The organism is Scytonema hofmannii PCC 7110, from assembly GCF_000346485.2.
Lineage (GTDB): Bacteria > Cyanobacteriota > Cyanobacteriia > Cyanobacteriales > Nostocaceae > Scytonema > Scytonema hofmannii.
Map to the genome: position 1 here is coordinate 7,969,165 of NZ_KQ976354.1, position 57,331 is coordinate 8,026,495.

The 57,331-nt window shown below is 42.0% G+C and carries 59 protein-coding genes and 6 pseudogenes (1 of these 65 cut by a window edge); 29 read left to right on the top strand and 36 right to left on the bottom strand.

All coding sequences use genetic code 11. The annotated features are described in order from the left end of the window. Positions 1-290 precede the first annotated feature (290 nt). On the bottom strand, positions 291-716 hold the full coding sequence (locus tag WA1_RS33520; protein WP_017743678.1) for a GNAT family N-acetyltransferase: 426 nt from the start codon (positions 714-716) through the stop codon (positions 291-293). Between the two features lie 160 nt (positions 717-876). On the opposite strand from WA1_RS33520, the gene WA1_RS33525 reads away from it, so the two are divergent. From WA1_RS33525 to WA1_RS33550, 6 genes are all read left to right on the top strand, one after another. Next, positions 877-1,554 (top strand): HAD family hydrolase, encoded by a 678-nt coding sequence (locus tag WA1_RS33525; RefSeq protein WP_017743677.1) that lies wholly within the window; start codon positions 877-879, stop codon positions 1,552-1,554. A 553-nt stretch (positions 1,555-2,107) separates the two neighbouring features. Continuing rightward, on the top strand, positions 2,108-2,668 hold the full coding sequence (locus WA1_RS33530; RefSeq protein ID WP_017743676.1) for an NUDIX hydrolase: 561 nt from the start codon (positions 2,108-2,110) through the stop codon (positions 2,666-2,668). A gap of 581 nt (positions 2,669-3,249) precedes the next feature. Next, entirely contained in the window at positions 3,250-4,302 is a 1,053-nt protein-coding gene (hisC, locus tag WA1_RS33535) for a histidinol-phosphate transaminase (RefSeq protein ID WP_017743675.1), read from the top strand. A gap of 108 nt (positions 4,303-4,410) precedes the next feature. Next, the gene (locus WA1_RS33540) at positions 4,411-5,100 is read left to right on the top strand and encodes an SDR family NAD(P)-dependent oxidoreductase (RefSeq protein ID WP_017743674.1); all 690 of its coding nucleotides are present in this window, start codon (positions 4,411-4,413) and stop codon (positions 5,098-5,100) included. Positions 5,101-5,530: 430 nt separating this feature from the next. Beyond that, positions 5,531-6,625, top strand: a complete 1,095-nt coding sequence (gene sfnG, locus WA1_RS33545; RefSeq protein WP_017743673.1) for a dimethylsulfone monooxygenase SfnG — start codon at positions 5,531-5,533, stop codon at positions 6,623-6,625. 74 nt (positions 6,626-6,699) lie between these two features. Continuing rightward, positions 6,700-7,905 carry an SfnB family sulfur acquisition oxidoreductase gene (locus WA1_RS33550; protein ID WP_017743672.1) on the top strand — a complete coding sequence of 402 codons (1,206 nt, stop codon included), beginning with the start codon at positions 6,700-6,702 and terminating at the stop codon, positions 7,903-7,905. Positions 7,906-7,981: 76 nt separating this feature from the next. Here the strand turns inward: WA1_RS33550 and WA1_RS33555 are convergent. Both WA1_RS33555 and WA1_RS33560 read right to left on the bottom strand, forming a co-directional pair. After that, a pseudogene (locus tag WA1_RS33555) lies at positions 7,982-8,269 on the bottom strand (2OG-Fe(II) oxygenase family protein); the annotation flags it as partial. A gap of 149 nt (positions 8,270-8,418) precedes the next feature. After that, positions 8,419-9,120, bottom strand: a complete 702-nt coding sequence (locus tag WA1_RS33560; RefSeq protein WP_017743670.1) for a GntR family transcriptional regulator — start codon at positions 9,118-9,120, stop codon at positions 8,419-8,421. 72 nt (positions 9,121-9,192) lie between these two features. Between WA1_RS33560 and WA1_RS33565 the strand changes: the two genes are divergently transcribed. Both WA1_RS33565 and WA1_RS33570 read left to right on the top strand, forming a co-directional pair. Then, a complete protein-coding gene (locus WA1_RS33565; RefSeq protein ID WP_026134679.1) occupies positions 9,193-10,032 on the top strand; it encodes an acetoacetate decarboxylase family protein in 840 nt (279 codons plus the stop codon). A gap of 247 nt (positions 10,033-10,279) precedes the next feature. Further along, on the top strand, positions 10,280-11,215 hold the full coding sequence (locus tag WA1_RS33570) for a dienelactone hydrolase family protein (RefSeq protein WP_017743668.1): 936 nt from the start codon (positions 10,280-10,282) through the stop codon (positions 11,213-11,215). Positions 11,216-11,312: 97 nt separating this feature from the next. Here WA1_RS33570 and WA1_RS33575 read toward each other — a convergent pair whose 3' ends face one another. The 5 genes from WA1_RS33575 to WA1_RS33595 form a co-directional block, all read right to left on the bottom strand. Further along, positions 11,313-11,867, bottom strand: a complete 555-nt coding sequence (locus WA1_RS33575; RefSeq protein WP_272819291.1) for a 2OG-Fe(II) oxygenase family protein — start codon at positions 11,865-11,867, stop codon at positions 11,313-11,315. Positions 11,868-11,958: 91 nt separating this feature from the next. Further along, a complete protein-coding gene (locus WA1_RS33580) occupies positions 11,959-13,041 on the bottom strand; it encodes a spore photoproduct lyase family protein (protein WP_033335211.1) in 1,083 nt (360 codons plus the stop codon). A gap of 258 nt (positions 13,042-13,299) precedes the next feature. Continuing rightward, positions 13,300-14,316: an isopenicillin N synthase family dioxygenase gene (locus WA1_RS33585; protein WP_017743665.1), complete on the bottom strand. Its 1,017-nt coding sequence runs from the start codon at positions 14,314-14,316 to the stop codon at positions 13,300-13,302. A 267-nt stretch (positions 14,317-14,583) separates the two neighbouring features. Further along, positions 14,584-15,636, bottom strand: a complete 1,053-nt coding sequence (locus WA1_RS33590; protein WP_017743664.1) for a sulfonate ABC transporter substrate-binding protein — start codon at positions 15,634-15,636, stop codon at positions 14,584-14,586. Positions 15,637-15,807: 171 nt separating this feature from the next. Beyond that, positions 15,808-16,860 (bottom strand): IS701 family transposase, encoded by a 1,053-nt coding sequence (locus tag WA1_RS33595; protein WP_066613377.1) that lies wholly within the window; start codon positions 16,858-16,860, stop codon positions 15,808-15,810. A gap of 136 nt (positions 16,861-16,996) precedes the next feature. On the opposite strand from WA1_RS33595, the gene WA1_RS33600 reads away from it, so the two are divergent. The 6 genes and pseudogenes from WA1_RS33600 (at position 16,997) to WA1_RS33625 (ending at position 22,064) form a co-directional block, all read left to right on the top strand. Then, positions 16,997-17,698, top strand: coding sequence for a class I SAM-dependent methyltransferase (locus tag WA1_RS33600; protein ID WP_066613432.1), 702 nt, complete (start codon positions 16,997-16,999; stop codon positions 17,696-17,698). 74 nt (positions 17,699-17,772) lie between these two features. Beyond that, a complete protein-coding gene (locus tag WA1_RS33605) occupies positions 17,773-18,627 on the top strand; it encodes an ATP-binding cassette domain-containing protein (protein WP_026134676.1) in 855 nt (284 codons plus the stop codon). Beyond that, on the top strand, positions 18,584-19,438 hold the full coding sequence (locus WA1_RS33610; RefSeq protein ID WP_026134675.1) for an ABC transporter permease: 855 nt from the start codon (positions 18,584-18,586) through the stop codon (positions 19,436-19,438). The genes WA1_RS33605 and WA1_RS33610 overlap by 44 nt, the downstream gene beginning before the upstream one ends. Positions 19,439-19,457: 19 nt before the next feature. Next, positions 19,458-20,004, top strand: a pseudogene (locus tag WA1_RS33615) (MarR family winged helix-turn-helix transcriptional regulator). A gap of 89 nt (positions 20,005-20,093) precedes the next feature. Further along, complete coding sequence (locus WA1_RS33620; protein ID WP_017743659.1) at positions 20,094-21,302, top strand: pyridoxal phosphate-dependent aminotransferase; 1,209 nt, start codon at positions 20,094-20,096, stop codon at positions 21,300-21,302. A gap of 30 nt (positions 21,303-21,332) precedes the next feature. Then, positions 21,333-22,064, top strand: a complete 732-nt coding sequence (locus tag WA1_RS33625) for a GNAT family N-acetyltransferase (RefSeq protein WP_017743658.1) — start codon at positions 21,333-21,335, stop codon at positions 22,062-22,064. A 569-nt stretch (positions 22,065-22,633) separates the two neighbouring features. Here WA1_RS33625 and WA1_RS33630 read toward each other — a convergent pair. The 7 genes from WA1_RS33630 to WA1_RS33660 form a co-directional block, all read right to left on the bottom strand. After that, on the bottom strand, positions 22,634-23,713 hold the full coding sequence (locus WA1_RS33630; RefSeq protein ID WP_017743657.1) for an aliphatic sulfonate ABC transporter substrate-binding protein: 1,080 nt from the start codon (positions 23,711-23,713) through the stop codon (positions 22,634-22,636). Positions 23,714-23,734: 21 nt separating this feature from the next. Continuing rightward, entirely contained in the window at positions 23,735-24,535 is an 801-nt protein-coding gene (gene modA / locus WA1_RS33635) for a molybdate ABC transporter substrate-binding protein (protein WP_017743656.1), read from the bottom strand. Between the two features lie 739 nt (positions 24,536-25,274). Continuing rightward, positions 25,275-26,105, bottom strand: coding sequence for an Rpn family recombination-promoting nuclease/putative transposase (locus tag WA1_RS33640; RefSeq protein ID WP_017743655.1), 831 nt, complete (start codon positions 26,103-26,105; stop codon positions 25,275-25,277). 169 nt (positions 26,106-26,274) lie between these two features. Then, complete coding sequence (locus tag WA1_RS33645) at positions 26,275-26,676, bottom strand: fasciclin domain-containing protein (RefSeq protein WP_017743654.1); 402 nt, start codon at positions 26,674-26,676, stop codon at positions 26,275-26,277. Between the two features lie 243 nt (positions 26,677-26,919). After that, on the bottom strand, positions 26,920-28,254 hold the full coding sequence (locus tag WA1_RS33650; RefSeq protein WP_017743653.1) for a YncE family protein: 1,335 nt from the start codon (positions 28,252-28,254) through the stop codon (positions 26,920-26,922). A gap of 415 nt (positions 28,255-28,669) precedes the next feature. After that, positions 28,670-29,707, bottom strand: coding sequence for an aliphatic sulfonate ABC transporter substrate-binding protein (locus WA1_RS33655; protein WP_017743652.1), 1,038 nt, complete (start codon positions 29,705-29,707; stop codon positions 28,670-28,672). Positions 29,708-29,874: 167 nt separating this feature from the next. Further along, a complete protein-coding gene (locus tag WA1_RS33660) occupies positions 29,875-30,540 on the bottom strand; it encodes an O-methyltransferase (protein WP_017743651.1) in 666 nt (221 codons plus the stop codon). Between the two features lie 84 nt (positions 30,541-30,624). Between WA1_RS33660 and WA1_RS58875 the strand changes: the two genes are divergently transcribed. Together WA1_RS58875 and WA1_RS33665 are read left to right on the top strand one after the other, a co-directional pair. Then, positions 30,625-30,789 (top strand): hypothetical protein, encoded by a 165-nt coding sequence (locus tag WA1_RS58875; RefSeq protein WP_017743650.1) that lies wholly within the window; start codon positions 30,625-30,627, stop codon positions 30,787-30,789. After that, positions 30,789-31,541 (top strand): 2-phosphosulfolactate phosphatase, encoded by a 753-nt coding sequence (locus WA1_RS33665; RefSeq protein ID WP_017743649.1) that lies wholly within the window; start codon positions 30,789-30,791, stop codon positions 31,539-31,541. Before WA1_RS58875 ends, WA1_RS33665 begins: the two co-directional genes overlap by 1 nt. Before the next feature lie 83 nt (positions 31,542-31,624). Here WA1_RS33665 and WA1_RS33670 read toward each other — a convergent pair whose 3' ends face one another. Beyond that, positions 31,625-31,906: a DUF7219 family protein gene (locus WA1_RS33670; protein ID WP_017743648.1), complete on the bottom strand. Its 282-nt coding sequence runs from the start codon at positions 31,904-31,906 to the stop codon at positions 31,625-31,627. A gap of 162 nt (positions 31,907-32,068) precedes the next feature. Here WA1_RS33670 and WA1_RS33675 point away from each other — a divergent pair, with 162 nt between their 5' ends. Then, the gene (locus tag WA1_RS33675; RefSeq protein WP_017743647.1) at positions 32,069-32,377 is read left to right on the top strand and encodes an MgtC/SapB family protein; all 309 of its coding nucleotides are present in this window, start codon (positions 32,069-32,071) and stop codon (positions 32,375-32,377) included. A 163-nt stretch (positions 32,378-32,540) separates the two neighbouring features. Here the strand turns inward: WA1_RS33675 and WA1_RS33680 are convergent, their stop codons facing one another. Continuing rightward, positions 32,541-32,987 (bottom strand): NUDIX hydrolase, encoded by a 447-nt coding sequence (locus tag WA1_RS33680; RefSeq protein WP_017743646.1) that lies wholly within the window; start codon positions 32,985-32,987, stop codon positions 32,541-32,543. A gap of 310 nt (positions 32,988-33,297) precedes the next feature. Between WA1_RS33680 and WA1_RS33685 the strand changes: the two genes are divergently transcribed. The 3 genes and pseudogenes from WA1_RS33685 to WA1_RS33695 all read left to right on the top strand — a co-directional run. Next, entirely contained in the window at positions 33,298-33,945 is a 648-nt protein-coding gene (locus tag WA1_RS33685; RefSeq protein ID WP_081403159.1) for an HAD hydrolase family protein, read from the top strand. 3 nt (positions 33,946-33,948) lie between these two features. Continuing rightward, positions 33,949-34,683: a pyridoxine 5'-phosphate synthase gene (locus WA1_RS33690; protein ID WP_017743644.1), complete on the top strand. Its 735-nt coding sequence runs from the start codon at positions 33,949-33,951 to the stop codon at positions 34,681-34,683. 223 nt (positions 34,684-34,906) lie between these two features. Further along, positions 34,907-35,281: pseudogene (locus WA1_RS33695) on the top strand (helix-turn-helix transcriptional regulator); the annotation flags it as partial. 56 nt (positions 35,282-35,337) lie between these two features. Here WA1_RS33695 and WA1_RS33700 read toward each other — a convergent pair. The 5 genes and pseudogenes from WA1_RS33700 to WA1_RS53655 all read right to left on the bottom strand — a co-directional run bounded on the left by WA1_RS33700 (position 35,338) and on the right by WA1_RS53655 (position 39,386). Continuing rightward, the gene (locus WA1_RS33700) at positions 35,338-36,402 is read right to left on the bottom strand and encodes a M14 family zinc carboxypeptidase (protein ID WP_017743642.1); all 1,065 of its coding nucleotides are present in this window, start codon (positions 36,400-36,402) and stop codon (positions 35,338-35,340) included. A gap of 101 nt (positions 36,403-36,503) precedes the next feature. Next, positions 36,504-37,294: pseudogene (locus tag WA1_RS33705) on the bottom strand (dienelactone hydrolase family protein). Between the two features lie 189 nt (positions 37,295-37,483). Beyond that, positions 37,484-38,860: an LLM class flavin-dependent oxidoreductase gene (locus WA1_RS33710; protein ID WP_017743641.1), complete on the bottom strand. Its 1,377-nt coding sequence runs from the start codon at positions 38,858-38,860 to the stop codon at positions 37,484-37,486. A gap of 38 nt (positions 38,861-38,898) precedes the next feature. Continuing rightward, positions 38,899-39,240, bottom strand: coding sequence for a 4Fe-4S binding protein (locus WA1_RS33715; RefSeq protein ID WP_017743640.1), 342 nt, complete (start codon positions 39,238-39,240; stop codon positions 38,899-38,901). Then, positions 39,237-39,386, bottom strand: a complete 150-nt coding sequence (locus WA1_RS53655) for a hypothetical protein (RefSeq protein ID WP_272819292.1) — start codon at positions 39,384-39,386, stop codon at positions 39,237-39,239. Before WA1_RS53655 ends, WA1_RS33715 begins: the two co-directional genes overlap by 4 nt. A 65-nt stretch (positions 39,387-39,451) precedes the next feature. On the opposite strand from WA1_RS53655, the gene WA1_RS61900 reads away from it, so the two are divergent. Continuing rightward, positions 39,452-39,625, top strand: a complete 174-nt coding sequence (locus WA1_RS61900) for a recombinase family protein (protein WP_419183600.1) — start codon at positions 39,452-39,454, stop codon at positions 39,623-39,625. Between the two features lie 190 nt (positions 39,626-39,815). After that, a complete protein-coding gene (locus tag WA1_RS33720) occupies positions 39,816-41,462 on the top strand; it encodes a hypothetical protein (RefSeq protein ID WP_017743639.1) in 1,647 nt (548 codons plus the stop codon). Positions 41,463-41,548: 86 nt separating this feature from the next. Here WA1_RS33720 and WA1_RS33725 read toward each other — a convergent pair. Continuing rightward, positions 41,549-41,752 (bottom strand): annotated as a pseudogene (locus tag WA1_RS33725) (FAD-dependent oxidoreductase); the annotation flags it as partial. A 658-nt stretch (positions 41,753-42,410) separates the two neighbouring features. On the opposite strand from WA1_RS33725, the gene WA1_RS33730 reads away from it, so the two are divergent. Beyond that, the gene (locus WA1_RS33730) at positions 42,411-43,286 is read left to right on the top strand and encodes a bile acid:sodium symporter family protein (protein ID WP_017743636.1); all 876 of its coding nucleotides are present in this window, start codon (positions 42,411-42,413) and stop codon (positions 43,284-43,286) included. A gap of 136 nt (positions 43,287-43,422) precedes the next feature. Here the strand turns inward: WA1_RS33730 and WA1_RS33735 are convergent, their stop codons facing one another. The 3 genes from WA1_RS33735 to WA1_RS33745 all read right to left on the bottom strand — a co-directional run bounded on the left by WA1_RS33735 (position 43,423) and on the right by WA1_RS33745 (position 46,200). Beyond that, complete coding sequence (locus tag WA1_RS33735) at positions 43,423-43,896, bottom strand: cupin domain-containing protein (protein ID WP_017743635.1); 474 nt, start codon at positions 43,894-43,896, stop codon at positions 43,423-43,425. A gap of 94 nt (positions 43,897-43,990) precedes the next feature. Further along, a complete protein-coding gene (locus tag WA1_RS33740) occupies positions 43,991-45,223 on the bottom strand; it encodes an MFS transporter (protein WP_017743634.1) in 1,233 nt (410 codons plus the stop codon). Next, positions 45,220-46,200: a chromate resistance protein ChrB domain-containing protein gene (locus WA1_RS33745; protein ID WP_017743633.1), complete on the bottom strand. Its 981-nt coding sequence runs from the start codon at positions 46,198-46,200 to the stop codon at positions 45,220-45,222. The genes WA1_RS33740 and WA1_RS33745 overlap by 4 nt, the downstream gene beginning before the upstream one ends. A gap of 190 nt (positions 46,201-46,390) precedes the next feature. On the opposite strand from WA1_RS33745, the gene WA1_RS33750 reads away from it, so the two are divergent. After that, the gene (locus WA1_RS33750) at positions 46,391-46,765 is read left to right on the top strand and encodes a hypothetical protein (RefSeq protein WP_017743632.1); all 375 of its coding nucleotides are present in this window, start codon (positions 46,391-46,393) and stop codon (positions 46,763-46,765) included. Positions 46,766-47,542: 777 nt separating this feature from the next. Then, positions 47,543-47,713: a hypothetical protein gene (locus WA1_RS58320; RefSeq protein ID WP_017743631.1), complete on the top strand. Its 171-nt coding sequence runs from the start codon at positions 47,543-47,545 to the stop codon at positions 47,711-47,713. Positions 47,714-47,853: 140 nt separating this feature from the next. Here the strand turns inward: WA1_RS58320 and WA1_RS33755 are convergent, their stop codons facing one another. The 6 genes from WA1_RS33755 to WA1_RS33780 form a co-directional block, all read right to left on the bottom strand. Next, positions 47,854-48,306, bottom strand: coding sequence for an NUDIX hydrolase (locus WA1_RS33755; protein WP_017743630.1), 453 nt, complete (start codon positions 48,304-48,306; stop codon positions 47,854-47,856). 139 nt (positions 48,307-48,445) lie between these two features. Further along, positions 48,446-49,156 (bottom strand): class I SAM-dependent methyltransferase, encoded by a 711-nt coding sequence (locus WA1_RS33760; protein ID WP_017743629.1) that lies wholly within the window; start codon positions 49,154-49,156, stop codon positions 48,446-48,448. Continuing rightward, complete coding sequence (locus WA1_RS33765; protein ID WP_017743628.1) at positions 49,153-49,575, bottom strand: GNAT family N-acetyltransferase; 423 nt, start codon at positions 49,573-49,575, stop codon at positions 49,153-49,155. Before WA1_RS33765 ends, WA1_RS33760 begins: the two co-directional genes overlap by 4 nt. A gap of 9 nt (positions 49,576-49,584) precedes the next feature. Then, positions 49,585-49,779 carry a hypothetical protein gene (locus WA1_RS33770; RefSeq protein WP_017743627.1) on the bottom strand — a complete coding sequence of 65 codons (195 nt, stop codon included), beginning with the start codon at positions 49,777-49,779 and terminating at the stop codon, positions 49,585-49,587. 111 nt (positions 49,780-49,890) lie between these two features. Beyond that, the gene (locus tag WA1_RS33775) at positions 49,891-50,376 is read right to left on the bottom strand and encodes a PIN domain-containing protein (RefSeq protein ID WP_017743626.1); all 486 of its coding nucleotides are present in this window, start codon (positions 50,374-50,376) and stop codon (positions 49,891-49,893) included. After that, a complete protein-coding gene (locus WA1_RS33780; protein WP_017743625.1) occupies positions 50,369-50,620 on the bottom strand; it encodes a UPF0175 family protein in 252 nt (83 codons plus the stop codon). Before WA1_RS33780 ends, WA1_RS33775 begins: the two co-directional genes overlap by 8 nt. A gap of 248 nt (positions 50,621-50,868) precedes the next feature. Between WA1_RS33780 and WA1_RS33785 the strand changes: the two genes are divergently transcribed. From WA1_RS33785 to WA1_RS61905, 4 genes and pseudogenes are all read left to right on the top strand, one after another. Further along, positions 50,869-51,075 (top strand): hypothetical protein, encoded by a 207-nt coding sequence (locus WA1_RS33785; RefSeq protein WP_017743624.1) that lies wholly within the window; start codon positions 50,869-50,871, stop codon positions 51,073-51,075. Then, entirely contained in the window at positions 51,072-52,487 is a 1,416-nt protein-coding gene (locus WA1_RS33790) for an Asp-tRNA(Asn)/Glu-tRNA(Gln) amidotransferase GatCAB subunit A (RefSeq protein WP_017743623.1), read from the top strand. Before WA1_RS33785 ends, WA1_RS33790 begins: the two co-directional genes overlap by 4 nt. 134 nt (positions 52,488-52,621) lie before the next feature. Further along, positions 52,622-53,239, top strand: coding sequence for a LysE family translocator (locus WA1_RS33795; protein ID WP_017743622.1), 618 nt, complete (start codon positions 52,622-52,624; stop codon positions 53,237-53,239). 21 nt (positions 53,240-53,260) lie between these two features. Further along, positions 53,261-53,470 (top strand): annotated as a pseudogene (locus WA1_RS61905) (Tn3 family transposase); the annotation flags it as partial. Here the strand turns inward: WA1_RS61905 and WA1_RS33800 are convergent. The 4 genes from WA1_RS33800 to WA1_RS33820 form a co-directional block, all read right to left on the bottom strand. After that, complete coding sequence (locus tag WA1_RS33800; protein WP_017743621.1) at positions 53,467-53,967, bottom strand: hypothetical protein; 501 nt, start codon at positions 53,965-53,967, stop codon at positions 53,467-53,469. The pseudogene WA1_RS61905 and the gene WA1_RS33800 sit on opposite strands and share 4 nt — an antisense overlap. A gap of 39 nt (positions 53,968-54,006) precedes the next feature. Further along, positions 54,007-55,113, bottom strand: a complete 1,107-nt coding sequence (locus WA1_RS33805) for an aminoglycoside phosphotransferase/kinase family protein (protein WP_017743620.1) — start codon at positions 55,111-55,113, stop codon at positions 54,007-54,009. A 235-nt stretch (positions 55,114-55,348) separates the two neighbouring features. Next, positions 55,349-56,223 (bottom strand): IS630 family transposase gene (locus WA1_RS53665; RefSeq protein WP_148662818.1). Its coding sequence is split into 2 segments (ribosomal slippage): positions 55,349-55,891 and positions 55,894-56,223, totalling 873 coding nucleotides; the frame shifts between segments, so codons are not numbered across the junction. 42 nt (positions 56,224-56,265) lie between these two features. Continuing rightward, positions 56,266-57,331 carry the 3' portion of a tetratricopeptide repeat protein gene (locus WA1_RS33820; protein WP_017743618.1) on the bottom strand. Its footprint extends 236 nt past the window's final position, so 1,066 of the gene's 1,302 nt are visible here — the last part of the coding sequence; its start codon lies off the right edge, out of view; the stop codon is at positions 56,266-56,268.

The window sequence follows — 57,331 nt, forward strand, 5'->3', positions numbered from 1 at the left end:
TGAGGAACGAAACCCAACATTTTCGCGGCACCCTTGGGTAACGCTATCGCTCTACCCAACCTACAATTATCCTTAACTGAACCGTATTGGTTCATAGACGGGAAAAAGTAAAATCAAAACAAATGTATATCCGGTAGTTAAAAATGTCAACCGAATAGTTGTGTTGCAAAAACTTGTATGTAGACTTCTTGTAAAAAGATACTCTAGAGATTTGGTACAGTAGTCAAGATGGAAGCAAAAAAACCAGTTTTTCTGCCAACTATATTTGTACATTCTGATACAGAGACTTGTTATGGGGCTGGCAATCGGCACATTAGAATGACGTTCATTCCCCTGGAAATGTAGCTATCGAATCGCTCACGCAATAGGACTGGAACTTCAACTGGTGAAACTTCTTGAAACCCTACTTGTTGATAGAACGATCGCAGATGCTGCCACGGAATACAGTAACAAACTCCATCGACAAGTTGCTTAGCACAAGCCTGAAGCAGCTGTGTACCAATACCTTGACCCTGAAACGGAGCAAGAACTTGCATCCCTCGAAGCACGAAGAACCCAGTGTCGGCACACAAACGCACTGCACCTACAATTTTTCCCTCTGATTGAGCAATAAGTATCAGATCTTCCTTACTCAGACCACCTCCATAACCGCACTGGTTGTAAAAAACTTTAATGTCTTGAATATCATGGGGTTTTGCTTGGCTAATTGTTGGCATGGTGCCATACGGAATGGATTAACCTTTACTTAATCTTATTGCTTTGAAAGTGCAGACAAGCTCAAACAATATATTCTTCTAAAGAATCTCTTGAAGCTATTACCGAGCAAGGAAGTAGAATCAAAATGAACATAGATCGAGTCACTAAAAATATCTATCTATGAAAATGCTTTCCAAAGCTGTTCTTTTTGATTTAGATGGGACATTAACCGATCCCAAGCTTGGTATCACTCGCTGCATTCAGTATGCTCTGTCTGAAATGGGTTACAAACCACCTGATGGCGATCGCTTGCATTGGTGTATTGGTCCTCCACTGAAAAATAGTTTTTCACAGTTACTGAACACCTCAGAAGACAAGCTACTTGAGCGGGCAATTTCACTTTATCGCAGTCGCTTTTCCACAGTTGGGTTATTTGAAAATTCGCTTTATCCTCAAATTCCAGAAACCTTACAAACTATTCGCTCTGCTGGCTATAAAACTTTTGTTGCGACTTCAAAACCGTATATCTATGCTACGCGTATTATTGAGCATTTTGCCTTGTCACCATTGTTCGATGGCGTTTATGGTAGTGAACTTGATGGAACTCGAAGTGTCAAAGGTGATTTGATTCACCACATCTTACTGAAAGAACAGCTTTCTCCCTCTGCTACAGTTATGGTGGGCGATCGCTTACACGATATCATTGGAGCAAAGCAACATAATATTGCTTCGATTGGCGTGACTTATGGCTATGGGACTGAACAGGAGTTGAAGGTTAATGGTGCTGACTCGATCGCTCGTTTTCCAGATGATATTCCAATGTTGCTTAAGGATTTAAGATTGAAAATGTTCTCCTAACAACTACTACAAAGCTGGGAAATGACGAACTATTTCCGCGCTAATATCATTCGTAACAAGTTAAAAACAAGTGTATTTTGTCAATACATCTTAATATAGAAATTGCTCTGTATAAGAATGATAATAAAAAAGGGAGGACGGGGGACGCACTAATCTATACAAAACGCGCAATCCTTGTCAAAAAGAGCGGGTTTTTCTCAGTAGGGATACGGTATATTATAAAGGAGTAATAGATGACAAGCTTTCCAGAGTAGTATAGCCAGTCAAAAAGCGACTTGACGGAATTAGCTTGTAACTAGTGAAAAGCTAGGATTAAATCGAGACCGAGGTGCTATTCCTCTGATGAAGCAAGTGATTCAAGCTCGTTGTTCTATTACCCCTCCACCTCTTGCAATACCTGTCTAAACCCTATTTTCTGTCTTCCTAAAAGAGTCGCACCCCTGAAGAATAACAAAGAATGTAAGTAACTGTGCTTTTACTCATAATTTGACGTGCGATATCAATCATAGGTGGCCACTCAAAGTATCATTTTTTATTATGGAGATAAAAAAATATGGGTGTCAGTCCCTGGAAAACTCTTGAATCTCGGTACATTCATTCCGACAGGTGGCTCACGCTTAGAGCAGACCGCTGTTTGACACCTGAAGGGCACACGATTGAACCATACTATGTAATAGAGGCAAAAGAATGGGTTCACATTTTCGCTATTAACAAGCAGTCTGAAGTTCTGATAACACGGCAATATCGGCATGGGGCTGGGATTGTATGCTACGAGCTTCCCTGCGGTGAAGTTGAGGAAACAGACACCTCTGTGGTTGAGGCAGCAAAGCGGGAATTGCTTGAGGAAACTGGCTGTTCAGCCGCTCATTTTGAGCTTGTCGGGTCAAGCTTCGCGAACCCTGCGCGACAAACTAACCGGATTCATAGCTTCATTTGCTACGATACCGCTAGTGTACGAGAACCGTCACATGATAATAATGAAGTGTTGGATTTTAAATTTATTCGGCTCGACGAACTGTTCAAGTTGATTGAGAACGGCACTTTCTCCCAATCGCTACACCTTGGAAGTGTATTCCTCGCACTGCGTCAGATGAAAGCAACCGAATATTTTTGATATGTATCGGCTCAATAACTGGGGGTAGGAGAAAAAATTAGAAAGATCAAAAGTACACGCTCTCGTCTTAAAAACAGATACTAGTAGTTCACCACAGTGATTTTGACAGGTGTCCAGGTTACTGAGAAACTAGTACACATTGGCTTAAGTCCTGTACCCATGTCAAAACCTAAATTTGACCAAATGTTTGAGTCGTAAAAGATGGGTACTTTATTTACGCTGTGCGGTACTAGTAGAAAATCCCGGTATCCACAAATGGCAGAAAAGTACATCGTTAACCTCACACAAGAGGAATATTCATCACTAATCGCCTTAACCAGTAACGGCAAGACATCGAGCAGAATCCTCAACCTCAATATCCCACGATTCTCTAATGTTTTTTCTAACTAGCTCTAAATTCTTTGGATGGCGCAAAGCAACATAATATTGCTTCGATTGGCGTGACTTATGGTTAGGGGACTGAACAAGAGTTAAAGGTTAACGGTGCTGACTCGATCGCTCGTTTTCCAGATGATATTCCAATGTTGCTTAAGGATTTAAGATTGAAAATGTTCTCCTAACAAATACTATAAAGCTGGGAAATGACAAATTATTTCCGCTCTAATATTGACTTAATGCCTGCTTATACCCCCAGCGAGCAGATCGAACCCAGTGCCAAGATTATTAAACTCAACAGTAATGAGAACCCATATCCTCCCTCTCCTACAGTTATGGAAGTGCTGCGAAACTTTGATGGGGAATTATTGCGACGATATCCAAATGCGTTTGCACAGGAGTTTCGACAAGCAGCAAGTCAAGCTTTAGGAGTTCCGGTTGATTGGATTATTACTGGAAATGGAAGTGATGAACTGTTGAGTGTTGTGATGCGAGTTTGTGCAGAACCAGGGCGCAAGGTAGTCTATCCAGTGCCAACATATGTGCTATATCGTACATTGACCCAGATGCAAGCTGCAGAAAGTGTTGAAATTCCCTATAGTGAGGACTACCGTTTACCCCTTGAGGAACTGATTGCCGTGAATGGCTCTGTAACATTTATTGCATCCCCTAATAGTCCTTCAGGGCATATGGTTCCTATAGACGATCTCCGGAAGCTTGCAACTCATCTATCAGGAATTTTAGCGATCGATGAAGCCTATGTAGATTTTGCTGAAGAAAATGCATTAGATTTAACTCAAGAATTTGAAAATGTTATCTCACTCAGAACCCTTTCCAAAGGCTACTCATTGGCGGGTGTGCGGTTGGGATTTGCGATCACAAACCCTAAGTTGCTCAGTGCATTGTATAAGGTAAAGGATAGCTATAACGTTGATGCGATCGCCTGCGCGGTTGGGGTGGCGGCGATGAATGACCAAGCTTATAAAAATGCTTGTATAGAAAAGATTAAAGCATCACGAACAAAGCTAGCAATCGAGTTGAAACAATTGGGCTTTCGTGTTTGGGATTCTCAAACAAATTTCTTACTAGTGCAACCAAGAGAGGTAAATGCAGAAGAACTGTTTCAAAGGTTAAAGGAACGCAAGATTTTAGTGCGTTATTTCCAACAGCCAAGATTGGATGATAAATTACGTATCACTATTGGTACTAATGAGCAAAATCAATTCCTCGTACAAACGCTGGTTTCACTTATTAAATAGATTTACTATAGCAATCCTAGTAAAAATTCCCATACAATGGCTATTGGCAAAAAGTAAAAAATCCAGTAATCGACTGTATTGATTCTTAAATCGAGGAACAATCAGCAAATGACAACTACCGCATTAATCGTTGGCGCGGGTAGTGGACTCAGTGCGTCCTTAGCCCGCCTGTTTGCAGCCGAAGGGATAAAAGTTGCTTTAGCAGCACGGCGAATTGATAAGCTCAGTGCATTATCTCAAGATATTGGAGCTATGAGTTTTGCCTGTGATGCTTCTAAACCGGATGAGGTCAACCAACTATTCAATGATGTCGAACAAAAGTTGGGAGTACCAACGGTAGTTGTTTATAATCCTAGCTTGCGAATAGCGGCTCCACTCATTGAACTCGATCCAATTGAAGTCGCTAAATCATTAGAGATTACAGCATATGGAGGTTTTTTAATAGCACAGGCGGCTGCCAAACGTATGTTAACTTTGGGTGGAGGAGCTATTTTCTTTACAGGTGCTTCCGCTAGCGTTAAAGGTTATCCTCAGTCTGCACCTTTTGCAATGGGCAAATTTGCCCTACGAGGTTTAGCTCAAAGCATTGCTCGTGAACTGGCTCCTCAAAATATCCACGTGGCACATTTCATCATTGATGGCTCAATCCGTTCTGATACACGTCAGGAACCAGATGACAAGCCTGATAGCTTGCTCGATCCCGATGCAATTGCTCAAACTTATCTCAACATTTTGCGTCAGCCTCGCAATGCTTGGACATGGGAAGTCGAATTGCGACCTTGGGTTGAGCGATTTTAATAAAAAGGAGTCATCCATGACGTTCAGTCGGCATCAATCCCGCACCACAGTAAATTTTGGGATATTTTTTATTTAGAAGTCCCTAACTTGTTTTCAATCAAAAACTATGATAAGGTAACGTACAGTAAAAGTACAGTAAATTGGTGAACTTACTGTACTTTAGTTTTTAAGTATTAATAAGCACATAAAAAGTTTAAATTTATGGTAATTTTGCTGTATGAGGTTTAGCTAGATTTGCAAGCTCTGAAACTACCTGTAGATTATACTTGCTGCTACTTTTGCCCAGAACTCACGTTATGTTAAGCTGTCGCGCCAAGAAGTAGCACTTGGATTAGATAAAACTGTTAACACTCAACCACGACAACGAGTATTTATGCAATTGAAACGCACACTAGCTTAACAAAATTTTTACAAAATAGAGGTGCGAATTATGGATATTAAGTTTGCGTATTGGGTACCTAATGTGAGTGGGGGATTAGTTGTCAGTAAAATACCCCAGCGCACAGATTGGACTTTTGATTACAATGCTCAACTGGCTCAAACTGCTGAACAAGTGGGATTTGACTATGCCTTAGCACAAGCGCGATTTATTGCCAGCTACGGTGCTGAATATCAATTAGAGGCGCTGACTACAGTAGCTGCTTTAGCACCTGTTACCCAACGATTGAAATTAATTGCCGCAGTTCATCCAGGATTATGGCATCCGGGTGTAGTTGCTAAGATGGGGTCCACAGTTGATTTCATTTCTAATGGTCGCTTTTGTTTGAATGTCGTTAGCGGTTGGTTCAAAGGTGAATTCACGATTTACGGCGAACCGTGGTTAGAACATGATGAACGCTATCGAAGATCTGAGGAATTCATCCGTGTACTCAAAGGTTTGTGGACAGAAGATAATTTCCTCTTCCGGGGTGATTTTTACCGCATTAATGGCGGCTGGGTCAAACCTAGACCAATTAATCAAAATCCACATCCAGAAATTTTCCAAGGAGGTAATTCCAAAGCTGCACGACGCATGGCAGCTCGTGTTTCGGACTGGTATTTCATGAATGGCAACACCATTGAAGGTGTACGAGAGCAGATTCAAGAAGTGTCTGCTCTAGCACGTCAGGAAGGGCGTCAGGTCAAGTTTGGGCTAAATGCCTTTATCTTGGTACGAGACACCGAAAAAGAAGCTTATGATGTGTTGCATGAGATTATTGCCCGTGCAGATAAAGAAGCTGTTGAGGGCTTTGGCGTAGCGGTAAAGCAAGCAGGAGCTTCCACTCATGAAAAAGAGGGAATGTGGGCAAACTCCAATTTTGAAGACTTGGTGCAGTACAACGATGGTTTTAAGTCAGGCTTAATTGGTACAGCAGAACAGGTTGCTGAAAAGATTCGCCAATACTACGAGGTAGGAGTAGACTTGATTCTTGGCGGTTTTCTGCATTATAGCGATGACTTAGCAGCATTTGGTCGTAGTGTGATTCCTCTGGTACACGAGATTGAAACCAATCGTCGTACATCTGACTATTTGGTAAGTGTTTAACGAATTCCTGACAATTCTCCATTCCATAGGCGGTGGGGTAGTTTATCACAACAACACAAGAAAGAAAGGAAGACATGACATTTGTAACTCGTACTCATCAAAAAGCCTTTGTGATTCGTGACGATCGAGAAGCAATTAAAATTGCCCATGAATTAGCAGCTGAATTCGTTAAAGGTGACTCTGAGCGAGATAAGCAAAGACAAATACCCCTCAACGAGGTAAACAAGTACTCTCAAAGTGGACTGTGGGGAATTACAGTTCCTCGGGAATATGGTGGTTCTTTTGTGTCAAATGTGACTTTGGCAGAGGTGACTAAAATTATCTCTGAAGCTGACTCTAGTTTGGGACAAATCCCTCAAAATCACTTGTATATTGTGGAATCCATTCGATTGGATGGTACGGAAGACCAAAAGCGTTTTTTCTTTGACTTGATATTGCAAGGCAAGCGATTTGGCAACGCCTTCTCTGAGATTGGCACTAAATCAGTGAACGACGTACAGACTCGCTTACAAAAGTCTGGCTCTGGATACGTTCTTAACGGACGGAAATTCTACTCTAGCGGAGCATTGGTAGCAGACTGGATTCCGGTGATTGCTCGCAATGATGATGACAAAACAGTCATTGCTATAGTAGAAAGCGGTACACCTGGCTTGACTGTCATTGATGACTGGAGCAGTTTTGGACAGCGAAGTACCGCCAGTGGCACGACTATCATTGAGAATGTACAAGTGTCAGCAGAACAGGTAATTCCTCACTACTTAGCATTTGAACGTCCGACAACCCAAGGACCAATCGCCCAAATTATCCAAGCAGCAGTGGATGTCGGTATCGCCAAAGCAGCTTTGAGAGATACAATTCATTACGTTCGCAATTATACCCGTCCTTGGATTGATTCTACAGTAGAGCATGGCTACGAAGATCCGCTATCTATATATAACGTTGGTCATTTAACGATCCAAGTTCATGCCGCCGAACAACTGCTGCGGCGTTCGGGTGAGTATATCGATCGCGCGATCGCAGACCCAACAGATACTAGTGTGGCAGAGGCTTCAGTTGCTGTTGCTGAAGCAAAAGCACTAGCAACAGAGGCTGCTATTTTAACCACCAACAAGCTGTTTGAGTTAGCCGGAACCAAGTCCACCTTAGAAGAATATAACTTAGATCGCCACTGGCGTAATGCTCGAACTCACACTCTACACGACCCTGTGCGGTGGAAATACTATGCTGTTGGTAATTACTTCCTCAATCAGGTGAATCCACCGCGCCATCCCTGGTTGTGATGAGGAGTGAGGGAGAGAGGGAGTGGGTTTGTCAGTAATCCTTCTGTTGACCAATAACTATGTACCTGAACATATTTTATAGCACTGTTTGGCGCAACTCCGGAAACACTTTAGACATCTTACCTAACAAATAATCTCCGTAAGTTCCGCGAAAGGCATGAACGCTAACTTTATCCCAGCGTTCGTTTTTATCGTTGAGCGCCATCACTGCTTTGAGTTCAATTGGTTTTACTTCAACATTAAAATTGGGGTCAAAGAAGAATGGGAATGACAGACGATGGCGTCTCGACAAATTCAATACGCGATGGGGTGTCGAACGATACAGCCCCCGCGTCATGCGATCAAGCATATCTCCAATATTGCATACAAATGAGTTAAGAACTGCTTTCCAATGCTGCTAGTTCAGGGCTGGTAATTGCTATAGCGCTCTTATGCCACCTCTAAACGATGGAACTATTTCCAGTCTGGTTACAATTAAGGAGAACCACCAGACACGTGTTGTCAAAGGGGAGATTAAATTTTTTTCCTTAAAGTATTACGTAATTGCTGAATTCTGTTTTGCTCTCGTTGTTGGGCGTTTTGAGCTACCGTTTGAGCAGCGCTTTCAAGATGACTTTCAAGGGCTGCGCGTGCATTATCAAAGTTTCCTTGACGACAAGCTTCTAATAATTGCCGATGCTCAAGGTGACACTGTTTTATACTTCCTGCTAAAGGCTGGTTCAAAAAATAAAAGCGGTTGACTACTGTTCGTTGTTGCCCAATTAGTTCCAATAGCTTGGGACGTTCAGCTGGCAAGTAAAGGGCAGTATGAAATGTATCATCCAATTCGCTCCATTGAACTGGATTGGCTTCTCGCTCCATTTGCTCAAGTATTGCTTCGGCACGATCTAATATTAATGGGCTAAGCTTGGGTAGAGCACGGCGTAGTGCATCCACTTCAAGTAAAATACGGATCTCGTAAACCTCTAGAATTTCTTTTGGGTTAAGGTCTGCAACAAAAGCTCCGCGATTGGGGTAAATCACTACTAAACCTTCAGTTTCAAGTTGTTTTAGAGCATCACGTACTGGAATACGACTGACTTTAAACCGAGTGGCAAGTTCTTCTTGACGCAAGGGCTGACCTGGTTCTAGTTCACCTGATTCAATTGCCCCACGTAATACTTCAGCAATAAGTGTAGGTGTAGTAGTTGCTCTATTGGACAAAGGGGTAGACATAATTAAATTGTATACAATGTATTCATGTATCCATGATATACAATAATTATCACACAATAAAGGAGTACCTTTGTGAGTAAAGTATTTGGCTACAGTATGCCCTTCTCTCCTCGTGGTAAGGCTGGGATTGTCGCTTCACCTCCTTGGCATTATGTAGGTAATTTCTTAGCAATTGACTTTTGGGCTAAACCTGAGGCAGTAGAAGCTCTATTGCCTCCAGGGCTTGAACTTTCTTTAACAAACCCTGGACGTTGCACTGCTAATTTCGTGGATTGGCAATTTACTAGTGATGAGGGAGATGAACTCCTCGATCCCATCCGCAGCCAATACCATGAGTTTTTGTTGCTGGTTCATGCTAACTACGAAGGGCAGTCAGTGATGTATTGCCCCTACATTTATGTCGATCAAGATGCTTCACTAATGCGCGGATTAATTCAGGGTTATCCTAAGAAGATTGGTTCAGTGTACACCACTCGTACCTTTAATATTCCTTCCAAAGCCTCGGCCCCCTTAAGATCGGGAGGTGTATTTGCGGGGACATTAGCTGTTAAAGATCGACGATTGGCAGAAGGGGTTGTGCAAATAGAAAATGAAGCTTCAGCACGTCCTGTAGCCGTCTTTGGTAGTGCTCCTGTAATTACCATGCGCCACTTCCCAAGTCTAGAGGCTGGGAGAGAAAACTACCCTGCTGTGTACGAACTGACCAGAGCAAAGCCTGAAGATACAGCTATTTCTGAGATTTGGCAAGGCTCGGCTTCTTTGCGCTTTTACGATACACCTACCGAGGATCTTAAGGAGTTAGAACCTGTTGAAGTCAATGCTGGGTATCGCTATACAATAGCCTTCACTCTTCGCAATAATTGGGTAGTTAAAGATTTGCGAGAAAGTTGTGCATTTCAACATGACACTTGAGCTTGTTTTTATCTCCCTTGTGGAGCATTCTCATAATGAGTGTGTTTGTATCAGTGGAATAACAAGCAATACTAGAAGTAAGTAAAAATCGTGGTTGAGTAATTTATATCTTGCACGAACTTCAAAAACCGGGTTTCTGGAAGAAAAATCAAGGTTATAGTTTGTACCATTGCCAAGTAACCCGGTTTTTTACCTCTGTTGATAAGAATGTAGAATATGATACTTTACATAACCTCACGAGGTTTTTATGAGGGATTCAGAAGACTTTCGCGAAAACCTTCTTAGCTGTCTGGGAGGAGATTGGCCCGAATTTTGTCCGCTCGATCCAGTAATAGAAGACTCAATAGTTCGCAAAGGATATCGAATTGAAAAAGTCACATATCAGGTCGAACTAGGAGAGCGCGTTTCTGCATATGTTCTTATCCCCGATCGCGTGACGTCTAAGTCCCCTGCTCCAGGAATTGCAGTCTGGCATCAGCATAATAACATTTGGACAATAGGCAAGAGTGAACCTGCAGGTTTTATAGGTGACTCAGCACATTTCACAGGTGTAGCCTTAGCACGCGAAGGATATGTTGTACTTTGTCCGGATGCTTTATGCTTTGAGGAACGACAAGATCCTATTCTTCGAGGGGGTGATTTTGAGCGCTTTGTCTTCTTACACTACCTCGTCAATGGGAAGAGTCTTGCTTGGAAGTATATACTGGATATGCGTAGAGCGATTGACTACTTGTGCTCGCGGTCTGATGTCAATGCTGACGCAATAGGTTGCTACGGTCATTCGCTTGGATCTATTTCCACATGGCTTGTTGGTCCATGGGAACCACGACTTAAATGTCTTGTTGGAAATTGTTCGCTACCAACCTACTCAGCAATTCATCGAACTCGTCTTATTACTGGCTTCGCTATTGTTATCCCTGGTTTAAGTCAATACGGAGATACACCGGATATTGCAGCGCTTATTGCTCCTCGTCCTCTACACCTTAACTTTGGCGCAGAGGATAGACACAGTCCAATTATCGAGGTCAGGAAAGCTGTCGAAACTATCAGGAAGGCTTATGAGCAGTATGGGGCGGAGGATAAGTTTACTTACTTTATTGAGGAGAACCAGGGACACGTATTGTCTGAGCGAATGTGGAAGTATGCTCGATCCACACTACTTCAATATTTACCACCAAATTAAATTAGAAATAATCAGGTTTTGAGGGCAGTTTTTTCATTTTAACTTCTTTTTGAAGAACGACCCAGCTTTTTTCTCAAACTATGTACTTCAACATATTTTATAGCACTGTTTGGCGCAACTCCGGAAACACTTTAGACACCTTACCTAATAAATAATCCCCATAAGTTCCACGAAAAGCATGAACGCTAGCCCTATCCCAGCGTTCGTTTTGATCGTCGCTCACCATCACTCCCTTCAGTTCAATTGGTTTTACTTCAACATTAAAATTGGGGTCAAAGAAGAATGGGAATGACAGATGATCGCGTCCCGACAAATTCAATACGCGATGGGGTGTTGAGCGATACAGCCCCCGCGTCATGCGATCGAGCATATCTCCAATATTGCATACAAATGAGCCAGGGATAGGTGGCGCATCTACCCAGCCAGACTTCGACCTGACTTGCAATCCACCTGCATTATCCTGCTTGAGGATAGTTAATACAATAATGTAGAAGAAACCACACTCACGGCATGCTTGTCCAATCTGAGTCGCTACTGTGTATTTGTCACCAGTTCCAGAAACTAGCGCACTGACATCAATGATAGGAACTTGGGAAAACTCTTTGTCTACTGATTGCTGCATTGCGATCGATAAGAGTATCGTTAGGGTCAAAAAGTAATGCTTCTAATTATATTCTTAAGTATGTAGAAAAATACTTGCTCTCAAAGGACAAGTGTAGCCAACTGACTACGTTTGACTCACTCTAAGTCCAATAAAGAGTTTTGGCTTTTGGAAAACGCCGTTGAATCTCATTTTCAAAATAGCGGCGTAAAGTCTTCATTGTGTCAGCTTCATAAACATACTTGGTTCCACCAAACTTATTTCGTTTAACACTGCGGTTTTCCTCATCCATGTCTAGCTTTGATTGAGGATACCAAGTTTGCAAAACTTCTTTTGACCCTGGTGTAAAGCGGTGCGAAATCAGTTCAAAAGTGAGGTCGCAATCAAAATCTAACGCTTCACTTATCTGGTCAAACAAGCGATCGTAAGAGGACTGCCAATCATCTAGAAGCATAATTGGCGCAATGACTAAACCCACAGGGTAACCGCCACCACCTCGCTCATATGGTAATGCTAACCTCCGCAATGCCATAAGTCGTGATGGTACTGATGCAGTCCCTCCCTCAAAACGACCGGAAACAGGAGCAGCATTTATACTCATCCGAAAGCGGGTATGACCGTTGTGCTGCATTTTCAAAAGTTCATCGACTGCATCAAACTTGGATACGCAACGTAAATAGGCGCGTTCGCGAGTTCCAAAATAACGAATGCACTCAGCAAGACTACCTGTGAGATGTTCAATACCCAAAGGATCGGTATAACAGCTCGCTTCATAAGATGTTGCCTTACCTGGTTGCTCGTATGCTGCCAAGTTCTTCAATATTTGAGGTAAGTTAGCAAACACGCGAATAACGGGTGGACCTTGCAAGCTTCCGGCTAGGTAACAGTATTGGCAGTGCGCCGGACAACCTTCTGCAATGTGGAATTGCCAATCAGCTGATGGTGGGATGGGGCTTAGCTTGAAGGAACTGGGTGGAGCCGTCACAACTGCAAGAGTACGCTTGGCGATATCATAAGTTTCACGTTCCGATTCACCACGCAAACCTGTGAGGCGATTTCGTGGTAACTCTTCAATGGGTAAATTGTAAGACTGGAGCCGTTGAAGAATTTGCTGTCCCCAGGGTTCATCAAGAGCAGCTGGTGTAAACAACACTCGTTCTGGCATCCATAATTTCGGTTCTCGTACAGAAGACGTTTTTGGTATTGAAACAGTATTTGCAATCATTTTAATAAGGGAGTGGGGAGTGGGGAGTAGGGAATAGGGGGAAGAAATAAAATATTATTGTGAGTGAATAAATGAAGAGTTTTGACTAATAGTTTTCTTTCTGACATAACTTTATTATAAAGGAGAAAAAAATCATCTTATTTCTGTACTTAGTACGGTTTACCCTAATGAAAAGTAGTGGTTTTCTGTTGTGATTGGTTACTGGTCAATCGCCCATTCCTAATTATTTTTGGAGTCCCTGCTGGAAGGTCTTGAATTTTATAGCACTGTTTGGCGTAACTCTGGAAACACTTTAGACACCTTACTTAACAAATAATTTCCATACGTTCCGCGAAAGGCATGAACGCTAGCCTTATCCCAGCGTTCGTTTTTATCGTCGCACGCCATCACTTCTTCCAGTTCAATTGGTTTTACTTCAACATTAAAATTGGGGTCAAAGAAGAATGGGAATGACAGACGATCGCGTCCCGACAAATTCAATACGCGATGGGGTGTTGAGCGATACAGCCCCCGCGTCATGCGATCAAGCATATCTCCAATATTGCATACAAATGAGCCAGGGATAGGTGGCGCATCTACCCAGCCAGACTTCGACCTGACTTGCAATCCACCTGCATTATCCTGCTTGAGGATAGTTAATACACCGTAATCAGTATGTTCCCCCACACCCCACTGACGTTTCTCCTCAGATAGTGACGGGTTAGGAGGATAGTTAAAAATACGAAATAATATCAGTGGGTCTGTTGTGTAGCGATCGCTAAAGTAAGATTCTTCTAATTCTAGGCTAAGAGCAATACCAGCCATCAGCCTATGTCCTAGTTTAGTCATTGCCTCCATATACTCAAGCACAGTTTTTCCCAATTGCGGAACACTTGATGGAAAAAGGTTACGACCGTGCATTGGGGTATTAGCTCTGACAAGTGGATGGTTTTCCTCAAGTTCTGCACCAAAATATATACCTTCCTTCAAGTCTGGCTTACCTGAGGTCAATTCGCCTCCCACAGGGAAATATCCCCGCCATGCTCTACCACCAACATTCATGCCAATCTCTAGTTTAGTTTCCACATCCTGTTCAAAGAATTGTCGGCTAAAGTGTTCCAGACGTTGCTGCAGTCCTTCATCAACTCCATGCCCAATAATGTAGAAGAAACCACACTCACGGCATGCTTGTCCAATCTGAGTCGCTACTGTGTATTTGTCACCAGTTCCAGAAACTAGCGCACTGACATCAATGATAGGAACTTGGGAAAACTCTTTGTCTACTGATTGCTGCATTGCGATTGATAAGAGTATCGTTAGAGTCAAAAAGTAATGCTTCTAATTATATTCTTAAGTTTGTAGAAAAATACTTGCTCTAAAAGGACAAGTGTGGGAGACTGTACTTAAAGTACGATAACTTGATTAAATTACCGTACTTTTTATTGCGGCTGAACGGGTAATTTTGGATCGGTGGGAAGGATAGACAGTATAAAGTTATCCCCCTACCTTTCCTCTCTTTACTTTACTGAGTATTGACACTTATATCCTTTCCGCTTGTTATTTTTAACTACCTTGCCAAACAATGTCTTTGACAACAACTTGTTTTGGCAATAGCTTGATTTTGTAGAAAACATCAGCTACTTGCTGTTGTCCGGCGATGACTTCTTTTGTTATCGGTAGCACCCCATATTTGCGCCGCTTTTCTGCTACCTCCAATACAACAGCATCAATACCCAATTCTGGAGAGAGAAATTTCGCAACATCCGTAGGATTCTTTTGCGCCCAGTCACTGATTTTTTTCACCTGAGCAAGAACTGTTTTCAACGCTAATGGTTGCTTCTGAACAAAAGATTTGGCTGCAAGATAATAACCACGATTCGATACGAGTCCCGTTCCATCAGTTAGAGTTCGTGCGCCTGTCGCAGCTTGAGCAGCAACCAAATAGGGGTCCCAAATAGCCCACGCTTCCACATTATTACCCTCAAAAGCTGCACGAGCATCGGGAGGTGTGAGAAAAGCTGGCTTGATATCGCTATACTTTAATCCTGCTTTTTCTAATGCTTTTACGACTAGGTAGTTAGTATTTGAGCCTTTTGCAAAAGCCACTCTTTTCCCTTTAAGATCCGCTACAGTTTTAATAGGTGAATTTTTCCGCACAACGATCGCTTCTGCTTTCGGACTCCAAGGATCGTAAGCAACGTAAACCAAGGGAGTACCTGCGGCTTGGGCAAATATAGGCGGTGATTCACCAGTGTATCCAAAATCAATACTTCCAGCATTCATAGCCTCTAACATCGGCGGACCGGCTGGAAATTCTGTCCATGTCACTTTAGCACCAGCAGCCAAAGCTTTCTCCAAATCTTTTTTTGCCTTCATGGCATTGAGAATAGTTGCTGCTTTTTGATAGCCAATACGAACCACAACGTCTTGACTTGCTGGATTCTGTGCTAGCGTCAGCGGAGCGTTACCTGTGTTGGTGGGAGAAAAAACAAAGACAGCAAGACTCAGGCTTAGCCCCAGCGTCAAGAATAAAACAAATCTACGAACTCTAGATAGTCTCTGCAATAAGCTACTAAAAATTCCCAAATATCTGACTGGCAAGAGCTTTGTCAACATATATTGTGCTTTTACCTTTAATATTAAAACCTATATTACGGTAAACTTAACCAATTACCGTATTTAAATTGTTGAGATAATATTCACATGAATAAGCGACAAAAGCAAGATCGAGAAACAATCGCTCTATTAAGAAGTGTTACATTTGATGACGAGCTATGATAGCAGGACTTACGCATTGACAGAAAATTGACTATGTGCATTCAAGCCTACCTGTTGTTTAAGGTGTTCTAGAATGAAGTCACGAGCTACGTGAAGAGACAAATTTCTCTGGACTTCGTACCAGTTTTCAATTAACTCTTCTATTCTCATTAATTCTAATTGGGTAAAGGCGCGGATAGCACTAAAAAAGTGAGTTCTAATTGCCGCAGATGTCCTCACCATAAATCGCTCAATTCCACACACTTGTTTAATAGCTCGATGGTAGCATTCAATTCCCCAATGAATTGAATGTAATTCTTTAAACTCTGCCATAGATATTGAAAAAAGTGCATCGAGGTCAGGTACATACATGATGTAATATCTGTGAGCTTCGTTTTTGAAATCTCTCCGAAATACTTTCACTTGCCCAAACTTTTTCAGATACACTATTAAACCAGTTTCGGGAATTTCTAGATTTTGGACTTGGATAAAATTTTTACCATCGACTGAACAGGAACGATTTTTAGCTATCCCAGTTAAAAACCCTAATTCCTGGTTTTTTAGGAACTTCAAGTTTTTCTGACTGGAATACCAAGCATCAGTAGTCACTATCTTTGGCTCCAATCCCCACTCCAAAACCTCAGTAATCATTTCTCGTAAGTAGTCATTTTTTGTTTTACCATCTTGTTTGTTATAAATGCGATAATTTACTGGTACAGACTTACCCGACACATCGGTGTAATACAAGGTAATTAGCTGAATTCCTTTGACTGTACGATGATGCCGTCCCGAATAAAAATAACCAATTAACTCTGTTAATTTTTCACTATGAGCCTTGTCAATTACCGTATCGTCTCCACTTAATGTGCCACCTACCAAATTGATATGCGGCTTAACTTCATTAAACAAATCTAATGGTTCATACTGCTCACGTAACAAAAATCTGTTGACACTATCATGAGACAAATCTTCCATGATTTCTGCTAAACGTGTGCAGCCTGGATATTTCGATTCCGCCAGTAAAAACAGAGTGTAAGTGTTTAAATCGCATTTGGCCGTGGATGGCTTGGTAGTTACTCTAATTGCCCATACCCTCAATCGAGACAAGATAAATTATCCATCTTTCCAGTCTCCTACGGACTAGCGTAGGCGTAGCTCGCCGTAGGCATCGCCGATGTTTTTCGGTTTTTTATTACTGCATTTATTGTCTCATTTGTCAATGCGTAAGTCCTGGATAGATAAAATTATTCAACAGCAAATAGCCTACTACAATGCGAGAGCAAACGAATACGATGAATGGTTCAAAAGACTTGGACGCTACGATCGCGGTACAGAAATAAATCAGCGTTGGTTCAATGAAGTTGCTGTAGTGAAAAATGCACTGTACCAGATTGGCACAGTAGAAACTGCCTTAGAATTAGCTTGTGGTACAGGTATTTGGACACAGGAACTTTTAAAGCTTGGTAAGCGGATTACTGCACTTGACGCCTCACAAATGTGTATTGAAATTAATCGTAGCAAGTTAAGTGCTGCTACTAACGTCGAATATCGACAAGTCGATCTATTTACCTGGGAACCAGATACAGAATATGATTTAGTCTTTTTCTCTTTTTGGTTATCTCATGTACCACCAGAATTGCTCGATTCATTTTTAGCAAAAGTTTATAAATCAGTACGTGTTGGTGGAAAATTATTTATCATTGATTCCCGTTTTGAGCCAACATCAACAGCCAAAAATCATGTGCTGATTCATGACAGTAACATTTATATTAAACGGAAGTTAAATGATGGACAAGAATTTCAAATTGTGAAAATTTTCTACCAGCCCGAACAGTTATTAGATAAATTGATACAAGCTGGATTTAATGCCGAAGTCAAATTGACTGATAACTATTTTATCTATACCTATGGAGATAAGTAGGAAGCGAACACTCTTGACTTCCCGGACATATATTGAGATGCTAATATTTAGAACAACTAAATATATTTAACCTTGTGATGAGATTGACGGGAAAAACTGAGCGCTCAGAAAAGCCTGCAAGCGCTTCTAGACAGAGCATTTTAGAAACCCAAGGGCTCACGCGCCGCTTTGACAAGTTCACAGCGGTTGATGCCGTGAGTATATCCGTAGCACCTGGTGAAGTTTTTGGCTTGCTTGGTCCTAATGGGGCGGGCAAAAGTACAGTGATTAAGATGTTGACGACACTGTTACCACCCAGCTTTGGGCGAGCAACGTTAGCTGGCTATGATGTGACTCATCAACCCGATGCAGTCAGAAGGGTTATTGGTTATGTACCTCAAGCTCTTTCTGCTGATGGCAGTCTCACAGGCTATGAAAATCTCTTAATCTTTGCCAAGCTATATGACATCCCATCTGGGCGACGAGAACAACGCATCCGTGATATGTTGGCTTTTATGGGTTTGCAAGAAGCTGCCCATCGTCTGGTCAGAAATTATTCTGGTGGGATGATTCGCAAGTTGGAAATTGCCCAATCAATCTTGCATCGACCTTTGGTTTTGTTTCTTGATGAACCAACAGTAGGACTCGATCCAATTGCCCGCAGCCAGGTATGGAATCTTGTGCAACAACTCTGTGCTGACTATGGCACAACCATATTTTTAACAACCCACTTTTTAGAAGAAGCTGATAGTCTGTGCAACCGAGTGGTAATTATGAATCGGGGAAAAGAGATTGTGACTGGTTCACCTACAGAGTTAAAAGCTGCTCTGGGTAAACCAAACGCAAGTTTGGATGATGTTTTTATTCACTATACAGGGCATGAATTAGTATCGGGAGTTAGTTATCATGACACAGCAACAACCAGACGTAATGCTCAACGATTGGGATAAACCACGTCCGACTCGTCGAGGCAATTTTATTTTTGCGATCGCTGAACTAGCCAGCAAAACCCTTGTTGTCGCTGAACTAGAAGTGCGTAAACTTCGCCACGATCCCAGCGATCTAATCATACGAGGTGTACAGCCTGCGTTATGGCTTCTTATCTTTGGACAAGTCTTCACCCGCATTCGTGCTATTCCTACAGGAAACTTATCCTATTTAGATTTCATGACTCCTGGTATTCTTGCTCAGAGCGTGCTATTTGTGGCAATTTTAACTGGTGGTATGACACTAATTTGGGAGCGAGATTTAGGAATTGTGCATAAATTACTCGCTAGCCCCATACCCCGTGCGGCGTTGGTGTTGGGTAAAGCCGTTGCTTGTGGAGTAAGGAGTTTATCACAGATAGTGATTATTTATGGATTAGGACTGCTGTTAGGTGTTAAAGTTAACCTGAATGGATTAGCTTTACTCCAAGTCGTGGTAATTGTGCTATTGGGAGCGGGTTGTTTTTGTGTGTTTTCACTCATTATTGGTTGTCTTGTAAAAAACCGAGAACGGTTTACGGGAATTGGACAATTGATTACAATGCCTTTGTTCTTTGCCAGTAATGCCATCTATCCCCTGTCACTGATGCCAAGTTGGTTACAATTCCTAGCCCTAGTCAATCCCTTAACATATCAGGTTGATGCTTTGCGAGGTATAATGCTGACAAATGGCTCTAGCTTATACGGATTTGGTTTGGACTGTACGATTCTCTTGCTAACATTAGTAGGCTTAACAATCATTTGTGGAAGACTTTATCCACGGGTGGCGATGTAATTGGGAGAACAATAGTCCTATGAAGCTCGATAAACCTTTTCAAGGCGCAACTTCCTTTGAATGTGCAGCCAGAGTGATGGAGACAATCCCACTATTGATGCGGTTTATTCGAGCGGATATGCGTACTCATAGTGGGGACTCTCTGTCCATACCTCAGCTGCGATCGCGAAGCACAAGCCGTACCCGGCTTATCGCTCGCATTTCTCAATCGCAATCCGGGAGCGTCATTATCGGAGTTAGCAGAGCATCTAGGTGTCACCTGTGCTACAGCATCAACAACAACAGAACGACTAGTACAACGCACTTTGGTACAACGTAGCGATCATCCTGAGGAGCGACGACGAGTCGTTCTTAATTTAACTAAGGAAGGAAAGCAGCTTTTCGAGCAATCAACGGACAAAACTCGCGTTCATATTGCTGACATTCTAGAAAGTTTAACACCAGAACGAATATCACAAATTGAAGAAAGTTTAACTTTACTTAAAAATGTCTTTGACCAAACAGAAGTTAAAAACGCTCCCATTAGCGTCCCTCGTGAAGTCCGTACTGAAGGAAAACAGAGCTAGGATTTCTCTCCAGTTGAAGCGAGTGTTTTCTTATGTTAAGTGTCAATACTACTATATACTGTAAATCGACCAATTTAACGTAAATTTTTATGAATGGAGGAATCAGCGTGACTCAGACAGGAAAGCAGAAAATTTCCCAGAAGGCAAACCAGTTTACAGAGTCAGTCATTCGCGAAATGACCAGAGTTGCATTACAATACAATGCTGTGAATTTAGCGCAAGGATTTCCTGATTTTCCATGTCCACCTGAGTTAAAACGAGCAGCCTGTGCAGCAATTGAGGAAGACGTTAATCAGTACGCTATTACTTGGGGGGATAAAGCTTTCCGCCACGCGATCGCGGAAAAAGTCCATTGGTATTTGGGATTGAATGTCGATCCTGAACGACAAATGACTGTGACTTGTGGTTCAACAGAAGCAATGGCTGCGGTAATGCTGGCTACTTTGAATCCTGGTGATGAAGTGATAGTGTTTGAGCCATATTACGAAAACTACGGTCCCGATGCAGTTTTGGCTAGTGCAACGCCTCGTTATGTGTCACTGCATCCACCTGAGTGGACATTTGATGAAGCAGAATTACGCAACAGCTTCAATGAACATACGAAAGCCATTATTATTAATACGCCCCATAACCCAACTGGCAAAGTCTTTACTCGTGAAGAACTAACCCTAATTGCTGAACTTTCTCAAAAGTGGGATGTGCTAGTCTTTACAGATGAAATATACGAACACATTCTCTATGATGGAACACAGCACATTGCAATGGCAACTCTGCCTGGAATGTTTGAGCGAACTGTCACTATCAATGGTCTTTCCAAAACCTACAGTGTAACTGGTTGGCGAGTCGGCTACATTTTAGCCAATTCAGAATTAACAGGAGCAATTCGCAAAGTTCATGATTTTCTTACTGTTGGCGCACCCGCACCCTTGCAAAGGGCTGGAGTAGCGGCGATGCAGCTTCCTGTTAGCTACTACGAAGAACTGGCAAAGCTTTATCACCAAAAACGAGATAATATTCTGCAAATACTGGATGCGGTGGGAATTCCCTATTTTGTTCCTCAAGGAGCCTACTACGTGTTTGCTGACATTTCGGACTTTGGTTACAAAAACGATGTGGAATTCACTGAATCTTTAATTAAAGAAATTGGTGTGGCGGTGGTTCCCGGTTCTAGCTTTTTCGCACAATCAGAGAAGGGCAAGAAATTCATTAGATTTTGTTTTAGTAAGAAACCCGAAACTTTAGCAAAGGCAGGAGAGCGTTTATTGAAATTACAATCAATTCTACAAGCTGTAAACTGAGTAAAAAGAAAGCTGGGTTTGGGTATTTCAATGTATAGACTAGTTGAAGAAATATCGCTGAAAGCATGGCCTGCTTTTGAAACGATTGACCATCACGATTGGCTGATACGTTTTGCAGATGGTTACACCAAGCGAGCCAATTCAGTGACAGTTCTAGATCGAGTCGGCTCGAACATTGAAGAGAAGATAAACTACTGTGAGTCTCAGTATCGCGAACGCAGACAAAAGCCCATTTTTCGTTTGCTTTCATTTACTAACCCATTGATGTTGGATAACAAGCTAGCTGCTAGAGGTTATCAACTCGTTGACCCAACTTTAGTCATGGGTCTTGCATTATCAGATCAATTATTTGATGATGTATCCGTTCCCAGCCAGGAAAGTCTTAGCGATTGGTTAGTTGCCTATGATGACTTACAAGCTTCAGGAGAGCAGCTATCGACTATCCATCACATGATATTGACAGCAATCCAAGCAGAAACCCTGTTGGCATCATCCAGACAAGATGGAAAAATCGTTGCCTGCGGGTTAGGTGTTTTAGAAAGTAATTATTTAGGCATTTTTGACCTGATTACAAGTCCAATGCAACGGAGGCGCGGCTATGCAAAGGCGATTATTCAGGGATTGCTCCAGTGGGGTATCAATAAAGGAGCTTGTTTTTCTTACATCCAGGTCGTGAAGGCGAATATTCCAGCGTGCAACTTGTATGAAAAACTCGGTTATAAACCAATGTATGAGTACTGGTATAGAGTAGGCTATCTTTAACAACACACCACATTATAACAATCCTAAATCATTTGTAAAATCTCCTCTTTCTTCCCTCTGCGTTCTCTGCGCCTCTGCGGTTTATTCAAAAAAAGTAATTTTTACAATTCAAATAGGATTGCTACATAACCGATGCGTCCTGCGACTGGTTGAATGTCAAAGTAGTTAGAACTCATGTGTTTGTGTCTCCAAGGTAGTTCGTACTTGTCCTGTTCTAGAACACCATTTGTGCTTTAACTACGGTTTATTTATTGATTAACAGATGTATGTATATCATAATTGCATTACCTCAGTTGCAAGACAAGTCTTTAGCAAACAAAATATACGTTATTCTTAATTTACATTTGTCTAAAGTTTAGCTCATCTAACTGTTTTTACTCGATTGAAGGTTGGGGACTGTGGTAACAATACCATTACTCCCGTTTCTGGGCTTCATTTCTCTTCCGCTTAAAACGAACCCCAAAATGCTTACCACTATTAAACCTAGAAGTGCAATTGGGTGTAGCATTGCTTGAGATTTTCATACTGTTAATCAGCAACGCCTTAAATTTGAATAGCGCTAAAGAATGCTATTTTTGACTGATTGTTGACGGAGTAAGTGCTGCATACTGTTCAGGTGTCAGCATAGCTTCCTGAACATTCAAAGGTTTAGGCAACAAACCATTTTTATAGAAATAATCTGCGATCCTCTGTTGTTCCTTGATTAAATTTGGGGAAATAGCTCTTAATCCGTAGCCGCGACGGCTGATAAACGAGTCCATCACGTCCGGCGGTAGTTTCTGATACGGCATAATGAGCTTTGCAGTTTCTTTGGGATGCGCCTCAGCCCAACGCTCAATTTTATCAATCTCCTCAATGACTATTCGCAGCAGTTCAGGATTGTCAATTGCAAACCGCTTTGCCCCGATATAATATCCACCAGGTGAATCAAGCCCTTGGGCATTCCTAAGAATTCGTGCCTTACCCAATTTTTCAGCCCGAGCTAGATGGGGATCGCTAGTTACCCAAACGCCAATTTTCCCTTCTAGAAATGCACTACTAGCTTCTACGTTAGGTATACTCAGAACTTGAATATCACTATATTTCAAGCCTACATCTTCCAAAGCTCTAATGATGAAGTAGTGAGACGCAGAGGCTTTTTGGAAAACGACTTTTTGCCCTTTGATATCCTTGACACTCTTGATAGGGGAATCTGGAGGGACGGCGATCGCACTCCTTCTACCATCACTTCGCCGACCAACAACATAAGCGATCTGAGCACCAGCCGCTTGGGCGAAGATGGGAGGAGTTTCGCCAACATTCCCCAAGTCTATTTTGCCAACATTCATAGCTTCCATCAACTGCGGACCTTGGGCAAATTGTGCCCACTCCACCTTAATACCCAAGGGTTCCAGACGCTTTTCCAAGACTTTCGTTACCCTGACTAAATCGCCCGCTTGTTGATACCCCATGCGAAGAACTTTGGTCTTAATTTCAGATTTCTGATTGTCTGCTACTTGATTAGCAGAAGATTGGTTTAGTGCTTTTTGGCTTTCTTGCGTACAACTGATTAATGTTAATGAAGTTGCAAAAGTTAACAATCCTGGCACCAAGAGCAGTGTAAAGCGATGGAATATTTTGAAATATTGAGGTTTGACTGTAGCGACCATAAGTTTTTTGTTGATGAACAATTATTTGACATTCACAATAAATCCATATTTTTTGAGTACAACCTTAGCTTGCTCGCTAGACAAAAACTTGATAAACTCCTTAGCAGCTTCGACATTTGAACTGTTTTTGAGCACTGCTACAGGATAAATAATGGGGGAATAAAATTTTCCATCAGCAGCAACAGCGACTTTTACCTTATTAGAGACTTTAGCATCGGTAGCGTAACCTAGACCTGCATCAGCATTACCACTTTCTACTGACGCCAAAACTTGACTAACTTTATCCACATAGACGAGTTTGGGCTTAACCTTCTCAAAAATACCCAACTTCTTAAAAACTTGCTTTGCATATCGTCCAGAGGGGACATTTTTCGGCTCTCCGATCGCGATTTTCTTGACTTTAGGGTCTGCCAAGGTATAGAAGCTGGTAATGCCAACAGAATGACTCTTAGGCACTATCAAAACTAGACGGTTATTTGCCATGATGCCACGTGTTTTTGGAACCAGCATCCCTTTTTCTTCCAAAGCATCTACTTGGTTTTTGGCAGTAGAAATATAGATATCAGATGGCGCACCCTTCTCTATCTGTTGTTGCAATGCACCAGACGCTCCGAAGTTATAACTAATGTTAATATTTGGTTGAGTTTGTTGATACAGAGGCTTGATTTCATCCAAGGGTTCTTTTAAAGAAGCTGCTGCAGATACGACTAAGTTAGTGTTTGACTGTGCGACTACAACAGTGGGGGTAACCAACCGAAAGCCAACTGCAAAAAGCCCGCTAGTAATAGCTGCAGTACTTAAAACAAGAATTGGTCTTTTCATTCTTTTATTAAAAAAGTTGATAGAGATAGAGTTGTTTATCGGTAGAAGCTTACCAACAGAGACAGAAAAAAGGTAGTATTAACCAACACAATTTTTGGTTAGAATGTTTGACAAGTTAAGTCTTTTCAAGGAGTCAATGAAATAGTGACTACTAACGAAAATGTTTCCCCTATATCTATAGGTATAGTGAAGATAATGCGGCAAAAGCTAATTTACGTGAAGTACAGAAACGCTTGTCGTTGCTGCAAAGTGGCAGCCGTTCTGAAGATATTGTACAGATGCATTCACAGTGCAAGGTACGATTTCGTGCCAGTTTTGACCCCTCCCTAACCCTCCCCTTACCCATATTTCTCACGCTTCGTTGCGATACTTCTACGGAGTTACTGCGTGAACTCTATTATCAAAACCTCTATCCAGCTTAAAGGTTGAGCGTTTTATAGCAAGTGCAAATCACGACAGTACGTTGACGGGGTATTTTATCTCAAGTCTAAATGGCATAAGTATTTTGGGCAAGTCGTCTAAATGTTTGTAAGAAATCCGGGTTTAAGATTTAGTATTCCTTTTTACCTCGACATCGTTACAAATTCAAAAACTATTTGCCCCTGGTAAAGGGGGTTGGGGGATCTATTCTCATTTAACAACAGATCTAATTCTCATACTTTAAGTAGAGCGATCGCCAAAAGCCAAAGATATTTTTCACTAGCACTTCAACCAATACTTCTCAATAAGTGCCAGTCATTTAATTCCCAAGCGCTTCTAAAGTCGCCTGTAAATCTGCCACACTGGTAAAATCTAACAGTGCCTCGCCAAGATTTTCTAATTGTTCTAGGGAGAGAGTTTCAACACGTTCACGCACTTGTTGCGGTAATTCTCCTACCCGTCGAGTTAAGAGACGGAAAATGAGGGATAGCGCTTCTTCTTGCTTAATTTCCCGGTAAACTCGCGTTTCCTTGATTGTAATTCCTAACATCGATTCAACCTCCTTTCGGCTTAATTTTTCAAACTTGTATACCATGATTGTCGTCACTAGTTCTATTATGGCGCGACTTGTGGTTTCGGGCTGCTCAACAGAAGAACGCTCAAGCAAATATCTGGCTTCAGAGGGTGCTTTTTCTTCTTCTACCGTAGTTAATACCATCAACGCAACCCATAAAGGTAGTTGACGAATATCTCCCAACTCATCTAAATAGATCCGATGTACTTGGTTGCCATTGAGCTGGGTTCGATGGGGATAAATATCACTTTGTTCGATACTGCGTGATGGATAAATGATGACTGCTTGCCAATCACTGAATCTGTCACGGTTACGATAAAAATACAGTGAAGATTCTGCAAATACCCGTTCATATAGCCTTTCATCCTTCTGGAACTGCACCTCACAAAAATACACAACACCCGGACTTTCATTTTCGGGTGGTAAAAATACCCCGTCAATTTCAAATTTGGGTTCTTTGACGGCTACCGAGTCAAATTTGTATTCACCTGCATTTCTTGGGGGATTTGTCAATAGTTCAAATACCAGTGTGGGTGATTGTTGAAACAGTTTATAAAATATCGAGTCTCGCCGCATGAAGCATTCTACTAATTTTTTTGTTGATGATTAATAGTTAATGATAAATGAAAAAGGACGTGAGAATTCAGATGGTATCACAGTAACTCCTTTTTACTACTCAAAATCCCCGATAATTCTTGCGAAATCGGGGATCTTGTAGCTCATGAGTGAGGATCTGAGTGAATGCTTATGCAGGAATCAACACTGTGTCAATGACATGGATAACACCGTTATCAGCAGCAACATCAGGTGTTGTAACTGTTGCATCATTCACCTTGACGCCATTGGAAGCATCAATTTTCACTTCTGTTCCTTCAACAGTAGTAGCTGAGTTTAACTTAACTACCTCAGATGACGTCACTTTGCCTGAAACAACGTGATATGTGAGGATTTTTTTGAGTTTTGGAATGTCTTGAAGTAATCCGTCTACGGTACCTTCTGGAAGCTTAGCAAAAGCTTCATCTGTAGGCGCAAAAACAGTGAATGGACCAGCGCCTTTTAATGTATCTACTAAATTGGCAGCCTTAACTGCGGCAACTAGAGTGTTAAAAGAACCGGCATTAACAGCAGTATCAACAATGTCAGCCATGTGTTTCACCTAGTTTTTTGGAATCTGTGAGTAGTGTACATTATGAGAATCAAAAAATCTACAGTAATTTTATAGATTTACTGTACTTTTGGACATAGAACCTTCTCAGAACTACTCCCGAACCGCCAGAAGACTACCTAAACAGGTAGGTAGGGCTATGCCGCACAACAACGAATGGTGGGCAGTGCCCACCCTACAAAGTTCGGTAATTTTAGCGCGGAAAGGGAGTAATTGATACAAGTTCTATTTACGAACAGTAAGGGCGTGGAAGTCACCAATGTTAAGTCCATTCACAACGTTATCGAATCTGTAAAGATAGGTAGGTTTAGCATCCTTACCGTCTTTTGTAATTTGCACGACCCCTATTCCTGGAGTAGCACCCACGCTATTGAAAAATGCTGGATCGTTTCCTGAGATGGGATTCGGTCCACGCTGTGAAATAAAAGCAACTTCTTGGGAGGGCGATGTTTCTATTAAGTCTGGTGCGGGATCGGGACCTAAAGCTGTATCTGTTAGTTCTACAAGATTAACTGCACGAACTTTGTTTGAACCATCAATGTCTGGAGCAAAGAGATTCGGCTGGAGGTCGTGTATTGTGATGGTGTTTGAGGCACGATTGAGTTGCCATAAGTATTTATCGCGAACGACTACCACACCATGAACATCATTACCGGATTGAGGAACTTTAATAAAATCTGGACGTTTAGAAGGATTTTCGAGCAAGGACTTGTTATTGTAAACATAAACAAAGTCAGCTATTTGGGGATCGGCATTGCCTGCGTTAGTAATAAAGCTGTCACCAACCTGAGAGGCAATTAATCCATTGAAAGTAACTTCTTCTTTACTGTATATATGTGCTAGGGTTAGCGTTTCTGCATTTGCGATCGCCACACCACCATCTGCAAAAGTAACATAAACAAACTGACCTGAATCATCGACTATAGCTACAACTGGGCGAGCAGTCGGAGTTCCCAAGGCTGTCTTTGTTTCTGGAATATTGAAGTCTAACGTATTCACTTCACCAAAAATTTTCCCTCCAGGTGCTTCATAATTGGTGGCAATTTTATGAATTCGTTGACCGGGAGTATCGGCAACAAAGACAAACTTGTTATCCTTAGAGATGTAAACAGCGTGGGAGTTCGAGTTTGGTAATCCTGGTGGAAGAATAGAATCCACAACTTCTCGTCGGTCAGCGTCAATTGCATACACTTGAGCCGTTGTTGCATGTCCTACAATTGCATATTTGGCTCCTGTGTTGAAAGTAATCCAGTGGGGTTTTTGACCTGCTGCAAGACCCTTACTCTTAGCGCTAGCAGCCAAGTTAACTTGTTCAACTTTTGCATGACCTGTTAAAAAGTCTTGGTCATCACCTGACAGAACATAGAGATTACCTCCTAAAGGAGTACCATCCAAGGAATCTGCTTGGTCAATAGACCATACCTCATAAACTGATGAATTGCTTGGTTGTTTGGCTGAGGCTGATAGAGAAAAATTGTTATAGACTGAGAGAGGGACTTGAGTAAATACAACCCAAACAATCGCAACGAAAAATAGGAACGGAAGTAAAAATTTCTTCATCTTTAACTATCCTCGTTCAAGTGCATGAAACTATCTATACAAAACTTTGCGATCAACTCAATTGAGTTGGTAAAAGCATTGCAAGTTTGTGTAAGTTAGAAATCCTCTGGTTTGAATAGTGATAAGTAAGACTTGAATAAGACTATAAGTTCCAAATTCAAAGCGCAAAATGAAGCGCTCGCAAGGAATTCGTCAGCACTTTTTCAAACTGAAGACTAAGACTAGTATTCTAGATAAAAGCTTTTATTTAGCTACAAAAGATGTATCTACGACACACCATAAAACTTTACTATAAATACGGTTAAAGAATCAAGTTTTAGAAGGATAAAATTGTCAGAAATTTTACAGATGGTTTGTCAAGTTATCCTGAAACATCAATTTTCACAGAGTATCCTAAGTAGTGGCTGAGGTAAGCTTAAGGTTTCCAGACTGCATCTTTGACCTGAAAAGTTTTTGGAATCAGCTTTTGGCTATAGAACAAATCAACGACTTGCTGTTGTTCGGCAACAAATTCATCTTTCATCTCGAACACGCCAAAATAAGGACGCTGCTTTAAAGCAAATTCCCAAGCCTCTGGCTTATATTTAGTTTGCTCTGTTAGCAGTTTGGCAACTCGCTCGGAATTTGCTTTTGCCCATTCTTCTGCATTTCGTTGCTCTTCCAAAATAATCTTTAATAGATCGGGGTGATTTTTGGTAAAATTTTCCGTAGCGATGTAAAAAGCACGTTGCGGTGCCACATCTGAACCTCTCACCAACACACGTGCAGTACCATCTAACTCTCTTGAGGCAAGATAAGGATCGCCAATAGGCAAGGCATCGACGTTACCGCCTTCAAAAGCAGTGGTGCTATCGGGAATAGTCAAGTATACAGGTTTAATATCATTCAACTTTAGTTTTGCACTTGCTAAGGCTCTTAGCACAAAGTATTGCAGCGCCGTTCCTTTCTGAATTGCCAATTTCTTTCCCTTCAAATCGGCAAGAGTCTCGATCAAAGAGTTTTTAGGTACGATAATAGCCTGAGCGCCTGCGTTAGAACCAGTCGCTGCAACATAAACAATCGGATTACCTCCAGCTTGAGCAAAAACAGGTGGTAGGTTTCCTACATTTCCAATATCAACACTGCCTGCTGCCATAGCCTCCATCATAGGTGGTCCTCCTTGGAAGGATATCCACTTGACTTGAATGCCTTGTGGGGTAAGACGCTTCTCCAACAACCCCCGCGCCTTGAGTAAATTGAGACCAGGTGTACCGTTCTGATGACCAACATTAATTACTTTCAGCTTTGATGAAGCACTATTAGTTGGTGCGTCTGTACTAGTACTATTGCTTTGTAAGCTATTGCGATCGCTACAACCTGCTAAGATGAAAAGCGCTACTAACAGGCTTTTAACGCAGACACTGAGTGGTTTGTTCTTAAACAATGCCTGTAAGATATGACGAAGGTTTTCCATATTGTATGTCACTTAAATAGCTGTAAATCTATCAGTTAGTCGTAGTTTAAGGTTGCATCTATCTTGCTTTCTGTAAGTAGTTATGCAAGTCTTAAATAATGTACTGTATTTTGACCAACTTACTGTAGTATTTTGAGATAAATATTTTTTATCATACTGTCAAAAAATTAACAAACTATCGCGATCGCAAAGCCATCATATCCTTTACTACCTACAGTCTGAATCGCTGTAGCACTTACGTGTGGTGACTCTGCTAGTAGCTCGTTAAAGCGACGTATTCCCTGAACGCTAGGATCGGCACTAGCAGCATCAATGACTGCTCCATTGCGGATAACATTATCAGCGATAATCAAGCTACCGCGACGGGAGAGCTTAAGCGCCCATGCGAAGTAATCTGGATTGCTTGGCTTATCGGCGTCGATAAAGATTAGGTCAAATGGATCGCGCCCTTCAGTCGCGAGAGAAGGCAGAAGATCCAGCGCTCGTCCGAGGCGTAACTCAACGATGTCATTCAAATTGGCGCGTGCGATGTTAGCGCGTGCAACTTCAGCGTGCTTTGGGTTAGCTTCCAATGTTATCAGAAGACCGTTAGAAGGTAACGCTCGTGCAAGCCAAATCGTACTGTAAGCACCTAGAGTACCAATCTCTAGGATAGTGCGTGCTTTCTGAACTTGCGCCAACAACAGTAGTAACTTACCTTGGTTTGGTGAAACGTTGTGAGGTGTTAGACCTGCTGCTGTGCAGGCTTGGAGTACTGCATCCAACACGGGATCGGGCGGCACAAGTAGATTGGTAATATAGCGGTCAACTGCGCTCCATTGTTCCTGTGCCATAAATTTTCGTCGTTTTATATTAAAATACAGTTTATAGATAAACTTATCGTACTTTTTATTTGATTAACGAGGAGATTTATCAATATGACAGAAAAACTTGCTCAAACACAATACCCAGTTCACGATCTTATCCGTATTCGGTGGAGTCCCAGATCTTTTGCCGATCGCCGTGTAGAGCCAGATAAGTTACTCTCTCTACTAGAAGCAGACAGTCTAACAATCCCGCTCTACACTGACCTTACAAAGTAATGATTTACAATCAAGCAGAATTTGACATCCGCTGTGAGTGGGGTATACAAGGTGTTTCTCAACTCGCACCCATTAGTGATGTCATTGTCATAGTCGATATTTTGTCTTTCTCAACTTCTGTAGAAATTGCTACGAACAATGGGGCAATTATTTATCCTTACCGATGGAGAGATGATTCTGCTGTTGAGTATGCAAAGTCTGTGCAAGCAGAATTATTAAGAGGTCGTTTATCTCAAGAAGGCTATTCACTTTCCCCTGCATCGTTAACTAAAATTCCTGCAGGGACTAAGTTAGTTGTGCCATCACCTAACGGCTCAACTTTGACACTACTAACTGGTAAAACTCCCACTATAGCTGGGAGTTTACGAAACTGTGAAGCTGTGGCAAAATTTGCCCAAAGGCAGGGAAATCGAATTGCAGTTATTCCCGCAGGAGAAAAGTGGGAAGATGATACACTAAGACCAGCTTTTGAAGATTTAGTTGGTGCTGGAGCAATTCTTAGTTTTTTGAATGGTAGTTTTTCTCCAGAAGCAGAAACTGCTGTCGCTGCATTTCATACTTTTAAGAAAGATTTGCTAGGGTACTTAAAAAAATGTAGTTCGGGAAAAGAGTTAATTGCCAAAGGTTTTGAGTTAGATGTTGAATTAGCAGCAGCTTTCAATGTTAGTGATTGTGTACCTTTATTGATTGAAAACTTTTATATCAATAGCAAAAAAGAGCGATCGCCTGCCTCAGATTCCCCAAACACTTAATATGATTATGTATAGCAATCCTATTTGAGAAGTAAAAATTGCAGATATCAAGAAGTCGGTTGTAATCGGGATAAAGAGAGACTTTAGGTCACATCTGGTGGAAGTTCCTTTAAACTTGGCGTTTCGTTGCCAATTCCCAGTTCCTTTTTACTATGTTTTAACTGTTTCCATAGTGCTTCAATTTGGTGGTAAGCTTCTACGTTTGAAAGTTTCCCAGATGTTTCTAAACTAGTAATAATGCTAACTTTTTGAGCAAATTCTTGAAGATTAGCGTTAAATATTAAATTTTCAGGCTTTATGGGACCGTAATAGCGTACCCGAGGATAAAGAAAACTGTTTTTGTCTTTGCAATCGGAGTGTTCCATCAATTCACCTCGGTGTTAACCGCGAGCGGACAGACCTGCTGGGGTCAGAACTTTTACAATCGTGAGCTTAGGTTCTGCCCTGTTTGTGATGGTTCCCTTGCAAGTATTGCCTGATGGTGTTTTACTAATAATGCGATCGCCCGTTCTACTGCTCTTAACGCTATGGCTCGGATTGCACAGGGGGTAGCGACAGGCGTTGGATTTTTGGGAGCCGGAATAATTTTGCGACAGGCTCGACCGGAACTAGGTAGGGAAGAAGTCAAAGGACTAACAAGCGCTGCAAGTATTTGGTTGGCGGGTGGATTGGGAGTAGCTGCAGGTTGTGGTTTATGGCGAATGAGTTTAATTGGAACGCTTGTGACGCTCGTGGTCTTGAGTGGACTGCAGCGACTCAAAAAATCCAACTTGAAAAGCTCTAATAGCTCTAACAACTATAATCAGAGGACAACAACAGAAGATGAAGCTTCATAAAACCTCGCAGAATGTTTTCATAGCATTTGTAGGGGCGCAAGGCATTGCGCCCCTACGACTTAGGCAATTTTTGAAAAGTCAGATTCTAAACCGTTTTTGGTATAGCTAGGAAAGCTGAAGAGCCTCAATTATCTCTTCAGTTCCTCTCAAACCAGATAAACACTTAATTTGAGTAATATGTCAATACACTTAAGCGTGATTTATTTTTGAGACACTGCCTAAGAATTCGTTTAAGTGAAGTTAACTTAACCCGCTTGATGGCTTTATTCACATCTAACCACTGCCGTTGTCTTTGACCTACTTCTGGATAATCTTCACTCACCTCTTGTACTGGCAACAAATACATCTTGACTTGGTAACTCTTACCTCGTTTACGATATTTATAACTTCCTAATTCATGAGTGTCTACTTGTCCAACGATCCCAGCTTCTTCCCACGCTTCTTTTGCAGCTGAATTGGGAGGACTCATACCATTAGAGATACCCCCTTTCGGAACCACCCAGCGTTGATAGTTACGGGTTGTGATTAGCAAAACTTCGATTTTTCCATCTTGGACTCTGTAGGGAATTACTCCGGACTGCTGAAACACTTTGCTGACTTTTTGACTCATGCGATCGATACTCCCTTGTCATTTAGTCTTTTTATACAATTTTTAATTTAAGAAATCGAGAGTCAATATTCAATATATTTTTTACAGCATTTTTCATACATTTGAACCCCAAGCAAAATTAGGAGCAAACAGCACCGAAAGCCCTTACAATGTGGTCTATTTACCTGAAAATCGATGTGAGTTAAGATTATAAGACTCACGAATGTGTGCTCTTGCTGTCTTGAAGATATGTAAACGTGAGTTCTTTGCAAAGAAACTGGGTTTCCACGAAAGTCTGAAAATTTTACTTGTCAATCATAAAAAGGAAAACATGACTCTACCATCACCTCATGCTTTTGTTCAATCGGCAACTGTTTCATTTGATCGCGTCTCTGATATTTACGACTCAACACGAGGACTACCTCCTGGTGTCTCCGAACAAATCACTGAAACTATTCTCAAAATAGTTTCACCTACACCAGATACTAAATTCTTTGAAACGGGTATTGGTACTGGCAGAATTGCTCTGCCCATTATCCAAAAAGGCTATTCTTATACAGGTATAGATATTTCCGAGAAAATGCTAGATGAGTTACGTAGCAAGCTACAAGGCATAAATCATCGAGCCACATTGTATGCTGGTGATGCAGCTAACTTACCGTTTGGCGAACGCTCCTTTGATGTTGCTATTACGGTGCATGTATTCCATCTCATTGCTAATTGGCAAAAGGCACTAGCAGAAGACCAAGCTATTCAGACTCTGGTCGAGAATTATGGGTTAAGGGAAAGTGAGATTGTGGTCTTTGGAGATCAAATTAATGACATCAAAATGTTTAAAATTGCTGACCGTGCGATCGCTGTTGCTAACGCAGATGCTAAACTAAAGCGTTACGCGACACTAGTCATTGGCTCAAACACAGAAGATAGCGTTGTTAAATACATTCATCAGGATTTTTGCGAAAGAATTATAGCTCATTAAATTATGACTCAGCTAAGTGTAAATGTAAATAAAGTTGCTCTACTTAGAAATGCCCGAAATATTGGACGACCGAGTGTTATTTCTGCTGTAGAAACATGTATTAGAGCAGGCGCACATGGCATTACGGTGCATCCACGTCCAGATGAACGACATATTAAATTTTCAGATGTATATGAGCTTGCTGAAATACTGACGGTTGAATTTAATATTGAGGGGAACCCTTTACATTCTAAGTTTATGGAAATTGTCCGGGATGTCAAGCCAACGCAGTGTACTCTAGTTCCTGATGCTCCCGAAGCTTTTACATCAGACCATGGATGGGATTTAACTCAAGACAACAAAAATCTTGTGACTGTAATTCAAGAGCTTAAAGAACTGGGTATCCGGGTGAGCCTATTTGTAGATCCAAATCCATTTCAAATTCAGCTAGCGAAAGAGATTGGTGCAGATCGAGTTGAGATTTACACAGAACCTTATGCAGCTGCATTCTCAGTAGGTCGCGAAGATTCTATCTTTGAACAATATGTAATTGCTGCTCAAAAAGCTCGTGAAGTTGGGTTAGGTGTCAATGCTGGTCACGATCTAAATCTACAGAATTTAAGAAAATTTTGCTCTATTCCTGAAATCCTTGAGGTTTCTATTGGTCATGCACTTATAGCAGATGCGCTAGACTTAGGACTATTTAATGCTGTGAAGGAATACCTCAAAGTTCTTTCTCAGACCCAATCAGTAGATTAAAGTCATGATTTATAATCAAACAGAATTAATTTTCTGGTAATGTAAATATTTCCGTCATTTTCTAAAACATGATTTTTCGCTGTTGATGTAGACTCGAAGCAAGAGTCAACGATAAAGACTTGTCCATCAGTACGCAACGCTTTATAGACTTTTTTCAAAAATGAGTCAACCAAATTTGGTGGTACATGAGAAAGCCAAAAGGAGAAAAAGACTAGATCGTATGCGGCTTCGTCATATTGCCGTTCTGGGCGGCTACACCCACCACATCGCTCTTGCCATCGAGCGACTTCGTAAAGACTTTAAAGAACCGATCAAGATTGAAAGCATCGCACGAGAGCTTGGAATGAGTGTCTCAGGCTTTCACCATCACTTCAAGTCTGTTACGGCAATGAGTCCCTTGCAGTTCCAGAAGCAACTGCGGCTCCAGGAGGCTCGCCGTTTGATGCTGGGGCAAAACCTTGATGCTACCAGTGCTGCTTACCAAGTGGGTTATGACGATGCCTCGCACTTCAACCGGGAGTACAAGCGGCTCTTTGGCGCACCACCGATGCGCGATGTGGAGCACCTGCGAGAAGCAGCTAGGGAGACTGTTAGTTGAACGCACCCCAACCAAATCTATTGATTATGGTTGAGGAATCATCGATCCATACTACGTCATAGAGGTAAAGTCACTTCAGTGGATACAAATCCAGCACGCTCGTGACGGGCTGATAATTTGACTGTACCACCTTGGATAGATTGGACAACCCATTCCACCTTCCCCCTATCTGAAGTAGAGTCTGCCACCCGCCGAATAGGAGACGAAGAAGGCTTATAAGCGCGTCCTTCTAATTGACCTAAATCTTCACGCGGTTGACCAACTTCTAAAGTTGCACCAGTAGGTAGTTCAATTTCACAAATACAACCCTGCACTAGCTTTTTCTCTAAAGCTTTTTCAGTAACGTAAGTGGGTAGCCAACCTGTGTTATGTATAACCAGTCTAACTCGATAGGTTCCATTACCCAAGTTATGAACGCTCGCTTCGTAAATCTCCAAGCAGGGAGAAATGAGTAAGTGCCAAACTAACCAGTCTGGAAAACGGGAAATTTCCTTTTCTAAAAACTCTGGTGGCGGATTAGACCAAGCATACATAATATCCCAACCACCAAGTTCGACTTGACCAAGTTGGGGATGATCGAACGGATACCAATCAATATAGCCTTTTCCTGCTAGTTTTTCATCGCTCCAGCGTAAAAGTTTAAGGTCATCTTCTAGAGGATGTTCTTGATTCCATTCAATATATTTATACTGAGTAATTCCTGCTTGGCGTTGGGGACTCCAAATTTCCACTGTCCAGCCAAATATACCTAGATGTTCATAAACCCAGTCGTGAAAAGTACCACTAATGAAGCCTTTGGGATCGTAGCGAAACTCATGAAATGCAGAAATAGCTGGGTAATCAGTTAGTTCAGTCCCTTTTTTACCAATGTGCTTATAGGTACGTAAATCTTTAACAGATAGTTCCTCATCGCTTTGGTAGCTGTAGGCACGAATTAAAACACCACTGAAGGTGTGGAAGGTAAGAGCTCCTGTAATGTTGGGATGGGTGGTAATAAATTGTACGATCGCTCGCACTTCCGGTTCAGAAGTTGGATAAGGTCCTGCCCCTGCCTGCTGATACTCCTGACGCCACTGATATGGAAGTCGCGTTGAATGTTTAACGCCGCGTTTTTGAGCCAAGTCTACAACGCGATCGACTATTTGAAAATCCGACTTTTGATAATGGTTAGTTTTCTCAATCGCTCAAGAGTTAGATTCTACCAATTGTACTAACACGATATTTACACTGCTGTTTGAAGTTGCTTTTGAAACAGTTCCTTAACTTTGCTCCAAGCATCAGCAGCAGCCTCTGCATTGTAGCTACTACGACGATCGCAAAAAAAGCCATGCTCTGCGGGATAGTGGAAAATTTGATGGGGAATTTTATGCTTTACTAACTCTGCTTCTATTTGTTCTGTTTGCTCTTGGGGAATTCCTTTGTCTTGAGTCCCAAAGAAGGCATAAAGAGTCCCCTTGATATCTGAGGTACGAGTGATGGTAGGCGCACCGCCGCCAGGAGTAGAATTTGCAATCCCACCACCATAGAAGGAAGCTGTAGCTTTGATGTCAGATAGTATTGCAGCTAAATATACTATATGACCTCCAAAACAAAAACCAATAGAGCCGATCGCATTACCATTCACATTTGGCAAAGTCTTGAGTTTTGCGATCGTGGCTTGGAGATCGCTCAATATCTCACCTGCTGTGGTTTGTTCTTTGTATTTTCTACCACTCTGAATGTCTTCAGGAGTGTAACCAGTCTCAAAACCAGGAGCAGTCCGTTGGAAAATAGCAGGTGCGATACGGCTTAAGCCGTTAAGCTTCGCTTATCGCAACATACCCCTCCTTAGCCAACCTTTCTGTCACTTTAAGGGATATGAATATTCACTCCAAAAATTTCCTGAACTACAATTATAGCTGGGAAGCGTCTTTCACCTAAAGGTTCCGCTAAGTAAGCATCTATTTGCAAACCGCCATTAGGGATTTTGACGTAAGCGGTGCGAATTGCTGCGTCTGTTGCTGTGTTTGTCATTTTTGTGGTGGTTTGAGATTTTTTACATCTTCCTTATATAATACTATATATCTACGGCTTTACCGTATTTTAAATTCAGTAGACTTTTTTACTAACGTACTTTGAGGTCTAAAAACATGGCTCCAGCGAGGGGAATTTTTCCGTTACTTATCAGCGTACACTGGCGTTCATCTGCGGTTCCGTAATCATTTAAGATAATGCACCCAATTGAAAATTGCTGTAGCTTACAGACTCATTTGTAGTCTCAAAGAAGCGATTAGCAGGGCGAGCAAGCCCCAAATTTTCCCGTAACGTCTTGCCCTCATATTCCTGACGAAAGATCCCACGTCGTTGGAGTTCTGGCACAACCTTGTCCACAAAATCATCCAACCCCTCAGGAAGAAAAGGAAACATGACGTTGAAACCATCAGATCCCTCCTCAGTCAGCCATTGCTCCATTTCATCAGCGATAGTTTGGGGAGTACCAACAAAAGCCAAACCTCCGTAACTGCCAATGCGTTGAGCCAGCTGTCGAATAGTCAGATTCTCGCGTTGCGCCAGTGCGATCGTTCGTTCTCGCCCGCTATGACTGCCGTTAGTGTGTGGAATTTCAGGTAAAGGTCCGTCTGGATCGAAGCCAGAAACGTCATAGCCAAGTGCGATATTCAGGCTAGCTATTCCACTGTCATAGTGTATTAAGCTGTCCAAATGTGTACGCTTAGCACGCGCCTCTGCAACGGTTTCACCCACGATGACTAAGACACCTGGAAGAATTTTAATGCCTTCAGGGTCACGTCTGATCGCCCGCGCTCGCCCCTTAATATCTGCAAATAAAGCCTTACCTGCCTCCAGATTACCAGCAGGTGCAAATACGGCCTCAGCGGTTTCGGCAGCTAATTGCCGTCCTGCTTCAGAGGCTCCCGCCTGGACGATGACTGGCCAACCTTGGACGGGTCTAGCGATATTCAATGGTCCCCGCACCGAGAGATATTTTCCCTTGTGACCTAAAACGTGAAGTTTTGCGGGATCGAAATAAATCCCAGATTCCACATCTCGGATAAACGCATCATCAGCGAAAGAATCCCAAAGACCCGTTACAACATCATAGAATTCCCTAGCCCTGAGATAGCGTTCATCATGCTCGACTTCCTCTGTCAAACCGAAGTTAAGCGCAGCATCTGGATTGGATGTAGTGACAACGTTCCAGCCAGCGCGACCGCCACTGATATGATCGAGAGAGGCGAAGCGACGAGCAATGTGGAAAGGCTGATCGTAGGTCGTTGAAGCAGTAGCGACTAACCCAATATGTTCGGTAACGGTTGCGAGGGCAGAAAGTAAGGTGAAAGGCTCGAAGGAAGTGACGGTGTGACTGCGCTTGAGCGCATTAATCGGCATATTGAGAACCGCCAAATGATCGGCCATAAAGAATGCGTCGAACTTGCCCTGCTCTAGTTTTTGGATAAATCGTTTCAATGCTGGAAAGTTAAAATTAGCATCAGGCAAAGCTCCAGGATAGCGCCAAGCACCTGTATGTATGCTGACAGGACGCATGAAAGCGCCCAGTTTCAATTGCTTCTTACCGCTCATTAGCCCTCCATAGGCATGGTCTTAAACAATTCATCAAATCAACTTTGATAGGGGCGTGGCAAATGGCGCAGTTTATGGGCTGTATCCAATTCACTATTATTTTTTCTGCCATATCCCCAACCCAAAATGCGACGATATTCTCCCATTATGCCACTTTCAATTAAATCATCCTCATTGACTGTAACATCGGTATGAGATTCAGGAGCAACATAGAGTGCATCAGCAGGACAGTACGCTTCACATACAAAACAAGTTTGGCAATCTTCTTTTCGAGCGATCGCAGGTGGTTGATTGGGTATAGAATCAAAAACATTGGTAGGACAAACTTGGACGCACAGATTGCAATTGATACACAGTTTATGGCTAACAAGCTCAATCATGATATTGCTCCTGTTACAACTTTGACGTTTTGCGGCTTGTCACCAGACATCCCATCCTTTATCCAATCGCGTCTTACCCAAAGCATATCTAAACCACCAGTCGCTTGATAATAACGTTGATTTGGATCGGTTTCGGGATAATCCACCCGAATATGTTCGCTGCGCGTTTCCGTGCGATGTAAAGTCTGGACTGAACTACAAAAAACGCGGATTGAGAAAACTGATAGAATTAATTGAGTCAGACCAAGTAGAAAGACTAGTGCTAACCCACAAAGATAGATTGTTGCGATTCGGTGCAGAATTTATTTTTCCGCTTTGTGAAATGCGTGGTGTCGCTATTACAATTAGCAATCGGAATTGGATACGACTTTTGAAGAGGATTTGATTAATAATGTATTGGAAATCATTACAAAATTATCTGCACAACTCTAGGGTTCTTGCTCGTGCAAAGAATCTAAAAATTATCTAATAATTACTAGATATAGCTATAAATTTTGCAGAAGATAGAGTAGTATTAATTAAGTTATAAAGATTAAAATTTTTATTTTTTTAAAAGAAAATAAGGTAATTTTCAGATGACTAAACGCACAATTAAAGATGCTAGGGCAACAAGAATTTGTGTTGTCAAAGACGTAATTCAAGATACAACTCAAGACGTATCTAATATCTTGATTAACATCTTAACTGATACCGCTAACCGTCTTGGGCATCTCCGTTCTGATATTTGGAATCAATATGGTTCGTTGAAGGCATGGGGAATATCCAAGATTACCCTTGACCCCATCCACAGAAACGAACATCCCGTAAAATATGGCATTCCCGCCAAGCTGTGGGAAGCAACGTTTTACGACTGTATTGACAACATCCACGCAGTACAAGCAGCTGCAATTACCTTTGCATTGCGCGAACTGGGATTGCATCCAAGAAGCGTAGAAGGGAATCGCATTAAGTCTATCTTGGAGTCCCGCGATTGGTTTGAATATCCAGAAGGTACAGCTCAAGATGAACTGAAAGAGCTAAAACGGTTGCATCGTTTAATGCGCCATCATTACAAGCGAGGTCATACGTACAAGCGCAATCAGATTATACTGAAGCAGTACAAGTCTTATGTCGATAAAGATGGTGATGTTTGTGTTAAATTTGTTTATGCCAAATTGCCCAATCAAAACAGTAAGTCCTGCTTAAAAATTGGCTTTAAAACCACAGCCAATCAGCCTTTTACTGGTCAAATTCGTTTGTTGATTTGCGACTCAATAATAGAAATTCACAAACCCGAAAAGTACGACACAATTCGAGAAACAGAAAAACTGAGTCCAATCAAAGTTAAAGCGCAATTGCCATCAGATAAAATTATAGGAGTTGATAGAGGATATACTGAAGTCTACGCAACTTCTGACAAGCGTTTATTGGGTGAAGATTTTGGCAAGCTCCAGTCAACAGAAACCGAGCATCGTTCCCACAAAGGACGTAAGCGCAATAAACTTCGCGCTCTAGCTCAAAAAGCGAAATCCAAAGGCAATAACGCTAAGCACGACCGAATTCTTGCTAACAACCTTGGTAAGAAAAAGTGGAATGCCAGAGAAAAATCTTTTACAGGTCGCATTAGAACCTACGTCTACACAGCGACGCTTCAGTTATTTGCTGATGCTGGCAAGGTTGTTTACGAAGATTTGTCAACCCCGATTAAAGGCGGGGACAAAAAATATTCAAAGCGCAATCGGAATAAGCTCAATCAATACACAAAGGGCGTGGTTGTCAAAGCCCTAGAGACTGTTCCCCAGCGCTTTGGAAAAGTGTCCGTTGCTGTCAATGCTGCCTACACTTCGCAAATCGATTCTTCTTTAAACTTGCTCTTGGGTAAGCGAGAGGGAGATAGATTTTACCAGTTCTGGGGTGGTGTCGTTCAGTCTGATATCAACGCGGGGCAGAATGTTCTAGCAAGAGAACAAGACTCAGAAATTGGTGTTTACACCAAACACAAAGAGGTTTTGCGAATCTTGATAGAGCGTACTGTCAAGTATCTCGTTGTCACAGTTCAATCTGGCAAACTGCAATTAACTGATGTTAAAAGCAGCAACCTGATTCGACCTGATGTTAAGAAGCGATTCTTAAAAGTCTGGGCTAATTTGCAACCTGATGCGAATACTGGGATGGGTATCCCCAAGACTCTAGATAGCATAAAGCCTCGTAAGTCATTACGAGGTCGAAAGGGAGAGCCATAACTCGCTACCACCTTTCCTCACTCAGAGCGCGAAGTCAAATCAAAATCTGTGCATACTTAAGTAAGCTTAGTTTTTGTGTACCCCATAATACCATTACCACTAGCAGCAGCAGCACCGCTCGTACCTAAAAAACCTTTATCAACAACAATGACTTTGACTCCTTGGGATGCTGCTGCCCATGCTGCCCAGGCAGCAGCAGGACCACCACCAATGACTAGCACGTCAGCATTTAGTTGTAGTTCATTTTCGTTATGGACTCTTAGCAATTCTTTGTCCTCCTTATTTGGCAGTCAACACTGGTGTGTTTAGTTCCAAAAGCTTTTTTGTCTTAATAATTGCGAATCGCTGATTTGTTTGTAATTATTCACTGTAATAGATATGATACTCTAATTATTAGTTTGCCAAACAATTAAAGCTCTGTTTCCCTGTTCCTGTTCTCTCCTAGAGAATAGCAAACCAACATATCTCTACAACTTCGTTAATGCAGAACGTTATGTAATTCGATCTCCTAAAAAATTACCTCCAGGTAAATCAACAATCAGATTTGATTTTGATTACGACGGCGGTGAAGTTGGTGCAGGAGGAACTGGGAAGTTATTTATCAACGATCGACAGGTTGCTGAAGGTCGAATTGAAAAAACCGTACCCTATCGATTGGCATTAGATGAAGCCTTTGATGTTGGTCGAGATACAGGAACTCCTGCAAGTGAAACTTATCAAGTTCCGTTTGCATTCACAGGTAATTTACAGAAAGTTACCCTGAATTTGAATTAAATATACGTAGGTTGGGTTGAGGAACGAAACCCAACATTTCCAAATATTTGTTGGGTTTCACATACGGTAAACCCAACATACAAAAATTCTTATTCGAGCATTATTGCACCTACGTGGACTTAATAATATGAGCCAAAAAATTATTCTTTATAACTTAGCAAAAAACAAAAAAATATGAACGAAATTATCTCAATACTAGACAAAATAGCTTTTTTAGCATTTGTTGTTGCCACTATGTTTGGAACAGGTTTAAAGTTAACTGTACAACAAATTTGGCAACCTCTCTGTAATGTCCGCTTAGTGATTTTCTCATTGCTAACAAATTTTGTCTTAGTGCCACTTTTTGTGTATTTACTGCTGCAAGTCATACCTCTCACCGAACCCGTGAAAGATGGTTTAATTGTCATGGCATTAGCATCTGGTCCTCCAGCTTTACCTAAACTTGCCCAAATAGTGAAGGGAAATTTAGCTTTTTCTACAGGACTGATGATGTTGTTAATGTTCGGTACAGTCTTTTATATGCCGCTCGTACTACCATTAGTTTTACAAGGTGTAGAAGTTAATTCTTGGGATATTGCCAAACCCTTAATATTTCTCATGTTAACACCCTTAGGAATTGGGTTATTAATTAAGGCAAAATATGAAGCGATCGCTGTCAATATTCAACCAATAGCTTTCAAAATATCTAATCTTGGTTTAATTTTAGGTTTAGCTGTAAGGCTGATAGTACACTTCAACGAGATTATTATTTTATTAAAAACTGGTGTTATCTTTGTTTGTGCCATTTTTATTGTATTCTCCTTTACTGTGGGTTATCTTTTAGGTGGTCCTGGCATTGATACCCAGAGAGTGCTAGGAGTAGGAACTGCTCAACGCAATTTTGCCGCAGCATTGTTAATAGGTACGAGTAATTTCGACGATCCAAATGTGGTGAGCATCATTATGGTAACGAGTTTATTAATGATGGTAATAGTGATGATTTTGGGACAAAAGTTACCAGAACTCGACCAAGTACAGACGAAAGAGGTCGAACAGATGGAAATTTCGTAAAGGAAATCAAAAATGTTCTTGCGACCGTATCCTGGTAAAACAATTACTTAAAAGCACAGTTGGATGCCTAATTCAAGGACTCACTTTCTTGATTTAGACATCCATCCGCTTAAGACTTGATAATTGGTCAAACAGTTTAATGGTCTAACTTGACTCTACGAAACTGCGATGGTGGGTTAGGCACTTTTTCATGAGCGCAGGGTAGGGGAGATTGAGCCAACACCACAATCATTCTTTCCGTACCAGTATTGATAATTTCATGTCCTACATCTTTGGGAATATGAACACAAGCTCCAGGTTCTACAGCCGCAATCTCATCACCCACAATCACATCTCCTGTACCTTGCACAAAGTAGCAAATCTCATCACTCCCTGAGTGTTTGTGCAGTGGATTTGATTGTCCCGGCTCAATACAGTAGATATTGAAGTGCATGGAGTCGGTCTTAAAAATTCGTCGCCGTACAAAGAAACGGGGATTGAACTCAACAATTTCTTCTAAAGTTTTGAGATCGCCGTTGGTGAACTTGTGAGGCGCTTCTAGAAGACTGGTATCTGCTTGGAGAGGAATCAAGTCAGTTTCATTAGTAATTTCGGTAAATTCGGTATGCATAGCAAGTCTCTCCTTTATTAACTTCTTTTGGTTGAACTAGTGTTTTGAATTATGCTACTTGAGTCGCTACTATTGATATTTCTTTTTCCTATCTTTAGCCTCTTGCTGGTTCATCCCTGACACCAATCCGAAAAACGACTGCTGCGGCAATTAAAAGTCCTGATATCAAGGCAAACGAAAGACGAAAATCCTCACCGCCCGTCCAACTAATTAATAAACCCGCTAATAAGGGACCAGCTGCGTGCCCTACATCAAAGATTGTTCCAAATGTACCCATTGCCGAACCTAAGTTACTTTCACTGCAAAAATCTGCTACCAGTGCTGCGGCTCCTGAAGTGACAATTGCCTCTCCAATGCCGAATACTGCCGCTAAAAACAGCAAAACCGCATAGTTTTGAAACCAGGGTATCAGGGCAAAGGGGATTGCACAGGCAAACATTCCTCGAAATATTAGAGGTAATCGCCCACGACGGTCTGACAACCTGCCCATTAATGGTTTAGAAAAGGTTGTCACCAGAATTTGTACGCCCCAAAGCATCCCTGCCTGAAATGCACTAAATCCGCAAATCTTGACAGCATAGATGGGTAAAAAAGCTTCTAAAGCTCCCACTGAAAGGTTTTGCACTCCTTCCATATTGCTGGAAAGCAGCACCCGTCTGTCCATCAAGATTTCCCGGATACCCTTGCGGAATTTCTGATAAACTGCGCCTAGTGTGCGGGTTGCTTCAAGCTTTGGTTCTTCCCATTGGTCTTTTAGTACCAACAAAGCGATCGCCAACGAAGCTGTCCCTAAGGCTGCGACCACACCATAGATGATGTGGAAGTGGACAAGGCTTGGTGTCCCACCGCCTGCTAACTGAGTTAGCAAAAACCCACCCAACGGCGCTCCAATCAGATTACCTATGATGGTGACAGATGAGAACCACGACAGCATTTCTGCTCGTCTGTCTTTGGCAATGCTAACGACTACAGCCATCGCCACAGGTCCATAAATTGCTGTAGCAAAACCATGCAGGAATCGCACTACCACCAAAGCTTGATACGAAGAAACCAGCAAATAAGCAAAAGGCACTAGGGCAAATACTAAAAGTCCCACGAAAAGCGTCCGCGTTTTGCCCACCACATCTGAAACAACTCCTGCAGGCATCTTAAAGAAGATGCCTGTGACTGTGGAGATGGCGACAGCAAAACCGATTGCCTCTGGTTCTGCTCCCAAACTGGCGGCAAACAATGCCAAGACGGGAGTACGCGCTAGGGCGTAAGAGGCACGAGCCAGAAACCCGACCAGACAAAGATTGGCGAGCTTGGACTGCTCTTTTGCACTCATGGTATTAACTCCTGGGAAGCTTGCGATAAACCTTTTTCAGGCTTTCGGCGCTGTCTGTGAGAAAAAGCAGTGTATAATCCTTCAAACAACGCCACTCCTCTAGACTCCAGTTCGGTATCAGAAAGGTTTGCTAGTAACCAGCCCTGTAGTAAAGCTTCGACTCCAACGGTTTCAGGGCGTGCAAAAAGCCCATCTCGCAAATCGATTTCGTGAACAATTTCCCCAATAACTTGCATTCCAGAGTCCTCTAAATCGAAAGCTCTTGCCATCACCTCAAAGGTACAAAGATTGCCACAGTGCTCAAATTGAGCCTTTTTCATTTCAAAAGCTATTTCATCTGGTTCAGCCGAATGGGAATAGCGAATCACAGCACTCGGATTGATGAATCGGCGGATGAGCCAGATGCAAGCTAGGCGGTCTATATAAGGTCGGGGTCTAGTGACCCAACGCTTATCTTGGTACTGGGCGATCGCTGTACGTGGAATCCCTATGACCATAGATGGGCTAGGGGAGAGTGCCTGGGCAATCCGGTTCAAATGAGATGTAATACGCGGTCCATCAGAACAGTCAAAGAAGTCCACACGGGCAATCTCGGTATGTTGTTTCCGCAGTTTTTCTAAGGTTTCTAACATACCGGTGCGGTCTTCTAAGGTTGTGTTGGAATTCACAGCTTTTTCCAGTTCAATTGCTTGGGCTTCAATCTCCTGATACTCTTCGCTCTTAGCAGTACGAAATAGCCCAATGATTTCCTCGTTTGCCAATCCCTCAAATCGCTCTACCCGCATGACCAAGGCTTCGCCCTTTGCCTGTTGCACTTCCTGCGCCAGCCATTGGAACGATTCAATGCACTCATCACGAGCAGGCAGGACATGGATGCCGCCTTTAAGAGAGATGGCTCCCAGTCGTCGTAATCGCCGCCATAGGGCAACACGAGGACTAGAAGACGACTTGGAAGGGAGAGAGTAAGAGAAAACCATCCAATTCAACTTTAAATACCTCCATTTCAATTTTTAGAGTAATATGTATTTCAAAAATAAGCAATATATGTTTCACAAATAGTTACTATATTGAGACAATGCAGATGCAACTAACGTACATTGTTTTATTTTGGTACGAAAACTCTTGTTACGACTAATGGATAGCAGAATATGAAAGGGGTAAAAACAAATGACTAACGCAGGACAACCACCAACCACTGACGAACGACTCAGCCGCTTAGAAACTCTGTTTGCCAACGTAGGCGAAAAAGTTGTAGAACATGATGCCACTATTGATGTACTGGTAGCAAACATTCAGCAACTTACTAAGAGAGTAGATACACTAACGGTTAACGTTAATACTGTTGCAACACGAGTAGATTCCTTAGCCGAGCAAGCAGCCCAAGACCGCCTTGCTTTTCGCGAACGAACGGATCGCCTAGCAGCCGAAGCAGCCCAAGACAGGCAGCAAGCAGCAATTGACCGCCAAGAATTTCGCAACGAGATTCGGCAGATTTGGCAGTACTTGCGCGATCGCAACGGTGGCAGCAGCCCGCCTCAGTAAGACGCCATCAAACCCATACCCGCACCCGCTTGAGGGGCTTCCCTCATGAGCCGCGATCGCAATCAGCAATCTCAGTATATTGTGTTGAATATTTGTCATTGCTATAATTTTGCAGATATTAGTTGAGAATGATTTTTTAAAATTATCAAATTGATATACAGCTTTATCATTGGCTCATATTTACTCACTAATATTTTTATGCGTTATACGTCGTTTGTTCATCAACAGCTTTTACTATGACATTTGTATACCTTTGAAGAATATATGCAGCCTGAAATGGATCTAGAATTGCACCTTTAAGCTGATTTATATTAATTTGTAAACCTTCTATATTAGAACCTAGTTTTATTTTTCCACCCCGTTCTACTTACTAATATAATACCTCCTATTGCAATCGTTACTGGGTTTCAAGGAACCTTTCGCTTTGCAGCCCTGATACTATGTATCGCAGCTATTACATCTGTTTTGAGGTTTGAGAAGCGGAAACTTTAACACAATATCAAAAGGCAGGATACGATCGCGATCGCTAAACTCAACCAAGGTGTATTTTTAGTCCAGTCGCTTATAGTATAAGTTAAATAATTATATTTGCGTATTATACATAACTTTTGCGCTAAAAAGAGTATTAATACGATAAAGAAAAAATAAAGCTGAGCGTTGGTTAGCTACACGCCTTGCTTCTAGCAGTTGACACTTTACTAAGTTGAGGCTGATTCTAAAGCACATTAAGTGCCGATCCGCTATGATGAGGAAGTAAGCGCGTCAAAATGAGTGAATATGAAGTACCCACTTGGTACCGTATCTAAGCCTGTCTCAGGTAAAGAAGCTAGAAGGCTGGCTCGCGCAGTAAAATCTGATGGCTATGTTGCTAATGAAGCGGCGATCGCTGTAGCAAAACGAATCGCTGAACGCCGTCGTCTGAGAGAAGCTACTCAATTTACGGTTTAATCCACTGTTAATACAAATACCATTATAGATAGCTCAAATTAGAGAAATATTTCAGAAGATATGTTACTGAAACGTTTAAACAGTCTATTCACTACTTAGTTGTCTGTTTTTCTATACATCTTACGACTTCTAGTTAGGAGTCAGTGCAAGTTTCTTTGATGAGCAGAAAGTTCAAACCACTTTTGAATAGATCTTTTATAACCATTTGGCATTTTCAAAAAATTGACTTCTTCAAAAGTAAAAAGACCTACATCTTTGTGTTCTGGACTATGAGTCACTTCAGAAAAAGGCTCAGGATAACAACCATATGTAATAATTAAAACAACAAACTCTTCGGAAATTTGATAAACCCAGGTATCCAAAAGAGGTCCTGCCTTCACATTTAATCCCAGTTCCTCTTCAATCTCTCTTACAAAACAAATTTCGGGTTCTTCCCCCAGTTCAAGCTTACCTCCTGGTAATTCCCACTCATCTCGTTCATTTTTCAATAAAACAACTTTTGATTCCTTAAGAACTACACCTTTCACTGATACAGGAAACCTATAAGCCTGAGTATCTTGAGGAAATGGTATCTTGTGTTGAATATTTGTCATTGGTATAAGTTTGCAAATATTAGTTGAGAATGATTTTTTTAAATTATCAAATTGATAATTCGTCAAAAACTTTGCTTAAATCTATGTAAAAATAACATTTTTTGCTCAAATTATACCACTAATTTTCACCTCCTAAAAACTAAGAATCCTGCCTCTTAGGTTTACGTGCAAACAGTTGAAATGCCTGAGCACGATTATTATTCATTGTCACAACATTAAATTCCTCGAACTTTATCTGTTCAAATCCTGATGTCAGGAATTCTATCCATGTTAGATCGTGATGTCTGAGGACAACATTTTCTGGTAATTCAAAGATGCCATAAATTCCGTACTTATTTTTGAAGTCATCATAGCGTTTCAAGTTTCGTTCATCTGTTTGTAAACAGAGATCGCTGATATAAAGCAAGCCTCCGCTTTTCAGGATGCGATTTAGCTCTTGGATTAATGCAATCTGAGCTTGATTATGAGGGATACAGGTTAAAACTGTGAATAGCAATACCGCATCAAATTCCCCATCAACATAAGGTAGTCGTGGTGATAACACTACTTTAAGATTGAGATGAGGATATAAACAACGACCCTTTTCAATCATGCGTTCTGAGAAATCCACACCCTCTACATATTGATAACCATGCTCTACAAGAGTATTAGTGATGCGACCGTAGCCGCAACCGTAGTCTAAAATTCTTGCATCCTGGTTGAGAAGTTGCTTCAAACCGTCAAAATTAACAGGATGGGAGAAGGTTTTTGTTGAGCCAAGGCTATTCCAATACTTTAGTTGATAATCAAACGCCATTTTATAAAAATTTACCTCTAATGATTCCATATCATCAAGCTTATAAATTGTCAATATAACTCCATTGAAAAGTGATGACTTGTAATACTCAAACGTTGCATGAGATAAAATCTGTGAGCGGCAAATCGCTGAACTCCAGAATCAAGGCTTAAGTGTTGACACTGATGATTTTGAGCATATTGAATTAGCCACTGGAATAACTGTTGACCATAACCAGAAGATCGCTTCAACTCATCAACAACTAAGTCATCAACATACAAAGACTTTCCTGATGCCAAACAGGTAAAAATACGAAATCCCGCCACTGCCACAGTTTGTTCTTCTTTTTGTAAAAAAGCAAGTTTGTATCCTTCTTTTGTTTGATGCCGAATTTGTTGGATAAAATCAGCTTGTTGAAGATGTGGGCGTAACTGGGACATAACAGGGAAACACCCTAAAATTTGAGCGTCAGACTCTGCCAATTGTACTAACATAAATGTTGTTTATTCTGTATCTGTTGCTTTATTCTCAGTATATTGCTCTAAGAATTGTTTTAGGTGAGGTTGGTCTAATTTCAGCTCGATTTCTTTAGCTTTGGCAGTAATTTTCTCTGGTGTTAAACCGTCTTGAATTGAAGGAATAATTGTGTCGTACCTACGAAGCTTTGGAGCGAATGAAGACGCTTGTCCGTAAGCCACGCCACTATAGTAGTGAATTGGCGCATATATTTAAACTTTAGTAGGGGCAAGCTTTTTGACCACCAAACATCATTTGAAGCGATCGCTACATATGAGCGATTACGATGACACCTATTCCTTAACTTTAGCCAATGCTTGATTCATCACGCGGTCAGACAAATACATCCCGCACAAGCGCAATTGTTCTAAAACCGGACGTGCGGCTGGAATTTCCCCCTGTTGTTTGACGCTAAGAACTAAACCCAATGTTCCCCTTACTGGAATTCCTAAAGCAGTGGCACAGCGACGGGCGGCTAAATCGTCCAGAATGACCTCAGTACCACGATTAACATAACCCCAAGTCAGTACTGCTGACTCCCCTGCTCCCAAATCCCAACTCTGGATTACAGTAGGAACGACAGGTGTTTCTGTTATGACTAGCCAAGAGGTGGACGCAAGAGCCATTGCAGTTACGTCTGTCTCCCCGTATGCCTGAATTTCTGTTGCTACGGCTTGGGGGACGATAATTTCTGGACTGATTATCTGCAATAAGTGGAGAAAGCTACCCTTGCTCAAAAAAATCAGTGGGGACGTGTCGATCGCGGGACGCTCATCCACGGTTTAACTCTCGTTCCAAATCATCGAAGTCTACAACAAACACATCTACTTGCTCACGGGCAAGGGCAGCAAGAAAGTCTCTACGATTTAAACCCGCAATCTGGGCAGCTTTCTCCTGAGAGATTTCACCCTTTTGATACCAGTAAATAGCTGCAGCTTCACGCATATCGCGTACAAATTCCTCTGGAGGAAGGCGACGGGTTGATAAAACTTCTTCGGGCAGGTTAATGGTGACTTCAGCCATAATTTTTGCTATCATCACTTACAGATAAAAACAAGATATCATTATTGATATCAAAATCAAAGACTTCAAGTTCGACAAAAATAAAAAGCGCGATTTGTCCGTTGTACTTCCAGCCTATAGTGCTATTACCTTTCCTCACTCAGAGCGCGAAGTCAAATCAAAATCTGTGCATACTTAGGTAAGCTTAGGTTTTGTGTACTCCTCAACTGAAGCAAAATGTTAACAACTACCATGCTGATTGTTCCGTCATGAACTCAAAGCCTACCATCACACCTGAAGCTTTGAAATTGCTTGCGGAACTAATAAATATTGAGATTCAGCCTTCTGAAATTGAACAATTGTGTCGTACCTACGAAGCTTTGGAGCGAATGAAGACACTTGTCCGTAAGCCGCGCCACTATAGTAGCGAATTGGCGCATATATTTAAACCGATCGAGCGAGGCGTAGGTCAATGACAAATCTTTGCTACCTAAGCATATCCGAAGCTGCTGACCTAATTGTTACTAAACAGTTATCCCCTGTCGAATTAACTCAAGCTTTCTTAGAACGCATTCAAGCACTCAACGACGTGCTTCATGCCTTTATTTTGGTAACACCAGAACAAGCACTGTTGATGGCGCAAGTCGCTGAATCTGAAATTATTGCTGGAAATTATCGAGGAGCACTACATGGTATCCCCATAGGCATCAAGGATATTTTCGACACAGCAGGAATTCGTACAACTGCACAATCACGATTGTTCCAAGAAAGAGTGCCAAATCAGGATGCCAAAGTTGTGAGTTGTCTGTATGAGGCGGGAGCTATTTTGCTTGGAAAAATGGGAACCAAAGAGTTTGCCACTGGTGGTCCATCTTTCGATCTATTTTACCCACCCGCACGCAATCCTTGGCATCTCGAACATTCTCCTGGGGGTTCGAGTAGCGGTGCAGGAGCCGGAGTGGCGGCAAGTTTATGTATGGGAGCACTAGGTAGTGATACGGGCGGTTCTATCCGGAAACCTGCTGCCTACTGTGGTGTGGTTGGGTTAAAACCAACTTATGGTCGAGTTAGCCGCACTGGGATGATTCCGTTATCACAATCCCTTGACCATGCAGGTCCAATTACGTGGACAGTACGTGATAGCGCACTCATACTCCAAGCGATCGCAGGTCACGATCCCAAAGATTCAGCCAGTGCAAAGGTTTCTGTACCTGACTTTACAGCTAAATTCAAGGATAACTTGGCAGGCTATAAAATTGGAATTATCCGGCATTTTTACGAGGACGATGGACTTGCAGATAAAGAGGTATGGGCGGCGCTACAACGAGCATATTCGACTTTGCTTGACTTGGGAGCCGAGTTAGTTGACATCGAACTGCCATCCTTCATTGAATTTCAAGCTTGTGGTATGCTCATTATGTTGGCGGAAAGCTTTGCTCTACACGAACAGAATTTGCGACAGCAGCCAGAACTTTATGGAGAATACAACCGCTATTTCTTAAAACTTGGTGCGTTCATTAGCTCCTCTGACTACCTGCAAGCTGTGCGTCGTCGTCGTGAGTTATGTTTTGTGGTAGAAAAAGCCATAGCTAGCGTTGATGTCCTCATTACGGCAACAGAACTTCGAGCAGCACCAAAATTTACAGACTTGCCTCAGTTTCCTAATTTTGATTCACCCGATATAACAATACCATTTAACGTCACAGGTCTGCCTGCTCTAGCTGTTTGCTGTGGTTTTAACTCGAGTAATCTACCACTGTCGATGCAAATTATCGGCAAGCCATTTGATGAATCAACTGTATTAGCAGTGGGCTATACTTACGAGCAAGCAACCCCTTGGCATCAGCATCGCCCAAATCTAAAGAAACCCGGTTTTTACGAACAATAATAGATTGAAGTCGCAGCATTTCCTACTTTTCTCTTAAAGCTACTGTCATGTACAATTCATTGAGTACGTGTTGCTAGAATCACTGAATTTTTTGCGGTAAAGGAAGAGGCAGGAGGCAGGGGGCAGGGAGGAGAATGCTCGGAACTCATAATCTGTTAGCTTTCCTGTTATCCAGCTTCTTACTCTGGATTACCCCTGGTACAGATACAATGTATATCCTTGCTCGAAGTATTTCACAAGGTCGTCAAGCAGGGCTAGTATCAGCACTGGGGATTGGTAGCGGAGGCTTGGTTCACACTATATTTGCTGCGTTTGGGCTATCTGCAATTCTAACAACTTCAGCTTGGGCATTTACGACTATCAAGTTTGCTGGAGCCGCATATTTGAGCTATTTAGGTGTTCAGGCTTGGTTGAGAAAGTCTAAACCTCTGTCCACACCAGAAATCAACTCAATGAGTAATTGGCAAATTTATCGTCAGGCAATTATAACCAATGTTCTTAATCCTAAAGTTGCGATCTTCTTTCTCGCGTTCCTCCCCCAGTTTGTTAATCCAACAGCAGGTCTTGGTGTATTACCATTTTTATTACTAGGTTTTTTGTTTGTTACTGGTGGTACAGTCTGGTGTTCGATCGTTGCTGGATTCGCGGCAGCAGCAACGAACACTTTAAGGGAAAATGAAAAAGTTTTAGGTTGGTTAGAGCGGATTACAGCGTGTGTGTATATTGCGTTAGGGTTGAATCTAATAACCTAACTAGGGTATGCCGATGAAGCAAATCGACGCAGAATCAATCGGCAACTCAATAAAGGGGAAGCTTTGCATAGCTTATGCTCTCATCTGTGCTATGCCAACTCTGGCGAAATTCGGGGACAATCTGATGAGCAACTCCGATTGGCAGGTATACTGTTTAAACCTCGTTCTTTTTTGTCTGACTCATTTTTTTGTAGACGTGAGCCAAGTCTTTCTGAACGATCGCTATATTAGCTCCGCTTTGCATAGCGCTTTTCCAAAATATCTAGTGCTTCTTGATACTTGCTTGACCGAATCAGGGCATCAAGATAAACTTGCTCAAATAAATCCCTTTGAGCATGGCTACCGCCTGCTTCCTGCAACCTTGGTAGCACTGATCCCAGTTCAGAGATCGCTTCGTGATAGGCGATTGCACTCTTAAGATCGCGCTTTGTCCAAGCTTCAATGGCAGCTATATAAAGTTGTTCTCGTTCGTTGGCACTGGATAACTGGGCTTTGGCAGCGTTGAGAAAGTCAGTAGCACGGGCAATAGTATCACTAGTACCGGAAAACAGGTAAAAGGCTGCTACATGGGCATTGGCGATCGCACAAGTTGGATCTGCCTCAACTGCCTTCAGGATAACTTGGGAATCGTTTCCAACACTGAGCAACTGCTCAAAAAAGCCATTGATGGCATTTACCGCCTCTAATGAGTCAGTGGTAATTTCTAGTTCTTGAGAATCTGTTAACATCGTTTTTTCTGCATGATTCCACGATTGGGTTTATTCCAATCACCGAATAATAGTGCATGGATTCGAGCGCAATGTCCATAACTCAGAACAGCGCAAGTCAAAGAAAGCTGTCATCGACTTGAGCAGTTGCGGAAGCCACACCCATTTCATAGAGCGACGCTCCTCCGGAGATATACACCACTGACAAGCAACGTAAAGACTTTGAACAGCAGCCAGTTTATAGTCGTTTATCAGTTGCTCCCAATCGTAACCAGACACACCATTGCTTAAAAGACTTGCGTGATATTTACGTAAGATAGGAATTTCTAATTGCCGTCGCCAATTAGGTTCCCACCAATGCACCATCATATACGCAATATCGCTTACTCCCAGCCAAGTAGTCAGTGACCAATCAAACGGCTGGCGGTCAATCAGATAAATTTTCCCGTCTCCATTTAATGGAGAAAGAATATTACCAGGGTTAACATCACCGTGAATCAATGTGAAGCCAGATGAGTTGAAAGTGCGCTCAATCATCTTGCCGGGATGGTACTGAAACACATTCATAAGTACCGACTGCCATGAACTATCAATTTCACTCCTAACCTCCGACAACATTGGTAGTAATCCTGCTTGAGCTTGAGCCACGTATCGCTCAATTTCACTGGTTCTGGGAATATTAGCACTAATAGCCTCTAACTTTTCGCTTCCCCACCAATGTGCGTGCAACATAGCTAGGGCTTGAGCAACTGCACATCCGTATGCAAGTGTTGGTTTAATTTTCCAACTAGGACTATGGCTTGCAGATAGGTCTTCCATGAGAATGTGATACCGAGAAGGGTTCGGTGCATACCGTGCATGATAGCTTATTGGTAGGGGTCGATTTACTAAATCGATGTAATCCCGCGTATAGTAATTGACTTCTGAATCTCCAAAAGTAGTATTATTGCCTAAAGACATTTTCAATAACAGCATTGCAGGCGTTGTACCAGTTGCTTCCGATGTATATTGAGGTCGGATTTTTACAATCCGGGCATTTTCACTTCCTCTGACTTCGATAGCAAAATCAAGAACTTTGCCTGTAACCAGTGCGGGACTACCAATTAATACTGAATTGAGCCAGTCAAGAGTTATTTGAATTATATCAGTAATGACTTCTCCATTCATGTTTGTAAGTTAAACTTTATTCATTCATGTAATACATACATAATACAGTATTGCTGAATCAAAATTATGAATCAGCCGATCGCACGCGAAAACAGCATCAAGATGCAGGCAATCACCACGAGATCATCATGGTTAATTTGAGTTTATTAACCTACTTTTTTGTCTGACTCATTTCTTTGTAGACATAAGCCAAGTCTTTCTGAACAATCGCTATATATAGCAACCGCCTTGGCGGTTAGGACGTAAAATGCAAGACATCCTCAATGGCATCTCGTAAACAATCAAACTGCTCCAGTTTTTTGCGGATTCGACTTTTTAACCAAGACCAGCATTTTTCAATCTTATTAAGGTCTGGAGAATAAGGCGGTAGGTACAGCAGTTTACACCCTGCATCCTGGATCAATTGTTGAATGCGCCCACCTTTATGGAATGTGGCATTATCCATCACCAAAACCTGTCCCGGTTCGAGTATTGGAAGCAAACAAGCTTCCAGCCAAGTTTCAAAAATTGTTCGATTACACGCACCCTCAACAGTGAAGGGAGCTATTAGGTTTTGGTTACACAGCGCGGCAATCATGTTAACCCGTCCAGAGCGTCGGCCTGACTTAAGTGCATGGAAGCGTTCCCCTTTTTCATTCCAACCATAATCATACTCGTCTCGACTATCCATGCCAGACTCATCTAGGTACACGATTTTCTCCGAGGGTAGTGTAGATAACTGATCTATGAACGTTTGTCGTTTGGCTTCATCGCGCTCACGGTAGCCATAGGTCTTTTTTTTCGAGTAAAACCAATTTTCTTCAAAGCCCGTGAGATGGTGCGATCGCTAATTTCTCCCTCCCAAAGTGAGGCCATCTCAACTTGGGTTTTATCCCCATGAGATGAAGCGAACTCACGGAATTTTTCCCAGTCGGTGATTTTATGATTATTACCGGGAGGCTGATTGGGCAAGGCTTGGAAGTCCCCAGTTTCGGCTTGTCGCTTCAGCCATAAGTCTATCGTGTTGCGACTGATATTGAACACAAAACTTGCTTCGCTTTTCTTCAAACCATCAAGTTCGATAGCTTGGATGACCTTTTGACGAAAGTCGTAACTGTAAGGTTTAGGCATATGTACAGCGATCGCACTCCGCAGGAAAAAAAGGGACTACATCTAGTTTATGCTCAAACCGCCTTGGCGGTTGCTATAACTCCGCTTTGCATTGCGCTTTTCCAAAATATTTAGTGCTTCTTGATACTTGCTTGTCCGAATCAGGGCATCAAGATAGACTTGCTCAAATAAATCCCTTTGAGCATGGCTACCGCCTGCTTCCTGCAACCTTGGTAGCACCGATCCCAGTTCAGCAATAACTGTCTGTAAGTCACCTCGAGCATGAGCAATCATCCCACGGGCAGCAGGTAAAACCACTTCTAACCAAATGAGTTGAATATAGGGAAGTGCTTTATGGGTGTATACTTGCATACTCTCTAACATCTGAGCTGCCCAATCATCTTTACCACCACGTACTAATGCATAGAGATAATGCAAATCCAGAAAACCAAGGATATGTTCGTGTAATCTTGGTTGGAGGTAAGCGGCAACGTCTGAAAAGCGCGAACCTACATCCACACCTCTCAATTCCAAACGTAGTAGTAGTGAGATAGCGTTAATCTGTTCGCGTCCGTTGTCTTTCCTTGCACGTCCCCAAATATGAGTATCATAAATGGACAATACCTTGGGGATATCCTCAGCATCAAGGTGGTAAAGAGCGGTGTGCCACCAAAGATGGCTGTAAAAAGCTGGGTTGCTATTTTCCCAGGTGTCAGAGACACTCCCCATCCAAGCAATTCCGTCTGATAACCGCCCTTGGGTTTCCAAGACGTGAGCTACCGCATGGTGCGCCCAACGGTTATCGCGTTTCATTTCGGTTGCCCGTCGCCCTGCTTCTTCTGCTGCTGAGAGATGATGACATTCTTCTAACCCAAAAGCCAGCATACCGTACATATATGGACTATCGCGGTTAGCTTGGAAAACTTTTTCTGCAATCCGTAGCATTCCCTCACTGTTACCAGAATTTCTGTAGTGGTATTGGCAGGTATGAACTGAGATTAAATCGCGGGGAAATGCTTCAGCGATCGCTTCGTGATAGGCGATTGCACTCTTAAGATCGCGCTTTGTCCAAGCTTCAATGGCAGCTATATAAAGTTGTTCTCGTTCGTTGGCGCTGGATAACTGGGCT

Excerpts from the sequence above, each read along its gene's own strand:
- WA1_RS33520 (WP_017743678.1), bottom strand. The coding sequence starts at position 716 with ATGCCAACAATTAGCCAAGCAAAACCCCATGATATTCAAGACATTAAA.
- WA1_RS33525 (WP_017743677.1), top strand. The coding sequence starts at position 877 with ATGAAAATGCTTTCCAAAGCTGTTCTTTTTGATTTAGATGGGACATTA.
- WA1_RS33530 (WP_017743676.1), top strand. The coding sequence starts at position 2,108 with ATGGGTGTCAGTCCCTGGAAAACTCTTGAATCTCGGTACATTCATTCC.
- hisC (WP_017743675.1), top strand. The coding sequence starts at position 3,250 with ATGACAAATTATTTCCGCTCTAATATTGACTTAATGCCTGCTTATACC.
- WA1_RS33540 (WP_017743674.1), top strand. The coding sequence starts at position 4,411 with ATGACAACTACCGCATTAATCGTTGGCGCGGGTAGTGGACTCAGTGCG.
- sfnG (WP_017743673.1), top strand. The coding sequence starts at position 5,531 with ATGGATATTAAGTTTGCGTATTGGGTACCTAATGTGAGTGGGGGATTA.
- WA1_RS33550 (WP_017743672.1), top strand. The coding sequence starts at position 6,700 with ATGACATTTGTAACTCGTACTCATCAAAAAGCCTTTGTGATTCGTGAC.
- WA1_RS33560 (WP_017743670.1), bottom strand. The coding sequence starts at position 9,120 with ATGTCTACCCCTTTGTCCAATAGAGCAACTACTACACCTACACTTATT.
- WA1_RS33570 (WP_017743668.1), top strand. The coding sequence starts at position 10,280 with ATGAGGGATTCAGAAGACTTTCGCGAAAACCTTCTTAGCTGTCTGGGA.
- WA1_RS33580 (WP_033335211.1), bottom strand. The coding sequence starts at position 13,041 with ATGATTGCAAATACTGTTTCAATACCAAAAACGTCTTCTGTACGAGAA.
- WA1_RS33585 (WP_017743665.1), bottom strand. The coding sequence starts at position 14,316 with ATGCAGCAATCAGTAGACAAAGAGTTTTCCCAAGTTCCTATCATTGAT.
- WA1_RS33590 (WP_017743664.1), bottom strand. The coding sequence starts at position 15,636 with ATGTTGACAAAGCTCTTGCCAGTCAGATATTTGGGAATTTTTAGTAGC.
- WA1_RS33600 (WP_066613432.1), top strand. The coding sequence starts at position 16,997 with ATGCGTAAGTCCTGGATAGATAAAATTATTCAACAGCAAATAGCCTAC.
- WA1_RS33610 (WP_026134675.1), top strand. The coding sequence starts at position 18,584 with ATGACACAGCAACAACCAGACGTAATGCTCAACGATTGGGATAAACCA.
- WA1_RS33620 (WP_017743659.1), top strand. The coding sequence starts at position 20,094 with ATGAATGGAGGAATCAGCGTGACTCAGACAGGAAAGCAGAAAATTTCC.
- WA1_RS33625 (WP_017743658.1), top strand. The coding sequence starts at position 21,333 with ATGTATAGACTAGTTGAAGAAATATCGCTGAAAGCATGGCCTGCTTTT.
- WA1_RS33630 (WP_017743657.1), bottom strand. The coding sequence starts at position 23,713 with ATGGTCGCTACAGTCAAACCTCAATATTTCAAAATATTCCATCGCTTT.
- modA (WP_017743656.1), bottom strand. The coding sequence starts at position 24,535 with ATGAAAAGACCAATTCTTGTTTTAAGTACTGCAGCTATTACTAGCGGG.
- WA1_RS33640 (WP_017743655.1), bottom strand. The coding sequence starts at position 26,105 with ATGCGGCGAGACTCGATATTTTATAAACTGTTTCAACAATCACCCACA.
- WA1_RS33645 (WP_017743654.1), bottom strand. The coding sequence starts at position 26,676 with ATGGCTGACATTGTTGATACTGCTGTTAATGCCGGTTCTTTTAACACT.
- WA1_RS33650 (WP_017743653.1), bottom strand. The coding sequence starts at position 28,254 with ATGAAGAAATTTTTACTTCCGTTCCTATTTTTCGTTGCGATTGTTTGG.
- WA1_RS33655 (WP_017743652.1), bottom strand. The coding sequence starts at position 29,707 with ATGGAAAACCTTCGTCATATCTTACAGGCATTGTTTAAGAACAAACCA.
- WA1_RS33660 (WP_017743651.1), bottom strand. The coding sequence starts at position 30,540 with ATGGCACAGGAACAATGGAGCGCAGTTGACCGCTATATTACCAATCTA.
- WA1_RS58875 (WP_017743650.1), top strand. The coding sequence starts at position 30,625 with ATGACAGAAAAACTTGCTCAAACACAATACCCAGTTCACGATCTTATC.
- WA1_RS33665 (WP_017743649.1), top strand. The coding sequence starts at position 30,789 with ATGATTTACAATCAAGCAGAATTTGACATCCGCTGTGAGTGGGGTATA.
- WA1_RS33670 (WP_017743648.1), bottom strand. The coding sequence starts at position 31,906 with ATGGAACACTCCGATTGCAAAGACAAAAACAGTTTTCTTTATCCTCGG.
- WA1_RS33675 (WP_017743647.1), top strand. The coding sequence starts at position 32,069 with ATGGCTCGGATTGCACAGGGGGTAGCGACAGGCGTTGGATTTTTGGGA.
- WA1_RS33680 (WP_017743646.1), bottom strand. The coding sequence starts at position 32,987 with ATGAGTCAAAAAGTCAGCAAAGTGTTTCAGCAGTCCGGAGTAATTCCC.
- WA1_RS33685 (WP_081403159.1), top strand. The coding sequence starts at position 33,298 with ATGACTCTACCATCACCTCATGCTTTTGTTCAATCGGCAACTGTTTCA.
- WA1_RS33690 (WP_017743644.1), top strand. The coding sequence starts at position 33,949 with ATGACTCAGCTAAGTGTAAATGTAAATAAAGTTGCTCTACTTAGAAAT.
- WA1_RS33710 (WP_017743641.1), bottom strand. The coding sequence starts at position 38,860 with ATGAGCGGTAAGAAGCAATTGAAACTGGGCGCTTTCATGCGTCCTGTC.
- WA1_RS33715 (WP_017743640.1), bottom strand. The coding sequence starts at position 39,240 with ATGATTGAGCTTGTTAGCCATAAACTGTGTATCAATTGCAATCTGTGC.
- WA1_RS33720 (WP_017743639.1), top strand. The coding sequence starts at position 39,816 with ATGACTAAACGCACAATTAAAGATGCTAGGGCAACAAGAATTTGTGTT.
- WA1_RS33730 (WP_017743636.1), top strand. The coding sequence starts at position 42,411 with ATGAACGAAATTATCTCAATACTAGACAAAATAGCTTTTTTAGCATTT.
- WA1_RS33735 (WP_017743635.1), bottom strand. The coding sequence starts at position 43,896 with ATGCATACCGAATTTACCGAAATTACTAATGAAACTGACTTGATTCCT.
- WA1_RS33740 (WP_017743634.1), bottom strand. The coding sequence starts at position 45,223 with ATGAGTGCAAAAGAGCAGTCCAAGCTCGCCAATCTTTGTCTGGTCGGG.
- WA1_RS33745 (WP_017743633.1), bottom strand. The coding sequence starts at position 46,200 with ATGGTTTTCTCTTACTCTCTCCCTTCCAAGTCGTCTTCTAGTCCTCGT.
- WA1_RS33750 (WP_017743632.1), top strand. The coding sequence starts at position 46,391 with ATGACTAACGCAGGACAACCACCAACCACTGACGAACGACTCAGCCGC.
- WA1_RS58320 (WP_017743631.1), top strand. The coding sequence starts at position 47,543 with ATGAAGTACCCACTTGGTACCGTATCTAAGCCTGTCTCAGGTAAAGAA.
- WA1_RS33755 (WP_017743630.1), bottom strand. The coding sequence starts at position 48,306 with ATGACAAATATTCAACACAAGATACCATTTCCTCAAGATACTCAGGCT.
- WA1_RS33765 (WP_017743628.1), bottom strand. The coding sequence starts at position 49,575 with ATGTTAGTACAATTGGCAGAGTCTGACGCTCAAATTTTAGGGTGTTTC.
- WA1_RS33780 (WP_017743625.1), bottom strand. The coding sequence starts at position 50,620 with ATGGCTGAAGTCACCATTAACCTGCCCGAAGAAGTTTTATCAACCCGT.
- WA1_RS33785 (WP_017743624.1), top strand. The coding sequence starts at position 50,869 with ATGAACTCAAAGCCTACCATCACACCTGAAGCTTTGAAATTGCTTGCG.
- WA1_RS33790 (WP_017743623.1), top strand. The coding sequence starts at position 51,072 with ATGACAAATCTTTGCTACCTAAGCATATCCGAAGCTGCTGACCTAATT.
- WA1_RS33795 (WP_017743622.1), top strand. The coding sequence starts at position 52,622 with ATGCTCGGAACTCATAATCTGTTAGCTTTCCTGTTATCCAGCTTCTTA.
- WA1_RS33800 (WP_017743621.1), bottom strand. The coding sequence starts at position 53,967 with ATGTTAACAGATTCTCAAGAACTAGAAATTACCACTGACTCATTAGAG.
- WA1_RS33805 (WP_017743620.1), bottom strand. The coding sequence starts at position 55,113 with ATGAATGGAGAAGTCATTACTGATATAATTCAAATAACTCTTGACTGG.